This is a genomic window from Novosphingobium meiothermophilum (assembly GCF_003171715.1).
GTDB classification, from domain to species: Bacteria; Pseudomonadota; Alphaproteobacteria; order Sphingomonadales; family Sphingomonadaceae; genus Novosphingobium; species Novosphingobium meiothermophilum.
The window spans coordinates 56,933-112,514 of sequence record NZ_QGHL01000005.1; the positions used below are offsets into that span (position 1 = coordinate 56,933).

Here is a 55,582-nt window from a genome sequence, read left to right on the forward strand (position 1 = left end):
GCGAGGATCTCCTCCTTCCTGCCCGCATCGAACTCCTGGTCCGAACGAAGGACAAGCTGCGACGGCGTTGCCATCACGTGCTTGCCCTTCTGGTATTTGAAGATCGTGTCCGAGAGGTGATCGGTCTTTTCAAGCAGCACATGGCTCATGCCAAGTCGGGCCGCACGGCTTGCCGCGCTCATGCCTGCGGGGCCTGAACCGATGATCGCAACCTTGAAAATCTCGCCCACCGGCTCGCGCCCCCCGCATCGCCAATCGGCGGCGCCCGTATCTGCGCCTGCCCGTTACCCCTACCGATTTGCGACCCCGGTGGACGACTTTAACCGATGCAGCGCGCATTGCCAGAAGCAAAATGTCGGCAGGCAGTCGGGACCGTGCGCCATGGTGAGGCTTGCGCAATGAGGCTTGAACAGGGCGCCTGACAGGATGGCTTGCGCCGCACCTGTCCGGCACGATATGCGCGAAGGCCACGGGTTTGCCCCTGCCGTCGGAACGGGCAGGCCATCATCCCGACAAGCCGATGCCGGAGTAAGCAATGACCGAGCCACAGCCCCCCACCGACCTGCGCGACACGGGGCGCAATACTGGACGCAATCCTTCGCGTTTCGGCCGGATCGGGCTGATTGCGGCCGCGCTGATCGCGCTGGGCGCAGGCGGCATTGCCATGATGCGCGGCCCCGACACGCCACCGCCCCCGGCCGAGCCGCCTCCCGCCGCACCAAGCCAGCAGCCTTCGGTCGATGAGGTGATCGCAAAGCTGGAGAGCCGGCTCGCGGAAAAGCCCGATGATGCCGAAGGCTGGCGGATGCTCGGCTGGTCATACTTCCAGACGGAGCGCTATGCCGAGGCGGCGACCGCGCTCAGGCAGGCCACCAAGCTTGATCCCGAAAACGCCCAGACCTGGTCCTTCCTTGGCGAAGCGCTTGTCCTTGCCAGCAGCGAGACCGGCAGGATGCCGCGCGATGCCAAGGCCGCCTTCGACAAGGCGATAAGGCTTGATCCCAAGGATGCACGGGCGCGCTATTTCCAGGCCGTGGCGCTCGATCTGTCCGGGCGTCACCGGCAGGCCATCAACGCGTGGTTCAAGCTGCTGGAAGATACGCCCTCCGATGCCCCCTATGCCGAGGACGTGCGCGCGGTCATCCGCAACGTGGGCGAAAAGCACGGCATCGAAGTGGAGAAGCGGCTGGCCGAAGTCCATTTCGCGCCTCCTGCCGGCGGCATGGTCACGGATGGCCCGCTCAAGGCGGCGGCCGGGATACCGGGGCCGACGAGCGAGCAGATGAAGGCCGCGGCAAACCTGCCCAAGGGACAGCAGGAAGCCATGATCCGCGGCATGGTCGAAGGACTTGAGGCGAAACTTGCCGCCAATCCCGCCAATGTCGATGGGTGGATCATGCTGATGCGCAGCCGGATGCAGATGGGCGAACCCAGAAAGGCCGAACAGGCCCTGCGCAATGGCCTTGGCGCGCTCAGCAATGACAGCGCGGCCGCCCGCAAGCTGCGCGAGGCCGCATCGAGCCTCGGCGTGGCAGGGGCCTGATTCGCACACGGCAGCCGGCCGATGCCCCCCTTTTTCGGCCCCTTCGCGTTAACCGTAATGCTTGCGGGAGGGTTTTTTCATCCGCATCTGATTCAATTCGGCACAGCGCCGAAGATGCGGGTTCAGCGCTCTTTTCTGTCTCGTTCTGAATCACTTCGGTCGCGGATTGATTCATTCCCGCGCACGTCAGTGGTTAACGCAAGGAAATGGACCTCCTGTCTTTACAGGAAATTAACCTTTCATGTTCATTCCTCCTATGGTTAATGGCGCAAGGTCCGGGGTTTTGCCGGGCCAATTGCCAAGGGGACCCTCAAGGGGGATCAGGCAAGCAAGGGGCGGTTCAATGCGGGTACTGCTGATCGAGGACGAACCCACCACGGCCAAGGCGATCGAGCTCATGCTCACGGCCGAAGGGTTCAACGTCTATTCCACCGATCTTGGCGAAGAAGGCCTCGATCTGGGCAAGCTCTACGATTACGACATCATCCTGCTGGACCTGAACCTGCCGGACATGCACGGCTACGATGTGCTCAAGAAGCTGCGCGTCGCCAAGGTGCAGACCCCGGTCCTCATCCTTTCCGGCATTTCGGAAATGGATTCCAAGGTCCGTTCCTTCGGCTTCGGCGCCGACGATTACGTGACCAAGCCGTTCCACCGCGAGGAACTGATCGCCCGCATCCACGCCGTGGTGCGCCGGTCCAAGGGCCATTCGCAATCGGTCATCCGCACAGGCAAGCTTTCGGTCAATCTCGATGCCAAGACGGTCGAGGTCGACAATGCCCGCGTCCACCTGACGGGCAAGGAATACGCGATGCTTGAGCTGCTGTCGCTGCGCAAGGGCACCACGCTGACCAAGGAAATGTTCCTCAACCACCTTTACGGCGGAATGGACGAGCCGGAACTCAAGATCATCGACGTGTTCATCTGCAAGCTGCGCAAGAAGCTGGCCCATGCCTGCGGCGGCGAGAACTACATCGAAACCGTATGGGGCCGCGGCTACGTGCTGCGTGATCCCGAAGACATCAGCGCTACCGAAGCCGCCTGATCGACCCGGCGCACGGTCTTTCCCCGAAGCGGCCTGCCGGAAACGGCGGGCCGTTTTGCGTTCTGGCCGGAAATCCGGCGACATCTGCGCGACCTGCGACAGCCGTGCTTGTGCAGTCATCATCGCGTGGCGGCTACGGGGCAGAGACGCTGCACGGCATGGGCAAAAACCGAAGCACGAAGATGCTCAGGAAAGATGCCCCCGCCTCTACCCCGGCACGGCCAATCCTGCTCAGCCGATGCGACTGAACCGCACTGTTTCCATCTTGGGCATGGTCTTGTCGGCCCAGATGATCGTCTCCGTCATCGACTTGCCATCCTTGGCAACAGTATAGACGCGGGTGGCCACGGGCGTGCCGTGCTTGCCAAGAGTCATGACCAGCGTCTCTGGCGCGGGCTGACGCAGGGATACCGTATCGAATGCCGGAATATTGCCTGAGATCGGCACGGCCACGCCATCGAGCATCGCGGTGGAGCTCGCATTCATGGTTCTGCCGTCGGGGGCAACGATGTCGACCCGCGTGCTCCAGCGCTGCTGTGGCAAGACGCTGAAGGTGATGGTGACGCTTCGCGGCCGCTCGTCAGCCGGAACGCGCGCGGTGTCCAGCGACCACGTGCCCACCAGCAGCGATGCAATGGCGGCTGCGGGGCCGGCAGCAGAGGTCGGTGCTTCTTCCGCCTGTTCAAGGCCGGTCGAAACCAGCGCGAGTGCGGCAGCAAGAGGGATCAGGGCAAGCATGGCAATTTTTCCTTTCGGCCAATGACGCACCGCTGTTGCGGGCTGCGCATCGGCCTCGCCCGGTTCTTTGGCCGCGGGAAGATCAGTTTTTCTGGGCCAGGTTTCCTGTCCTGCCACCAGCCGCGCAAGTTCCCGGCTGCTGCCAACGCCGGTCTTGCGCCGGGCATCGCGCAGCCGCTCGTTGATCGAAGCCTCGCTGCGGCCGAGCGTTGCCGCGATCGATTTGATCGTGTGCCCCGCGGTGAGCAGGCGCAGGACTTCGAGTTCCCTTTCACTCAGCTCTGCAATCGCTTGAGGGACTTGCTTGCCGACAGTCATGCCGTTGTGATCACCACAGCCAGCCCGCAGCGTCCAACCAATTTTCTTGTATCCGGGGTGTGAGGGCCGACCATGTTGACCGCTACGCGCGTGCCTGCCAAACGCCGCGGCCATGACTGCGCACAAACCAGGCGATCCCACCACGCTCAACCGGCTCTATGGCCGCGCCAAGGGCAAGCCCCTGCGGCAGGGCCAGCAGGCGCTGGTCGATGAGCTGCTGCCGCAGATTGCCGTGCCCGCCGAAGGGCCGGTCACTGCGCAGATCCTCTTCGGCGATGATCGCCCGCTGCACTTCGAGATCGGCTTCGGCGGGGGCGAGCACATGGCCTTTCGCGCCGACATGCTGCCCGATCACGGCTTCATCGGCGCGGAACCCTTTCTCAATGGCGTGGCGCAGGCCCTGACCCACGTTTCCGGCGGCGTTCCTGACGGAAGCGGGGAAGCGCACCCGCCCATTGCCAACGTGCGCATCCATCATGGCGATGCACTGGACGTGCTGCGGCGCATTCCCGATGGCGCGCTGTCGTTTCTCTATCTGCTTCATCCCGATCCCTGGCCCAAGGCGCGCCATGCCAAGCGCCGGATGATGAACGATGGCCCGCTCGATCTGTTTGCCGCCAAGCTACGGCCCGGCGGCGAGTTCCGGTTCGGCACCGATCACGCCATCTATCTGCGCCATGCGCTGATGGTGATGCGGCGCCACAAGCACCAGTTCGCATGGCTGGCCAGCGAAGCGAAGGACTTCCAGAAACGTCCCGGCGGCTGGCCGGAGACCCGCTATGAACACAAGGCGCGCACCGTCTACGGGCACGAGGTATGGTATTTCCGCTACCGGCGGCGCTGATCGCGCTACATTGCCGGTTCTGCAACCTGCAATCGGTTGAAGCGATCATTGAGACCAGACTTATTGATTTGCGTCATGAAACTTTATCGCTGATTGTGCACTGGTAAACGCGACGGGCGTTTTGCAGTCCCAGTGGGAGAGCAGCGATGAACGATACCTCCAATTCTCAGGGCAAGTGCCCGGTCATGCACGGCAGCGCAACAACCGCCGCCATGGCTTCGGCCGATTTCTGGCCGGAAGCGCTCAATCTCGACATACTGCACCAGCACGATGGCAAGACCAATCCACTTGGGCGCGACTTCAATTACCGCGAGGCGGTGAAGTCACTCGATTTCGAGGCGCTCAAGGCCGACATGCGCGCCCTCATGACCGACAGTCAGGACTGGTGGCCCGCCGATTGGGGGCACTATGGCGGACTGATGATCCGCATGTCGTGGCACGCGGCGGGCACCTATCGCATTGCCGACGGGCGCGGCGGCGGCGGGACCGGCAACCAGCGCTTTGCCCCGCTCAACTCATGGCCCGACAATGTCAGCCTCGACAAGGCACGGCGCCTGCTCTGGCCGATCAAGAAGAAATACGGCAACAAGGTAAGCTGGGCCGACCTGATCGTGCTGGCCGGCACCATCGCCTATGAAACCATGGGTCTGAAGACCTTCGGCTTCGGTTTCGGCCGTGAAGACATCTGGCATCCGGAAAAGGACGTTTACTGGGGTTCGGAAAAGGAATGGCTGGCCAAGGACCGCTATGCGGACGAGGACGAGGCTTCGCTCGAAAATCCGCTGGCCGCGGTGCAGATGGGGCTGATCTACGTCAACCCCGAAGGCGTTGACGGCAAGCCCGACCCTTTGAAAACCGCGCAGGCGGTGCGCGTCACTTTCGCCCGCATGGCGATGAACGACGAGGAAACCGTCGCGCTCACCGCTGGTGGCCACACGGTCGGCAAGTGCCATGGCAACGGCGATGCCAGCCTGCTTGGTCCCGATCCCGAAGGGGCGCCGGTCGAGCAGCAGGGCCTGGGCTGGAAGAACCCGAACGGCAAGGGCATGGGCCGCGATACCATCACCAGCGGTATCGAAGGGGCGTGGACCACGCACCCCACGCGCTGGGACAACGGCTATTTCCATCTCCTGTTCACCTATGACTGGGAACTGAAGAAGAGCCCGGCAGGCGCGTGGCAGTGGGAACCGGTCAACATCCGCGAGGAGGACAAGCCGGTCGACGTGGAAGACCCTTCGATCCGGCTCAACCCGATCATGACCGATGCCGACATGGCGATGGTGAAGGATCCGGCCTACCGGGCCATATCGGAACGCTTCTACAAGGATCCCGAATACTTCTCGCAGGTCTTCGCGCGCGCCTGGTTCAAGCTGACCCACCGCGACATGGGGCCGAAGGCGCGCTACATCGGGCCTGACGTTCCTGCCGAAGACCTCATCTGGCAGGATCCGGTGCCTGCCGGGCCGACCGGCTACAACGTCGAGGCGGTGAAGGCGAGGATCGCGGCCAGCGGCCTTTCGATCTCCGAAATGGTCTGCACCGCATGGGACAGCGCGCGCACTTTCCGCGGATCGGACAAGCGCGGCGGCGCCAACGGCGCGCGAATCCGCCTTGCCCCGCAAAAAGACTGGGAAGGCAACGAGCCTGCCCATCTGGCGCGCGTGCTTGCAGTGCTTGAACCCATCGCGCAAGAAGCGGGGGCAAGCCTTGCCGACGTGATCGTGCTGGCAGGCAATGTCGGGATCGAACTGGCAGCCAAGGCTGCGGGCCACAATGTGACCGTGCCTTTTGCCCCCGGCCGGGGCGATGCCCTGCCCGAACAGACCGATGCGGAAAGCTTTGCTCCGCTCGAACCCGTTCACGATGGTTATCGCAACTGGCTGAAGCGCGATTTCGCGGTGAAGCCTGCCGAACTCATGCTCGACCGCACACAGCTCATGGGCCTCACCGCGCCGGAAATGACCGTGCTGGTCGGCGGGATGCGCGTGCTGGGCACCAATCATGGCGGCACGAAGCACGGGGTGCTGACCGACCGCGAAGGCCAGCTTACCACCGACTTCTTCGTGAACCTGACCGACATGGCGTGGACCTGGGTGCCCGCAGGCAATGGGCTGTTCGAAATCCGCGACCGCAGGACCGGCGCAGTCAAGTGGACCGCAACCGAGCTGGACCTCACCTTCGGCTCGAACTCGGTGCTGCGCGCCTATGCCGAAGTCTATGCGCAGGACGATGCGGCCGACCGGTTCGTGGCCGATTTCATCGCCGCATGGACCAAGGTGATGAACGCGGATCGCTTCGATCTGGCTGCATGATCGCAATGCCCCTGACCGGCCGCGCGGGGACCATCGTCTCGCGGGCGAGTCCGGTCAGGGGTGATGACGGTCCGTATCGGAAATCGTGCGGATGCCGATATCAAGCTGCACCCGCGTGATTTCACCCATGTGGACTTGCCGAACGTTGCCACCTGCATCGACGAACAGCGTGGTCGGCAGGGCCTTGGCTCCGGCCCATGCGCCAAGCTGGCCGGAAGGATCGAGCATGACATGGCGCGGATCGAGCTGCTGGCGCCGGAGAAAGGCGGCAACGGCGGCACCATCCTCACCCTGATCGACCAGCACAATCGCCGCGCGCCTTTCCGATGCCGCAGCGCTTGCCAGCATCGGCAGTTCGCGGCGGCAGGGCGGGCACCAGGTGGCCCAGAGGTTGATGACAAGCGGCTGCCCGGCAGGAAGGGTCGCCACGCCTGCCGGAACCTGTTCAAGCGCCACGCCCTGCGGCAGACGGATCATCGGCCGGTCCTGCCCAATGGCGAGGAAGATCGCCCACAGGCCAGAAAGCAGCCCCAGCACCAGAAGCGCCGCCATGACCGCGCGCTGGCGGCGCAGACTGGCCACCAGCACCAGAGCCGCACCGGCGACGCCCGCCACCCAGTGCCAGCCGCCAAGCCACGCCTGCAACACCGCAGCAGGATCAAGCGCATAGCTTTCACGGTATTGCCAGACATGGCCGATCCGGGCCGAAACGAGGCCGCCGATCACCGCCAGCACCGCCGGATGCCAGGCACGAATGCGCCAGTGCTGCACGATCCGGTCAATCGCCGCGATGAACCCCGCAATAAGCACGAGCGCAACCAGCCGATCGAGCGCGAGGGCCACCGGGCCAATCTGGATCACGTCTTGCGGGTTCATTTCAGCCTTTTGCGGAACTGATCCAGATCAACAAAACTTTGCAGCGCCTAGGGCATGAACGATTGCGGCGCAATCTGTCAGCCGCCGCTGCGTCGGAATCGGCAGAGCGATACCTTGGCCAGATTGCCTTGATCACAATACTTATGTAAATTGAAAAATTGAGCGAAGCGACGGAGAGGGGACAGTGAACGGCCAACATGCCATGAGCGTCAGAACGCCATGACCGATTTCGTTCCGCTGCGCATCGGTGAAGCCGCGCCGGACTTTCTTGCCCGCTCGACCGAAGGCATGATCCGCCTTTCGGACTATCGCGGCCGGTGGCTGGTGTTCTTCTCCCACCCTGGCGATTTCACCCCGGTCTGCACGAGCGAGTTCATCGCCCTGACACAGGCGTTCAACCGCTTTGAGGACATGGGGTGCAGCCTGCTGGGCCATTCGGTCGACAGCCTGTTTTCGCATCTCGCGTGGCTGCGCGCACTGCATGATGACCTTGGCATCCGCGTGCCCTTTCCGATCGTCGAGGATCCCAGCCTTGAGATCGCCCGCGCCTATGGCATGGTATCGGCCGAAGCCCACAACGCGGCATCGGTCCGGGCCGTCTATTTCATCGATCCTGCCGGAATCGTGCGCGCGCTGAACTGGTATCCGCTTGCCGTGGGCCGGTCGGTCGGGGAGATGCTGCGCATCGTCGCGGCACTCAAGCGCACCGATGATGGCAGTTGCCTTGCCCCTGAAGGCTGGCATCCGGGTGATCCCGTTCTGGCACCGCCCGGCTTCAGCAAGAACGAAGCGCTTTCCGGCGACAAGGCAACGGCGTGGTTCTATCGCCACATGCCCGATGAAGGCTCGTCGCAATGACCGCCGATCCCGCCGTGCGCGATGCCGGAACGATCGAGGAGCAGGCAGAGCTTCTGCGCATTCTGGGCCATCCGCTGCGCCTTGCCGTGCTGCGGGAACTGACGGGCGGGGAACGCGCGGTCGGCGCGATAGCCGAACGCACCGGGCTGGGCCTTTCGGTGCTCAGCCAGCAGCTTGCGATCCTGCGCAAGGCGGCGCTGGTATCGGCGCGGCGCGAGGCAAAACAGGTGTTCTACCGCATCGATCCCGCCCGGATGGCGCAGGCCGCTGCGCTCATCGCCACGCTTGTTCCTGCGCCGGATCATGCTGCCGAAGCCGCGGCCGCGCCTGTCCTGCCGATTGCGCGGCTGGGCGCGGCCATGTTTGCACAGGTCACGCGCGCACCGTCTCCGGCGCGATGACCAAGCGACGCTGCGCCAGCCCATGCAGGCCGGTGCGGTGGCTGACGAGGACGAGACCGCTGCCGGTCTCATCCAGCCAGTGGCGCAGGCGGCTGCACAGTTCCCGTTCCGTTTCAGCGTCCAACCCCTCGCTCGGCTCGTCAAGCACGAGCCATGGCCTGCGCGCCAGCAGGGCGCGGGCAAGCGAGAGCCGCTTGCGCTCGCCGCCGGAAAGACGCGCGCCGTCCTCGCCCAGCCACTGATAGAGGCCCTGCGGCAGAGCGCGCACCGTCTGCGCAAGGCACGCGGTTTCCAGCGCCTGCCACATGTCCGCCTCGTTCAGCCCCGCGCGGGCAAGGCGAAGGTTGTCGGCCACGGTGCCCGCAATCAGCGCGGCATCCTGCGGCGCGTGGGCAAAGAGCGGGCGCAAGGCTTCAAGGCCCAGTGCGCGCACAGCCTGCCCGCCGATTTCAAGCCGCTCCGGCGCATCATCGCGCAAGCCCGCCAGTGTGCCGAGCAAGCGCGATTTGCCAGAACCGGAAGAGCCATCGATCAGGATGCGGTCGCCAGGGGCCAGCACATGCCGCGTTCCGGCAATCGCAATCACGATCTCCCTTGCCGCAAGGCCCTCCGCCCCCGCGCCGCGCCGCGCCGGCAGTGCGGCGAGCGTCTCAAGCCGCTCAAGCGCGTCGCCCACGCGCAGCCGCTCCATGTCGGTGCGCGACAGTGCCGAGATGCCTTCTGCCGCCGCCGCACCGGCAAGGCCAGCCAGCGCCGCCAGCGCCGGTCCGCTTCCCGCCAGCGCCAGCACCAGCGCCGCGCTGGCGCCGGAAAGCACCACCTGCGTTGCCAGCACCAGCGCCTCACCCCGGACAATCGCCAGCCGGGCGCGCTCCAGCGCCTGCACGTCCGGCTCCAGCGCCGCAAGGATGCGCGGCTCCAGCCCGTAGGCGGCAATCTCGCCCGGACAGGCGGCATAGGCAGCATAATCGGCCTTCAGACGGCCCAGCGTGGCAGCATGATCCTGCCTTGGCCCGGCCAGCAACCGCGGCGCCAGAGCCAGCGAGGCAAGGCGCATCACCGCAAGGCCCGACAGCAGCGCAAGGGCCGAAGCCCAGCCCGCCAGCAGGCTTGCGCCAAGCCCGGCCAGCGCCGCGGCAATCGCCGCAGGCCGGGTCACCCGCCGCACCACGCTGTCCTCCAGCGCATCGACATCGGAGCCAAGCCTTGCGGCTGCTTCCCCCGCAGAGAGGCCCAGTGCGAGCCTTGCTTCGGCACCGGCTGCCTGCGCGAACAGTGCCGGGCGCAGATCGGCAAGAGCAAACAGGGCGGCACGGTGCGACAGCAGCCGTTCGCCATAGCGGCCCAGCGTGCGGGCAATCGCCATGGCGCGAATGCCCGCACTGGGCAGGAGATAGTTGAACGCCTGAACCGCGGCGATGCCGCTGGCCCCCGCCATGGCCGCGCCCGTCAGGAACCAGCCTGAAAGACCCAGCAGGGCAACGCCCGCCACCGCCGCCATAACCGCCAGCGCAATGGCAAGCCTTGTCGTCCGGCGCTGCCTGAGCGCGGCCTTGCCCAGCATCTGCTCGATCTTCATCTGCGCCGTCATGCCATCACCACGCGGCTTGCGGCGCGTGCAATCAGCGCCGGATCATGGGTTGCGGCAACGATCAGCCGGGTCTGCGCCACCCGAACGAGCAGGTCCGCCATGGCGGCTCCTGTCGCCGCGTCCAGATCGGCGGTCGGCTCATCCAGCAGCAGGACCGGCCTGCCGCTGGCGATGGCCCGCACCACGCCGATCCGCCTGCGCTCGCCGCCGGAAAGGCCGGAACCGCGCGCATCGATGCGCAGATCGTGGCCCCGGCGCGAAAGCACGGCATCCAGCCCGCTGGCTGCAAGGATCGGCGCAAGATCGGCGGCAGGTGCAGCGCCGCCTTCGCCAAGGCGCAGATTCTCGTCGAGCGTGCCGGGCAGCAGCAGGGGGCGTTGCCCTGCCCAGCCGACAAGCGGCAGCAATTCAGGGCCGGACACGACCTTCCCATCCAGCATGATCCTGCCCCCCGCCACCGGCGCCAGGCCAAGCAAGCCGTGCAGCAGCGAGGATTTTCCCGTGCCGCTTTCCCCGGTCACGACATGCAGCCCCGGCCCATGCCAATCGGCATCGACCGGGCCGATGCGGCTACCGTCGGGATAGGCAATGACAAGGCCACCAGCAGCAAGGCCCCCAACAGCGCGGCTGCCAATCTGCCCGCCCGCTGTGCAGGCGTGGCCCGCAGCGTTCGGGCGCGCGGGCATTGCGGCGGCCTCTTCCAGCGCGGCATTCATGCTGCGCTGTGCAGCCTCGCCTTGCTGCTTGTCGTGATAGGCCGCAGCAAGGCGGCGCATGCCGAGATAGAACTCCGGCGCCAATGCCAGCGCGAAGAAGGCTTCGCCAAGCGTGAGATGTTCAGGCGCGGGGAACGGCAAAAGCCCCAGCAGCGAGAACCCGCAATAGACCGCCACCAGCGCAACCGCCAGCGCGGCGAAGAACTCCAGCATCGCGCTGGATACGAAAGCGATCCTCAGAACCTGCATGGTGCGCGCGGCCACATCGCGCGCGGCCTCGCCGATCTGCCGGGTCACGCGGTCTTCGGCCGCAAAGGCAAGGATGACCGGCAGCGCCGCCACGCGGTCAACGAACAGGCCCGACATGCGCGAAAGGGCAGCAAACTGGCGGTCGGCCTCGGCCTTTCCGGCCAGCCCGGCAAGGATCATCCCTGCGCCGAACGGCACGAGGGTGAGCAGGAGGATCAGCGCCGAGAACCAGCTTGCCAGCGCAACCGCCGCCGCAACCAGGAGGGCGCAAACCGCTGCGGCCTGCCGCAGGGGCTGAAAGCGGGCGACCAGCCCCTCAAACGCCTCGACATCATCGATCGCCACGCGCAAGTCCTCGCCCACGAGGCGGCCGCGCAGCAGCCTTCCGGGCAGGAGCGCCGTCACCAGCCGGTTGCGCCACGCCGCCTTGGCCTGCGCCGCCGCGCGATGGCCCGCCATCAAGGCCCCGGCCTGCGCCGCTGCCCGCACCAGCGCGCCAAGCCCCATGCCAGCAAGCAAAGGCCAGGCGCGCCTGCCCTCGGCCAGTGCCGCGATGAACCCGGCCAGACCGGCAGCAAAAAGGATTGCGCCCGCCGTGTCACCAAGCCACCACAATGCGGCGGCATGGCGGTTTGGGCGAGGGGCACGAAGGCCGCGTCCGGACAGGTCCGGGGCATCAGCGAAATCGGCTGGGGGAGGCATTGGCGCCTTCAAAGCGTGATTGACCAAATCATCATATTAGCATATTCGAAAACTGACTAATCGAATGAACGATCCGAGTCGAGTCCCGTCTGCCGCAGACCGGCGGGGATGCAGGAAACCATGGCGGCACCGGTCCGCCATCAGGAGTGTGCGTTATGGATATGGCTGTTGTCGAGCTTGGTCGGCTCCAGTTTGCGCTTACCGCGATGTATCACTTCCTCTTCGTGCCGCTGACCCTCGGCCTGTCGTTCCTGCTGGTCATCATGGAAAGCATCTATGTGATGACCGGCCGGGAAATCTGGCGGACGATCACGCGGTTCTGGGGCAAGCTCTTCGGCATCAACTTCGTGCTTGGCGTTGCCACCGGCATCACCATGGAGTTCGAGTTCGGCACCAACTGGGCCTATTACGCGCACTATGTGGGCGACATCTTCGGCGCGCCGCTGGCGATCGAAGGGCTGATGGCCTTCTTCCTCGAAGCGACCTTCGTGGGGCTGATGTTCTTCGGCTGGGACCGCCTTTCCAAGGTTGCGCACCTTGCCGTCACGTTCCTCGTCGCGCTCGGCTCGAACCTTTCGGCATTGTGGATCCTGATCGCCAACGGCTGGATGCAGAACCCGGTGGGCGCACGTTTCAATCCTGAAACCATGCGCATGGAAGTGACCGATTTCTACTCGGTGCTGTTCAACCCGGTGGCGCAGGCCAAGTTCGTCCACACCGTCAGCGCAGGGTATGTCGCGGCCTCGGTTTTCGTCATGGGCGTTTCGGCGTGGTATCTGCTCAAGGGCAAGTGGACCAACGTGGCGCGCCGTTCCATGATGGTGGCATCGGCCTTCGGTCTTGCCGCCTCGCTCTCGGTCGTCGTGCTGGGCGATGAATCCGGCTATGCGCTGACCGACAACCAGAAGATGAAGCTCGCCGCCATCGAGGCGATGTGGCACACCGAGGAAGCGCCTGCGGGCCTCTCGATCTTCGGCATTCCGGATCTGGAAGCGCAGAAGACACATTACGAAGTGAAGATCCCCTATGTGCTGGGCCTCATTTCCACCCGCAGCCTGACCGGCGAGGTCATGGGCATCAACGAACTGGTGCTGAAGGCCGATGAACGCATTCGCAGCGGCATCATCGCCTATGACGCGGTCGAGAAGCTGAAGGTCAACCGCACCGACATGGCCGCGCGCGAACAGTTCGAGCGGCACAAGGCCGATCTTGGCTATGCCATGTTGCTGAAGCGCCACGTGGCCGATCCGCGTGCCGCCACCGACCAGCAGATCATGCAGGCCGCGAAAGACACGATTCCCAATGTCCCGGTCATGTTCTGGCTGTTCCGCATCATGGCGGGGCTGGGCTTCTTCTTCATCGCCTTCTTCGCGATGGCGTTCTGGTGCGCTTCGGCCTGCCAGTTCAACAAGCGCTGGTTCCTGAAGATCGCGGTCGCCATCATGCCGCTACCGTGGATTGCCATCGAGTTCGGCTGGATGCTGGCCGAAATCGGGCGCCAGCCATGGGCGGTGGAAGGGGTTCTTCCCACTTTCCTTGCCGCCTCCTCGCTGACCATGGGGCAGATCTGGGCGACGATCATCGGCTTCACCCTGCTCTATGGCGCGCTGGCGCTCATCGAAGTGCGGCTGATGATCGCCATGATCCGCAAGGGTCCCGTCGAGCATCACGAACCCGCCCCTGCCGCTTCCGGCAGCAGCTATGCCGACCGGGGCTACACCGCGATGCCCGCGGAATAAGGGAAGAACAGGAAATGGAAATCCCTCTCGACTACGAAACCCTGCGGGTCATCTGGTGGGGCCTGATGGGCACGCTGCTGATCGGCTTTGCCCTGACAGATGGCTATGATCTGGGGGTCGCTGCGCTGATGCCCTTCATTGGCAAGACCGATGAGGAACGCCGCATGGCGATCAACGCCATCGCGCCGCACTGGGAAGGCCATCAGGTGTGGTTCATCCTTGGCGGCGGGGCGATCTTCGCGGCATGGCCCTTTGTCTATGCGGTCAGCTTCTCCGGCTTCTACCTTGCCATGTTCCTTGTGCTGGCCGCGCTGATCCTGCGCCCGGTGGCCTTCAAGTATCGCTCGAAGCACGCCGATCCGGCATGGCGCGCGCGCTGGGACTGGGCCTTGTTCATCGGCGGCTTCGTGCCCGCGCTGGTCTTCGGGGTGGCCGTGGGCAATGTCCTGCAAGGCGTGCCGTTCCGCCTCGACAGCGATCTGCGCAGCTTCTACGAAGGCTCGCTGATTGGCCTGTTCTCGCCTTTCGCGGTGATGGCCGGGCTGCTCTCGCTGGCCATGATCGTGATGCACGGTGCGGGCTTTCTTTCGGTCAAGATCGAACAGGGCCCGGTGCTTGAACGCGCGCGCAGGATCGGCAGCATCGCCGCCATCGCCAGCGTGATCCTTTTCGCGGCGGGCGGCCTGTGGGTTGCCAACGGCGCCATGGGCTTTCGGCTTGAAGGCGCGGTCGATCCGTCCGGCCCATCCAACCCCCTGCTGGTCAAGGCCGTGGCCGCGCCCGGCGCATGGCTCGACAACTACGCGCGCCATCCGCTGCTCGCTCTCGCCCCGCTGCTGGGGCTGGCAGGGCCGCTGCTCGCCCTCGTGGGCATCCGCAGCCGCAACCATGTGTTGAACCTTGCCGGGTCATCACTGGCCACGGTGGGTATCATCGCCACGGTCGGCCTTTCGATGTTCCCCTTCATCCTGCCCAGCTCGATCGATCCGCAATCGAGCCTCACGGCATGGAACGCTTCGTCCAGCCACCTGACGCTGTGGATCATGCTGCTTGTCACGCTGATCTTCCTGCCGATCGTGCTGGCCTACACGGCATGGGTGATGAAGGTTCTGTTCGGCCGGATCGGTTTGCGCGATGTGCGCACCAATCCTGATTTCTACTGATCCAGGAGCGGGAACGATGTGGTATTTTTCGTGGATACTCGGCCTTGGCCTTGCGCTGGCATTCGGCATCATCAACGGCATGTGGCACGAATTCCAGTCTCCGCTGGATGAGGATCCCAACCTGTGACGAAGCGGCGCCGGGCGGCTGGCTCCCTTGCGGCAGGCGCAACCCTGCTGGTGACTGCCTGCGCAACGCCCGGCACCGATGCGGCGGCGCTTTCAGCGCGCTCGGCAATCTTGGCGGACCGCTTTCAGGCCGAATTGCAGGGCCAGCTCATGGCGGCCATGCAGGCAGGCGGCCCGGAAGGCGCGATTGCGGTTTGCCAGCAGGCCGCGCCCGCCATTGCCGAGAGCCTATCTGCCGAAAGCGGGGCGCAGGTGCGCCGGATTGCCCTGAAGGAACGCAATCCGGCCGCCAGAACGGAAGGCGATTTGCGCACCCGGCTTGAACAGCTTGCCGCCAATCCCCTCAGCCCTGATGGCATGCCCGCCACCATGACATGGACCGAGGGCACCGGCCGCAAGGCCAGGGTCCACTATCTGCGGGCCATCCCGATGAAGGCGCAGCCCTGCGCCGCCTGCCACGGCACCAGCATTGCCCCTGCGGTGCAGGCAAGGCTTGCCGAACTCTACCCGGATGACAAGGCAACCGGGTTCAAGCCCGGCGAGCTGCGCGGCGCGATCGCGATCACCTGGCCTGCCGGAAAGCTGCCTCCGGCCAACTGAGAGCGCGCGCCAATAGGAACCGTTCGCCCCCGGCAACTAATTCTTCCTTTTTGGTAGAGATTGGCCAAAGCTATCCCCGCCCGGCAAGGGGAGTGCGAATCGTGATGGATTTTCTCGCAAGCGTGGACCTTACGGCATTGCTGCCATTCATCGCGGTCGGCTTTGCCGCGCAGATGGTCGACGGGGCGCTGGGCATGGCGTTCGGCGTGATTTCCAACACGCTGATGGTCGGGGTGCTCGGCATTCCCCCGGCGCTTGCCTCGCAGCGCGTGCATATCGTCGAATGCTTCACCACGGCCACATCGGGCATCAGCCATCTGCTTCACGGCAATGTCGACAGGAAGCTGTTCTTCCGCCTGCTCCTGCCCGGCATGGCGGGCGGGATTCTCGGAGCCTATGTCCTGTCCTCGCTCGATGCCTCGGTGGTCAAGCCGTGGGTGCTTCTCTACCTGTGCGGCATCGGCCTCTATCTGCTCACGCGCGGCATTCTCTATCCGCCCAAGATCAAGGAAGCCAGGCACGTTGCCCCGCTGGGGCTGCTGGGCGGGTTTCTCGATGCGGCGGGTGGCGGCGGCTGGGGGCCGGTTGTCACGTCGAACCTGCTGATTCAGGGGGCTGATCCGCGCAAGGTCGTGGGCACGGTCAACACGGTGGAGTTTTTCCTCACGCTCACCGTGTCGGCGGCGTTCATCTTCCACCTTGGCGTTGCCGATCTGGCGGGCGCAACGCTGGGCTTCCTTATCGGCGGGATCGCGGCGGCCCCCTTCGGCGCATGGGCGGCCAAGCACATTCCGGCAAAGACCATGCTCATCATGGTCGGCATCGTGCTGACGCTGACCAGTGCCTATGGAGCATGGACGGCCTTCATGCGCTGATGGGCCTGCGCCCCGTGGCCCAACGACCATAACGCTGCGTTAACCATGACGAGCCATGATGGACTGTGCCGATCACGGCGATTCGCCGGATGGCAGGAGGGCACGACCATGGCGCGCTACGATGCAAGCGGCATGACCATTTCCGAAATGCGCGAGTTTGCGGGCTTTGCCCCGTGCGAGCAGCGCTATATCCGGCGCAGCCTCGATATCGCGCTGGGCCGGGGTGATGTCGAGGCTCGCTGGGCGCGCAATGCCGACGAGGCATCCTCGATCCGGCAGCAGGCAGCCATCTATCGCGAGATTCCGCTGCTGCGGCAATTGCTGCGCCATGTCGAAGGGCTTGAAAGCCTTGAACCCTTCATGGGCACGCTCATCCGCCTGACCGCCTTCGATCTGGTGCAGGGTCGGCTTTCCTGCTTTTCCGCCTACCGCTTTCTTTACGAGCGGCTGCTTGGCGCCGAAGCGCGCCCCTGGCTGCCGGGCGCCTTCTGCGGCGCGGCAGCGCTCCCGGTGATCCGCCCCGACCGCAGGCGCGATCTGCTCCAGTCGATCAGCGAAGCCGCCGCCACCGCGCAGGGATGGTCCACCCGCGCGCCCGTCTTCTATCCTGAGTTCGTCGAGAACGAAGCAGCCTGAGCCGCCCCGTCCGCCGGGTCAGGGCACCAGCACGGTATCGCGCGCCTCCGCATCGGTCTGCGGATGGTCGAGCGTGTAGTGCAGGCCTCGGCTTTCGTGCCGCGCGCGGGCAGAACGCACGATCAGATCGGCGCTTTGCAACAGGTTGCGCAGTTCGATCAGGTCGGTCGTCACGCGGAAGTGCCCGTAATAGTCGTTCACTTCCTCGGTGAGGAGGGCAATGCGGTGCGCCGCGCGCTCCAGCCGCTTGTTCGTGCGCACAATGCCCACATAGTTCCACATGAAGCGGCGGATTTCGGTCCAGTTCTGCTTGATGACCACCTCCTCGTCGGAATCGGTCACGCGGCTTTCGTCCCATGCGCGCACCGGAGGCGGGGCCTCGAAGCTGTCCCACCGCCGCAGGATGTCGCGCGCGGCCGCCTCGCCGAAAACGAAGCATTCGAGCAGCGAATTGGAGGCAAGCCGGTTGGCCCCGTGAAGGCCGCTTTCGGTGCATTCGCCCGCGGCATACAGGCCCGGCAGATCGGTGCGTCCGGTCAGATCGATCAGAACGCCCCCGCAGGTATAGTGCTGGGCGGGCACCACCGGGATCGGGCCGCGCGTCATGTCGATGCCCAACCCCAGCAGCTTGTCATGGATATTGGGAAAGTGCCCGCGCACGAAATCGGCGGGCATATGGCTGATATCAAGGTGCACGTAATCAAGGCCGAAGCGCTTGATTTCGGCATCGATGGCGCGGGCCACCACATCGCGCGGGGCCAGTTCCATGCGCTCGGCATCGTAGAACGCCATGAACCGCTTGCCCGTGCGCGGATTGATGAGCCGCCCGCCCTCGCCGCGCACGGCCTCCGTTATGAGGAAGTTCTTGACCTCCAGGTGATAGAGGCAGGTCGGGTGAAACTGCATCATCTCCATGTTGGAAACGCGCGCGCCTGCCCGCCACGCCATGGCGATGCCATCCCCGGTTGCGCCGCGCGGTGCGGTGCTGAACTGATAGACCCGCCCCGCCCCGCCTGTGGCAAGGATCGTTGCGCGCGCGGTATGCGCCTCCACCTTGCCGCTGGCTTCGTCCAGCGCATAGACGCCCCAGACACGGCCTGATCCCGAATAACGCGCCGCCTCGTGCCGCCCGGTGATGAAATCAATGCAGGTGCGCCCCGGCAGCAGGGTGATGTTGGGATGTTCACGCGCGGCCTTGAGCAGCGCCTTCTGCACCGCCGCGCCCGTGGCGTCATCGACATGAACGATGCGCCGGTGCGAATGGCCGCCCTCGCGCGTGAGGTGGAGCGATCCCGCCTCGGCATTGAAGGGCACGCCCAGTTCCACCAGCCGCGCAATCGCGCGCGGCGCGTTCTCGACCACGAACTCCACGGTTTCGCGCCGGTTCAGCCCGGCCCCGGCAATCATCGTGTCGCGGATGTGATTGTCGAAGGTGTCGCCCTCGTCCAGCACGGCGGCGATGCCGCCCTGCGCCCAGTTGGTCGAACCGCCATCCAGCGCGCCCTTGGCCAGCACCAGCACCCGGCGCTGCTCGGCCAGCACCAGGGCAGCCGTCAGACCGGCCGCGCCCGATCCGATGATCAGGACATCGTGCGCATGATCCGCCGCCCCGCCAGACCTCTCGCTCTCCACCTGCTGCTCCATTTCCATCGCTTACCGGCCGATGCCTTGGCCCTTATAGGCGGCATGGCAAGACGAAAGTGCGCTTTCGTCACATTTCACGCAAGTTCTGCGAATGCATGCCGCTGCGCCGATTCTCTTGGCAGAATAAGGGGATGCGGCCTTTATTTCGCACCTGCAACATGTTACGTAACCTGTGTTCTTCCCGTTCCTTGAACCGGCTCTCCGGCAGAAGGAGTCGCGCATGGCCTTTGCCAGATTTCTGTGCCTCTTCGATCGGCATCGCCCGGTTCGCGAAGGAGTCGAATGGAACGGCGTGGCCTTTGTCGGAACATGCAAGCATTGCGGCGCGGCCATTCGCCGCCGCGAAGGGGGCGGCTGGCGCCGCTTCACCCGCGAAGACCCGCCGATCTTCGGAAATCAATGATGCCCGGCACGATTGCTCCCGGTATGATTGTGACCCGCGCTGTCAGGCAGTTTCAAGCGGCTTGCTCGTCAGGCTGACGAAGACATCCTCAAGATCGGCTTCGCGCGTCGAGACATCGACGATGGCATAGCCCTGGCCCTGCACCAGACTCATCACCTCACCCGCGTTCATCCTGTCCTTGTCATAGCCGATCTCGACCTGCCGTTCGCCGGCTATCACGCTCTTGAGAAAGGCAGGATGCTGCGGCGCAACATCAACGTCGCGGTCAAGCGTGAGCACCACGATCTTCTCGCGTGCCATGTCCACCAGTTCGCGCGTCGGCTTGTTGGCGATCAGCTTGCCGTGGTTGATGATGGCGATGCGGTCGCACAGTTGTTCGGCTTCTTCCAGATAGTGCGTGGTCAGCACCACCGTCACGCCATCGCGATTGAGTTCGCCCACGAGTTCCCACAACTGCCTGCGCAGTTCCACGTCGACGCCCGCCGTCGGCTCGTCGAGCACCAGCACCGGCGGGGCGTGGACCATGGCCTTGGCGATCAGCAGGCGGCGCTTCATCCCGCCTGAAAGCGAGCGGGCATAGGCATTGGCCTTGTCGGCCAGATGCACTGCCTCCAGCAGTTCCATCGTGCGCCGCATGGCCTTGGGCACACCATAAAGCCCGGCCTGATTCTCAAGGACTTCGGCGGGCGTGAAGAAGGGATCGAACACGATTTCCTGCGGCACGATGCCGATCGAAGCCTTGGCGTTGCGCACGTCGCGGTCAATGTCGTGGCCCCAGATCTCGACACTGCCGGAGGTTTTCATCACCATCCCGGCAAGCGTGTTGATGAGCGTCGACTTGCCTGCCCCGTTCGGGCCAAGCAGGCCGAAGATCTGGCCTTGCGGCACATCAAAGCTCACCCCGTCGAGCGCCAGCTTGCCCGCAGACTTGCCGGTGGGCGCATAACGCTTGACCAGATCGCGGATACGGATGGCGGGCGCGGTGTGTTCGGTCTCGGACATGGGCTGCTGCCTGCACCAGCGCGCACCAAAACGCAATTGTCTGGAGGCTGCGGATTTGCTAGCCGCGCATCCCATGATCCAGCCCCCCGAAACCGTCTATACCGAACATCACCGCGTCAGCTGTGACGGCGCTTCCGACATCCGTGGCGGCGCGGCCCTTGGCCATCCGCGCGTCTGGCTTGAGATCGACGAAAAGGGCTATGTCGAATGCGGCTATTGCGACAGGCGCTTCGTGCTCAAGGGCGGCCCGGCCGACGAGACTTCGGGCGCGGATACGGCGCAAGCCGCCTGAAAAGGCCGCTATGGCCTTTGCGCGATGAGCGCTTATATCGGTCGGCATGACCGATACCGATACCCGTTCGCTGCTCTACCGTTCCGGCCTGCTTTCCCCTGAAGAGGCACAGCGGCTCACCGCCAGCGCGCTGAAAGCCTGCGACGACGGCGAACTTTACCTCCAGTTCATCGCCAGCGAGAGCTTCGGCTTCGATGACGGACGCCTGAAAACCGCAGACTATTCGCGCGATGCCGGTTTCGGTCTGCGCGGGGTTTCGGGCGAGATGACGGGCTTTGCCCACGCCAACGAGATCTCCGCCGCCGCCATTGCCCGCGCCGGTGAAACACTGAAGCTGCTCGATCCGGCCAGGGGCCAGCCCGCTCCGCCGCCGCGCCAGAGCAACCGCCACCTCTACACCGACGCCTCGCCGCTTGATGCCGTGCCGTTCGAGGCCAAGGTGCGGCTGCTGGAAACCATCGATGCCGCAGCCCGCGCGCGCGATCCGCGCGTGGCGCAGGTTTCCGCATCGCTTTCCGGCTCGTGGTCGGTGGTGGAAATCGTGCGCGCCGATGGCTTTGTGGCGCATGACGTGCGCCCTCTCGTGCGGCTCAATGTCTCGATCGTGGCCGAACACAACGGACGGCGCGAAACCGGCTCGTTCGGCATTGGCGGGCGGCGCCTCTATGATGATCTCTTCGCCCCCGAAACGTGGAACCGCGCCATCGACGAGGCGCTGGCGCAGGCGCTGGTCAATCTCGAATCGGTGGCGGCACCCGCGGGCGAGATGACCGTCCTGCTTGGCCCCGGCTGGCCCGGCGTGCTGCTGCACGAGGCAGTTGGCCACGGGCTTGAAGGCGATTTCAACCGCAAGGGCACCAGCGCCTTTTCGGGCCGGATCGGCCAGCGCGTGGCCGCGCCCGGCGTGACCGTGATCGACGATGGCACCCTGCTGGGCGTCAACGGGCAGGGCCGGCGCGGCTCGCTCTCCATCGACGATGAGGGCACGCCCACGCAGGAAAACGTCCTGATCGAGGACGGCATCCTCAAGGGCTACATCCATGATCGCCTCAACGCGCGGCTGATGGGTGTGCCCCCCACCGGCAACGGACGGCGCGAAAGCTTTGCCCATGCGCCGATGCCGCGCATGACCAACACCTTCATGCGCGCGGGAAACGATGATCCTGCCGAACTGCTCAGCCGCGTGAAGAACGGCATTTTCGCCAAGTCATTCGGCGGTGGTCAGGTCGACATCACCAGCGGAAAGTTCGTGTTCTCGTGCACCGAAGCCTATCGCATCGAGAACGGCAGGCTCGGCGCGCCGATCAAGGGCGCAACGCTCATCGGCGATGGCCCGACCTGCCTTACCAGGGTCATCGGCATCGGCAACGATCTGGCGCTGGATGAGGGCGTGGGCATCTGCGGCAAGGGCGGGCAAAGCGTGCCTGCGGGCGTCGGCCAGCCAACCCTGCTTATTGAAGGACTTACCGTCGGCGGCACGGCCTGAAGACACAGGCCATTCCTTTTCAGCAAGGGTTCAGCCACTCCCGTGCATGATCGCTTCATCGAGTCGCAAGGCTGATTGACTGCACGGCCATTCGCCCGGAAGGCGAACCAGCCGGAAAGCCAGCCAGCCGGAAAGCCAGCCAGCCGGAAAGGAAGTGCCAGCCATGCCGAAGAAGATCAGCACGTTTGCCTTGGCGCTGGCCGCGGGGTCCCTGCTTGTGGCGGGCGCCAGCGCGCAGGCCAAGCCGCGCCCAACCCCTGAAGAGCGCCTTGCAAAGACGCTCGAAGGCCGCGTTGCCGGAAAGCCGGTGGATTGCATCTACCTGCCGCGCGTCACCAGCAGCTACATCGTCGACAAGACCGCCATCGTCTATGATGCGGGCAGCACCATCTGGGTGAACCGCCCGGCATCGGGCGCGGCCGCGCTTGATGACAACGACATCATGCTGACCACGCCTTTCGGCGCGCAGCTCTGCAATGTCGATATCGTGCGGCTGATCGATCGCAACGCGGGCTTCTGGCGCAGCTCGGTCAGCCTGGGCCAGTTCGTGCCCTATACCAAGGCGCCCAATCCCGGCGCGAAGGACGAAAAGGCGGGCTGACTGCTTGGCTTGCGTGCCAATCGCGAGGTAAGGGCGAGGCGATGACGCTTCGCCCTCTTCTCCGGTTTGCCCGCCACGATGATCTTTCCGCCCTGTGCGATCTGGGCCGCCGCGCCTTCGTGGCCAAGTTCGGCCACCTCTACAGCGCGGCGAACCTTGCCCGCTTTCTGGATGAGGCGCATTCGCTGCCGGTGCTGGCCGCACAGCTTGCCGATCCGGGCATGAAGATTGCCGTCATCGAAGAAGACGGCCGCCTTGCCGCCTACTGCAAGGTCGTGCGCGAAAGCACCCTGCCGCCGCACACTGCGGCAAGGGCGCCGATGGAACTGAAGCAGCTTTATGCCGATCCCGACCTTCTGGGCCGGGGCCATGGCGCACGGCTGATGGACTGGGCAATGGCGCAGGCGCGCGGATGGGGCGCCGATGAAATCCAGCTTTCGGTCTATGCCCACAACCCCGATGCCCAGCGCTTCTACCGGCGCTATGGCCTTCGCAATGTGGCCGACATCGCCTTCTGGGTGGGCGACCATTGCGATCCGGAGTTCATGTTCGCCGGGCCGGTCTGATCCGGCGATCCAGCGCTGCCTGAATCGCGCAGATTGGCTGCGCGCAACGCCTTTCAGGTTTCACCGTGAACGCCTATAGAGGGGGCATGTCCTCGATCCGTCCCTGGCGCGATATCGCGCGTCGCAAGTGCCGCCAGATCATGGTCGGCTCGGTCCCTGTCGGCGGCGATGCGCCGATCACCGTGCAGACGATGACCAACACCCCCACCTCCGATGCCGTGGCCACGATCGACCAGATCCGCCGTTGCGAGGATGCGGGAGCCGATCTCATCCGCGTGTCCTGCCCGGACGTGGAAAGCACCGCCGCCTTTCGGAAGATCACGAAGGCCGCGCGCATCCCGGTGATCGCGGACATCCACTTTCACTACAAGCGCGCACTCGAAGCGGCCGATGCGGGTGCGGCGTGCCTGCGCATCAATCCCGGCAACATCGGCTCGCATGACAGGGTTGCCGAAGTGGTCCGCGCCGCCAAGGCCAATGGCTGCGCCATCCGTATCGGCGTGAACGCAGGCAGCCTCGAAAAGCACCTGCTCGAAAAATACGGCGAGCCATGCCCCGAAGCGCTGGTGGAATCCGCGCTCGATCATATCAAGCTGCTACAGGACCACGATTTCCACGAATACAAGGTGGCCGTGAAAGCCTCCGACGTGTTCCTTGCCGTCAGCGCCTACATGGGCCTTGCCGATGCGGTCGATTGCCCGCTGCATCTGGGTATCACCGAGGCGGGCGGGCTGATCGGCGGCACGGTGAAATCGGCCATCGGCATCGGCAACCTGCTCTGGGCGGGCATTGGCGATACGATCCGCGTCAGCCTCTCGGCCGAACCGGAAGAGGAAGTGCGTGTCGGCTTCGAAATCCTGAAAAGCCTTGGCCTGCGAACGCGCGGCGTGCGGGTCGTCTCGTGCCCGTCGTGCGCGCGGCAGGGCTTTGACGTGATCCGCACCGTCGAAGCGCTGGAAAAGCGCCTGTCCCACATCAAGACCCCGCTTTCGCTTTCGGTCCTCGGCTGCGTCGTCAACGGTCCGGGCGAAGCGCGCGAAACCGACATCGGCCTGACCGGCGGCGGCAACGGCAAGCATATGGTCTATCTTTCCGGTGTGACCGACCACACGGTGCAGTCCGAAGACATGCTCGATCACATCGTTGCCCTGGTGGAGAAGAAGGCTGCGGAAATCGAGGCCGCGACGACCGATGCCGGCAACGTTACCGAAGCGGCAGAGTAAGCCCTGCTCTCGCGCATGACCATTGCCATCCGCCCCGCCGTCCCTGCCGATCTGCCCCTGATCGCCAGCCTCATCCGCGCGCTCGCCGCTTACGAGAAGCTGGCCGATGCGGTGCGTTTCGATGAGGCCACGCTGGGCGAAAAGCTGTTCGGCAAGCGTCCCTATGCCGAAGTGGTGATTGGTGAACTGGATGGCGCGGCGCAGGGCTTTGCCCTGTTTTTTCACAACTTCTCGACCTTCGAGGGCAAGCCCGGCATCTATCTGGAAGACCTGTTCGTGCGTCCTGAGGCTCGTGGGCACGGACTGGGCAAGGCGCTGCTGGCGCATCTGGCGGCGCTGGCGGTGCAACGCGATTGTGCACGGCTCGAATGGTCGGTGCTCGACTGGAACGAACCTGCCATCGGCTTCTACCGGTCTCTGGGCGCGCGCATGATGGACGAGTGGACGGTCATGCGCGTCGATGGCCTCGCGCTTGGCGAGCTTGGCGCGCAGGCTGGAAATACGCACCCGATCGGTTAAACTGCGCCGCATTCAGCGAAGGTTTTGCGGCGCTGTGCCGTAAGAGAGGATATGAGCATCGTGGTGAACAGGCGCGGCGTTCTGGCAGGCGCGGCGGCAAGCGCCGTGGCGGCCGTCGTGCCGCCGCGCGTGGCGGCTGCGGTCTATTACCCCAACGAGCAGCACCGCCGCGTGCTGGAACTGGCAAAGGAACAGGTCGAACGGCATCGCGCTTCGCTGTGGCGCACCGACATTGTCGGAATTGCCGATTTCGCCATGCCGTCCTCGCTTCCCCGCTTTCACTTCGCCAATCTGGAACGAGGCGAAGTGCGCTCGTTCCTCGTCGCGCACGGGCGCGGGTCCGATCCGGAACATGACGGGTTCCTCAAGACCTTCTCGAACGAGGTCGGAAGCCTTGCCACCTCGCGCGGGGCCTATGTCACTTACGAGTGGTATAACGGCAAGTATGGCACCTCGATCCGTCTGGGCGGCCTCTCGCCCGACAATTCGAACGTGCTGGACCGGGCGATCGTGCTGCACCCGGCATGGTATGCCGCGCCTGCGATGCTGGCCAAATGGGGCAAGCTCGGCCGGTCAGACGGCTGCTTCGCCATGAGCGAGGCCGATTTCAACGAAGCGCTCTGGCACCTTTCGGGCGGAAGGCTGATCTACGCGGACCGGCTGGGACTGGGTTGAACCAGCCGCGCGCGGGTCCGGCCGGGGCAGGCGCCGCCCCTTGGTGCGGCTGGTGAGATGCCAGCAGAAGCAGCGCTCGCAGCGATAGGGATGCAGCACAAGCCCCGTGCGCAAGCCTGCCGAGGCGGCGGCCGCCTCGGCTTCCTCGCGCGCCTTGTATCGGACCTTGCGCCGGCACACGCTCAGCCGCGTGCGCATGTCAGAGCGGATTGTCGAGCTTGATGATTTCCTCGTCGCTCTTGCGCTGGCTGGTATGCAGCGCGCGCGGCTGGGCGAAGCTGGCCAGCACCGGGGCATCGCGCTTGTAGATGTCGGGGAACGAGCGCAGCGTGCCGTTCACATCCGTGGCCACGGTGAAATAGGTGATATAGACCGGGAAGGTCTTGGTCATCGGCACCTTGGTATATTCGCGCGAGGTGTGTGCGGCCACGGCATCGTCCGGCGTCATCCCCGCGCCAAGGATACCCATGGTCATCGCCAGTTCGACCGCACCTTCCACCCGGATGCAACCGTGGCTGAGCGCGCGCACTGGCTGGCTGAAGGCGGCCTTGCTGGGCGTATCGTGCAGAAAGATCGCGTGCTCGTTGGGCATGTCGAGCTTCATGCGGCCAAGCGAATTGTTGTCGCCGGGCTGCTGCACCACATAGATCGTGCCGTCGGCGGCCTTCGTCACCTTGTAGCCTTCGCGCTCGGCCTGCTTGGGATTGTTGACCAGACGCGCACCCAACCCCTCGCCCACCACGATCGATTGCGGCACGGTCCATGTGGGGTTGAAGATCACGCCCTGAACCGTTTCGGCAAGCTGCGGCGTGGCAGTGCGGCCGGGCTTGCCGACAACCACCCGGTAGCTCTTGATGATCTTGTTGCGCACCGTCAGCCGGAGCATCTGTTCGGGCACGTTGGTGAGCAGATACTGCGTGCCCAGATCGCGCGCCAGCCAGCGCCAGCGGTCCATGTTGGCACGGATCAGCGCGGCCTGCTGCGGCGTCTGCGCCTTGGGCAGGGCAGCTTTCAGCGCGGCATAATCGGGGTGCGTGGGCAGCAGCGCATCAAGCGCGCCCTTGATGTCATGCTTTTCCAGCGCGGATGCGATGATGAGGTTGGTCGGGTTCACATCCTGGTCGGGATCGACCGCGAACCACTGGACACGCGCCGTCATCGGCGTGCGTCCATCGCGCAGATCCTCGATCAGCCAGCCGAAAAGGCGCGTGGCCATCGAGTCGAGTTCGGGGCCTTCGCCCTTTGCAATGGCAGCCGAAAGGGCCTCAGGCTCATAGTCCTTTGGGAAAAGCCCTTCGCGCCCGATTCCCTTGATCGCGGCCAGCAGCGCCTGCGCATCGGCCTGCGTCCAGTGCGGCAAGGGCGCCGGTTCGAAAGCTTCGGGCGGCGCGGCAACCGGCGCCTGCGGTGCGGGCGCGACGGTAGGAACGGGAGCGGGCGCAGGCTGGACCTGCCGGGTCAGATCGACGGGCGCGGCATTCTGCGCACCTGCGGCAGAAGGCAGAGCTGCCAGCACCAGCGCCAGCGCACTGCCATGCACAGCCGCCAGCCGCGCCTTGCCCCAAGGCTTGTTCATAGCGATGCAACCCGCAACCTTCACCCGCTTCACCTCGTTTGCCTGCCGCGCCGGACGGCGCAGATGCGTCCTGCCCGATGCACGGCGCACGATCAAGCACGCTGGCTTGCTGAAGGCTGAATCGGCTTCGCGAACAAGCGCGCACAAAGGCGGTTTCACCTGCGCCCGCCTTTGCCTATGGCACCGGCCATGCCCACCGGTCCTTCGCCCGCCCTGCGTGCCCTGCTCGTGCCGATCGCGGCGGCAATGGCAGGCCTTGCGCTGTTTTCGGTCATGGACGGGGTGATGAAGGCCGCCTCCATCGCCATTGGCGCCTATGCCGCGATGTGCTGGCGCGGGCTGGCGGGCACGATCATCATGGCGCCGCTATGGCTGTGGCGCGGACAGGGCTGGCCCGCGCCTGCCGTGCTCAGGGTGCATGTGCTGCGCGGCGTGGTCGCCTCGGTCATGGCGGTGCTGTTCTTCTACGGCATTGTGCGGCTGCCCCTTGCGGAAGGCATCGCGCTCTCGTTCATCGCGCCGCTGATCGCGCTTTATCTTGCCGCCATCCTGCTGGGCGAGAAGGTGCGCCCGGCGGCCATCGGCGGATCGGTGCTGGCGCTGCTGGGCGTGGCCGTCATCGCAGGCGGAAAGTTCGATGGACCGGCCAATGCCGAAGCCGTGAAGGGCCTTGTCGCCACACTTGTCTCGGCGGTGCTCTATGCGTGGAACCTCGTCTTGCAACGCCAGCAGGCACTTGTCGCGCGGCCCGAAGAAGTGGCCTTTTTCCAGACGCTCGTGCAGTTCCTGTTCCTTGGTCTTGGCGCGTGGTGGTTCGCGCCCTTCCCCGATGCCGCAGTCTGGTGGCTGCTGATCGTCTCGGCGGCGCTTTCGGCCGCCTCGATCATGCTGCTGAGCTGGGCCTATGGCCGGGCCGAAGCGCAAGTGCTGGTCCCGCTGGAATATACGGCATTCATCTGGGCGGCCATCGTGGGCTGGATTGCCTTTGCCGAACCGGTCACGGTGCCCATGCTTGCCGGAGTCGCCCTTATCGTCGCGGGCTGTCTCTACGCCACCCGGTCGAGCGCAGGGCAGAGCGGCTGATCCTTCACGGCGTGATTGCAGCGCACCTTGTTGCAATTGAAAATCAATACGTGCGGTTCCGCGCCAAATAGTGCTGCAAGCGCGAAAAATGGGGCGTTCCCGCCCTTGACGCGTCGGCGCTTTGCGCGCATCGGGCACGGGCTTTCTGGCCGTAATCCGCCACGCCGCCACGGGGCCGCCACCGGCGCACCCCGCATGCGATTCCCCGCGTGGCACCATTCAGCAACGGCCGCGACAGGAGGGAAGACGCACAGCCATGACCCAGGTCGGACAGGATACACTCGGCACCCGCAGCACGATGACCGTGGGCGGCAAGGAGTTTGCCTACTACTCGCTCAACAAGGCCGCCGAGAAGCTGGGCGACATTTCGCGCCTTCCCTTCTCGATGAAGGTGCTGCTGGAAAACCTCCTGCGTTTCGAGGACGGCGGTTTCACCGTCTCGACCGACGATGTGAAGGCGGTGATCGACTGGCAGAAGAACCCCGCCGAATCGACCAACGAGATCCAGTATCGCCCTGCCCGCGTGCTGCTTCAGGATTTCACCGGCGTGCCCTGCGTGGTCGATCTGGCCGCCATGCGCGATGCCATTGCCAAGCTGGGCGGCGATACCTCGCGCATCAATCCGCTGGTTCCCGTGAACCTCGTGATCGACCACTCGGTGATGGTCGATGAGTTCGGCCATCCCAAGGCATTCGAAGAAAACATGGAAATCGAATACCAGCGCAACATGGAGCGCTACGATTTCCTCAAGTGGGGTTCGAAGAGCCTCAACAACTTCTATGCCGTGCCGCCGGGCACCGGCATCTGCCACCAGGTCAACCTTGAACACATCGCGCAAGCCGTGTGGACCAGCACCGACCAGAACGGCCAGACCGTGGCCTATCCCGATACCTGCGTCGGCACAGACAGCCACACCACCATGATCAATGGCCTTGGCGTGCTGGGCTGGGGCGTGGGCGGGATCGAGGCCGAAGCCGCGATGCTCGGCCAGCCGGTCTCGATGCTCATTCCCGAAGTGGTCGGCTTCAAGCTCTATGGCGAACTGAAGGAAGGCGTCACCGCCACCGATCTCGTGCTGACCGCCACCAACATGCTGAGGAAGCATGGCGTGGTCGGCCGCTTCGTCGAATACTATGGTCCCGGCCTTGCCTCGCTCTCGCTGGCTGATCGCGCGACGCTGGCCAACATGGCCCCCGAATACGGCGCTACCTGCGGCTTCTTCGGCATCGATGAAAAGACGCTCGATTACCTGCGCCTGACGGGGCGCGACGAGGCGCAGATCGCGCTGGTCGAAGCCTATGCCAAGGAACAGGGCTTCTGGATCGATCCGGCGGTCGAGCCGGTCTTCTCCTCGACCCTCGAACTCGATCTCGGCACCGTCGTGCCCTCGCTCGCCGGCCCCAAGCGTCCGCAGGACCGCGTCTCGCTGCCCGATGTGGACGACGTGTTCAACGCCGACATGGTGAACGTCTACAAGAAGGCGCAGACCCGCGTTCCGGTCGAAGGCAAGGACTTCGACATCGGCGACGGCGACGTGACCATCGCGGCGATCACCTCGTGCACCAATACCTCGAACCCCGGCGTGCTGGTGGCCGCAGGTCTGGTTGCCAAGAAGGCCAATGAACTGGGCCTCAAGCCCAAGCCCTGGGTCAAGACCTCGCTGGCCCCCGGCTCGCAGGTCGTCACCGACTACCTCGTCAAGGCAGGTCTTCAGGAACACCTCGATGCGGTGGGCTTCAACCTTGTCGGCTATGGCTGCACCACCTGCATCGGCAACTCCGGCCCGCTGGCCGAACCGATCAGCAAGGCGATCAACGACAACGGCCTGGTGGCTGCGGCCGTGATTTCCGGCAACCGCAACTTCGAGGGCCGCGTCTCGCCCGACGTGCGCGCCAACTTCCTCGCCTCGCCGCCGCTGGTTGTCGCCTACGCGCTCAAGGGCACGGTGATCGAAGACTTCACCACCACGCCCATCGGCAAGAGCAAGGACGGCACGGACGTCTATCTCAAGGACATCTGGCCCACCAACAGCGAAGTCGCCAGCACGATGGCGGGCTGCATGGACCGCGCCATGTTCCAGTCGCGCTATGCCGATGTCTACAAGGGCGATGCGCACTGGCAGGCGATCAACGTCACGGGTTCGGAAACCTACCAGTGGCGCGCCGGATCGACCTATGTCGCCAACCCGCCCTACTTCGAGGGCATGACCATGACCCCGGCCCCGGTGAGCGACATCATCGAGGCCAAGCCGCTGCTGATCCTCGGCGATTCGATCACCACCGACCACATCAGCCCGGCCGGTTCGATCAAGGCCGACAGCCCGGCGGGCAAGTGGCTGATGGAGCATCAGGTCTCGAAGGAAGACTTCAACTCCTATGGCGCGCGGCGCGGCCATCATGAAGTGATGATGCGCGGCACCTTTGCCAATATCCGCATCCGCAACGAGATGGTCCCCGGCATCGAAGGCGGCTTCTCGCGCTACGGCGACGAAGTCGGCGCGGTCTATGACGTGGCGATGAAGCACAAGGCCGATGGCACGCCGATGGTCGTCATCGCGGGCAAGGAATACGGCACCGGCTCCAGCCGCGACTGGGCAGCCAAGGGCACCAACCTGCTGGGCGTGCGCGCCGTCATCGTCGAAAGCTTCGAGCGCATCCACCGCTCGAACCTCGTCGGCATGGGTGTGCTTCCGCTCCAGTTCAAGGATGGCGAGAACCGCAACACGCTGGGCCTGACGGGTGATGATACCTTCACCATCGAAGGCGTCGCCAGCCTCAAGCCGCGTCAGGACGTGACCGTGAAGGTCACGCGCAAGGATGGCTCCAGCTTCACCTTCACCGCGCTGTGCCGCATCGATACCGCCAACGAAGTGGAATACTTCATGAATGGCGGCATCCTGCACTATGTGCTGCGCAAGCTCGCCTCGTAAGCGGCAGGTTCAGGCCAGACAGAAGAGGGCGCGGCGGACTTCGGTCCCCGCGCCCTTCTCTTTGCCCTCAGGAGGCGTTCAGGCGCTTGCGCCGCAGCCATTGCACTGTGGATCGCGCGCAATGCGCATCGTGCGCAGCGAAGGCCTGAGACCGTCCAGAACGTGAAGCTGTCCCCACTGGGGATCGCCCAGCGCGGCAGCGCCCTCAAGCAGCACCCGCATGGCCGCCATGGCTCCGAAGGCGCCAACCATGCCCACCATTGCGCCCAGCACGCCAAGGTCGGCACAGGTATCGCAATCCTCGGCATCGAAGGCATCGCCCACGAAGCAGCGATAGCAGGCATGCCCTTCGCGGTGCCCGGCAAAGTTGGCCACCTGCCCCTGAAAACGGCCCAGCGCCGCGCTGGTGAGTGCAACCCCCGCCTTCACGCAGGCATCCGAAACCGCAAGCCTCGTGGCGAAGTTGTCCGAACCGTCGAGCACCACATCGGCCCCGGCGATCAGCGCCGCGGCATTCTCGCGGGTGATGCGCAGCACGTGGGCAGTCACATGCAGCGCCGGGTCGAATGCCTGCACCCACGCCGCCGCCGCTTCGGCCTTGGGCTTGCCGATGTCGGCCTCGGTATAGATCGTCTGGCGCTGGAGGTTGCTCGCCTCGACCGCATCGTCATCGATCAGCGTCAGCCGCCCCACACCCGCGCCCGCGAGGTATTGCAGGGCCGGACTGCCGATGCCGCCCATGCCCACCAGCACCACATGCGATGCCGCAAGCCGGGCCTGCCCCACGGCGCCCACTTCGGGCAGGACGATATGGCGGGCGAAGCGGTTCAGGCGGTCGGGCGTCATGCGACGCAGTTAGGCACGAACGCGCGAAAATGCGAGGGCCAAGACCCTCGCACAGGGACGTATCAGTCTTCCAACTGGCGCAGCAGCGTGCGCACGTCGCCGTCCATGTCGGCATCGCGGGCGCGCAGTTCCTCGATCAGGCGCACGGCGTGGATCACGGTGGAGTGATCGCGCCCGCCGAACTTGCGGCCGATTTCGGGGTAGGAGCGCGGGGTCAGCACCTTGGCCAGATACATCGCCACCTGCCGAGGACGCACGACCGCGCGGGCACGGCGCTTCGATGCCATCTCGGTGCGGTCGACACGGTAGAACTGGCAGACCGTGCGCTGGATCTCGTCGATCGTGATGCGACGGCGGTTGGCCGAAAGGATATCGGTAAGCTGTTCCTCGGCCAGTTGCAGCGAAACCGGCTGGCCGGTGAGCTGGGCATAGGCAATCAGCTTGTTGAGGCCGCCCACCAGTTCGCGCACGTTGCGGTTGATGGTGCGGGCCAGAAACTCGATGACGTCAGCGGGCACCTGCGTATTGCCGAAACGGGCCAGCCGATGCTCAAGGATCTTGCGGCGCAGTTCGATGTCGGCAGGCTGGATATCGGCCACCAGCCCCATCGACAGGCGCGAAAGCAGGCGCTGCTCCACCCCGTCGAGCGCCTGAGGTGCGCGGTCGGCCGCCACGACCAGCCGCTTGCCCGCGCTCATCAGCGCATCGATCGTGTGGAGAAACTCCTCTTGCGTCGATGCCTTGCCGATGATGAACTGGATGTCGTCCACCAGCAGCATGTCGAAACCGCGCAGGCGCGCCTTGAACTCGATCATCTCGTTCGAGCGCATGGCCTGAACGAACTCGATCATGAAGCGTTCGGCCGAGCAGTAGAAAATGCGCGCACCGGGCTTGTTGGCGGCAAAGGCATGGCCGATGGCATGAAGCAGGTGGGTCTTGCCCTGGCCAGTCGCGCCCTTGAGATAGAGCGGCGAGAATTGCGGCGTTTCCAATGCCGCCATGCGCTGCGCGGCGTTGACGGCCAGCACGTTGGCTGCGCCCGAAACGAACTCGGCAAAAGTCAGTGAAGGGTCCAGCCCCGACAGCGCGGTATCGACCATGGCCGCCCCGGCGCCAAGATGGCCGGGCATCTGCCCCTGCCCGTGGCTGGCTGCACGGGCCGGAACAGAGGCCTGTCCGCCAACGCGCAGTTCCGGCATGGACCGGCGGCGCGGGTGAACCGTGATGCGCACCTGCCGCACTTCGGAGCGCGCGATCTTCCAGGCAAGGCTCAGGCGGTCGGCGAAACGGTCCGCCACCCAGTTGGCCGAAAACTCGGTCGGCAGGAACAGGTCCAGCGTGCCGGTTTCCTTGCAGAACGAGCCAAGCTGGATCGGCTTGATCCACTGCGCGTGAAGCTGCGATCCGAGATCCTTCTTCAGCCCCTGGCTGATGTCGGCCCAGTCGGCTGCCAGATCCAGCGCTTCCTGGTCCTCGATCATGGTGCTGTCACGTCCCTTCCTGCCTGCCGAACCGCGTTCCGTGCCGAGCGGGGTTGCCCCGGCCTTCGGGCCAGACATTCCCCCCGCGAAATCGTCCATCCTCACGCTTCGCTGCCCCGTTTACCCATGCTCGTGCCCCCTCCCGGCGCAAGAGCAAACCTGTCCTGCCCCGCCGCGCATTGCGCGGCAGACCCTGATGAAAAATTGTCCGTTAGCACCGCCGGGCAGTGATTCTCGCCCCCGGTCCACCCTGTCTATTGGCGCATGCCCCCATCGCGCAAGCGGGAGAGCCGCAAAAAAAATGAAATAAATCCCCTTGACTCATCCGAACCCGCACAATTGCATCAAATATCTGAATCAAAAGGATTTATTCGGGAGATGCCTTTGCCGGTCGCGCGAATCGCGAAGATTCCGTGACTTGCTGCGACTGCACAATGTAACACTTGCCCGCCACTTGGCTGTCACTTCACGGACATGAAAAAGGCCGACGTGAAACACGTCGGCCATGTTCCATTTTTGTGCCCCGGCCTGCGTGCTCGACCTCAGTATCTTTTCGGATCGAGGTCTGTCGGGAAGCAGGGCGATTCGCCGTGGCCGATTCGCCCGGCAGGCGGATCAGAGAGCGGCGACGCGCTTCGACAGGCGCGACATCTTGCGCGCCACGGTGTTCTTGTGCAGCACCCCGCGGGCAACACCGCGCGCCAGTTCGGGCTGCGCTGCCTTCAGCGCTTCCGCAGCAGCCGCCTTGTCGCCGCCAGCCAGCGCGGCTTCGACCTTCTTGACGAAAGTGCGGATGCGCGAAAGGCGGTTGCCGTTGATTTCGGCACGGCGTTCATTGCGACGGATGCGCTTGCGGGCTTGCGGCGTGTTGGCCATGGTTTTCCTGTTTCTCGTCCTCTGGCGGACGCACGGGGCGGCCGCATGAAATGCGTGTGATGACGGGAAGTCCCGTCGGAAAGCGCGGCCCTTAGCGGTGACGCGCCAAATCGTCAACAGATTCGGCGCTCTGCCCGGTGCCCTGCCGCTGCTGCATTGGCGCTGATGCTCAGCCGAGCGGGCGCAGTTCCACCCGCAGTCCGTCGCGCGGCTTGGGGATGGGCCATGCTTGCCACTTCGGTTCCGGTCCCGGCTGCATCGTGATCTCGAACCGGGTCAGGATGTGATTGGCCAGCAGCTTGACCTGCATATAGGCAAAATGCAGCCCCAGACACATGTGCGCGCCGCCACCAAAGGGCACCCACGCATACTTGTGCCGGGCGGCGATCTTGTCGGGCGTGAAGCGCATCGGATCAAATCTTTCGGGCGCATCCCAGTGCGCCGGATCGGCATGCGCGGCCGCCGGGCTGATGCCGATCGGCGTGCCCGCCGGGATATGAAAGCCGCCAAACGTGAAATCACGCAGGGCGCGACGCGGCATGTTGGGCACCGGCGGCATGAAGCGCAGCGCTTCCTTGAAGGCCATCTCGGTCAGTTCCATCCGGCCCAGATCCTCATAGGCCAGCGGCAGGCCGTCCCCGCCGGTCACGGCGCGGGCTTCGGCACGCAGGCGCTCCTGCCAGTCGGGGTTCTTCGCCAGTTGCCAGAACAGCACGGTAGCGGAAGAGGTGATCGTATCGTGCGCGGCCATCATCAGGAAGATCATGTGATCGACCACCACGTCTTCGGGCAGGAGGGTGCCGTCATCGCGGGTCGCGAGCGCGAACTGGCTGAACATGTCCTGCCCCGGATTGGCGCGCCGCTCGCGCACGAGCCGCCCGAAGTATTCCACCATCAGCCGCCGCCCCGCCACGCCCTTGCCCATCTTGGTGAAGGGCAGGGGCTTGCGCACCACGCCGACCGATGCCTGCACCATGTCGACAAAGGCGCGGTTCAGCCGGTCCGCTTCAGGCCCCAGCGGCAGGCCCAGAAAGCTGGCCGCCGCCGTATCGAGCGTGAGCGCCTTGATCGCATCGTAGAAGCGCATCGGCCCGCCCCAGCGCGTCATGGCTTCGGCAATGCCGGTATTGAGCACGCCGCAATAGGCACGCATCGGTTCGGGCTTGAAGGCAATGGACAGCGCGCGCCGGTCCATGCGGTGCGCCTCGAAGTCCATCAGCATCAGCCCGCGCGGGAACAGCAGGTTAAGCACCGGTCCCCAGCCCTGTTCGCTGGAAAACAGCCTGTCCCGGTCGAACAGCACCAGTTCGTTGGCTTCCACGCCGATCAGGTTGACCCCGCGGCGCCCGAAACTGCGCGTGCGATAGACCGGGCCATAAGTTTCGACCATGCGCTTCTGGAAGCCGAGCGGGTCTGCCAGCTGCATCAGCGTGGTGCCCAGCACCGGCCAGCCATCCTCGCCGGGAATGTGATCGAGCTTGCGGTCATCATCCAGCCGCACCCAGTGCGGGTTGGCGCTTTCGGTGTGCAGATTGGTGCCGGTTGCGGGCGCAAGACTGGCCATGGTGTCTCCCGGTAAAGCTGGTTTAACCGGTCAATTAACACACCTGTCAGCAGTGGCCAAGCGGGTTGTTGCCGCGCACGTTGCGCCGTTTCAGATCCAGCCCGCCAGTTCCCGACGCACCAGCGTTTCCAGCAGGGCCATGCCCTGCGCGCGATCGTTGAGGCAGGTCAGCGCGGCAAAATGCGTCCCGCCTGCTGCCTCGAAGTCCTCCTTGCCGCGAATGGCAAGCTCTTCCAGAGTCTCAAGGCAATCCGCCGAAAAGCCGGGTGCGGCAACGACAAGGCGTCTGATGCCCTTGCCGGCTTCCTCCACCAGCACGGTATCGGTGGCCGGTTCCAGCCACTTGGCCCGGCCGAAACGCGACTGGAACGTGGTTTCCAGCCGCAGGCCGGGATGGCTTTCGGCGAACCTTTCGGCCAGCAGGCGCGAGGTCTTGCGGCAGTGGCAATGATAGGGATCGCCCAGCAGCAAGGTGCGTTCGGGCATTCCATGATAGCTGAGCAGCAGCACTTCAGGCGCGAAATCGAGCGCAGCCATCTGCTGCGAGAGATCGGCGTGGAGCGCGCCGATATAGGCCGGATCGTCATGATAGGGCGGCAGCGTGCGCAGCGCGGGCAGGCGGCGGCGCGCCTTGATCCAGTCGGCCAGCGCATCCAGCGCCGATGCGGTGGTGGCGCCCGAATAGTGCGGATAGAGGGGAGCAACGAGAATGCGCTCGCACCCGGCGGCGAGCAGCGCGTCCAGTTCCTTGTCCATTGCCGGAGACTGATAGCGCATGGCGTGCCGCACGATGGCCGCGTCTCCCAGCCGCGCCTGAAGGGCGGCTGCCTGCGCCTTGGTGATGGCCGCCAGCGGCGATCCGTCATCGCTCCACACCTGCGAATAGGCGTGGGCGGATTTCTTGGGGCGCGTGTTGAGGATGATGCCCCGCAGGATCGGCTGCCAGATCAGCTTCGGGATTTCCACCACGCGAGGATCGGACAGGAACTGCTTGAGATAGCGCTTCACCGAATCCACATCGGGCGCATCAGGCGTGCCAAGGTTGACGACGAGGACGCCGACCTTGCCGGTAAGCACGCGAGGATGATCGGCGGGGCGTTCCATTGCGATCCTTGGAATGCAGGCTCTAGAGGCCGTCGGAAATGAGAGGCAGGCGGCGCAGGCGCACGCCAGTAGCGGAAAACAGGGCGTTGGCAATGGCCGGGGCCACCGCAACCATTCCCAGCTCGCCGGGGTCGAACGGGTCTGCGTTGCTGTCGGCAAAGGCAATATCAACCTTGGGGCAATCGGCAAGCAGGGGAAGGCCCAATTGGGACAATCTTCCTGCCAGCGGCCGCCCTCTGGCATAGCCGCTCGCCGCGCCCACGGCATGGGCCAGCCCGAACATCAGCCCACCCTCGATCTGCTGGCGGGCAATGTCCATGTTAACGATCCGGCCGATATCGACATGCGCGCTCAGGCGCTCCACCCGCACCACGCCGGCTTCGCTGCGCGCGGTGGCGACCACCGCGATAAGGCCGCGGGCCACCGCTCCGCCGCCGGTCGGCAGGGCCATGTGATGGCAGGCGATGCCTTGCCCGGACGCTTCGATCCCGCCCCCCCATTGCGCCAGCCGCCCTGCCCCTTGCAGGCAGGCCACCATGCGCGGATCGCCCTCCAGCATGGCGACACGGAACGACAGCGGCTCGCGCCCGGCAAGTTCGGCCAGCTCGTCGATGAAACATTCGTTGAAGAAGGCGGTATAGCCATGCGCACCGCCGCGCAGGCGCGCTGTGGGCTGTCCGATCGCCACCGGGACATGGTCCACCGCCATTTCCGGAATGCGATAGGGCGGCATCGCGCCCTCGCAGGCCATGGGATCGGGCTTGTCCTGAAGGTCCAGCGCCTGCTTCACGCCCCAGCCATCAAGCAGGCGCGCACCCGCCTCTATCGCGGTGGCAGGAAGCGCCAGCCGCGCCCGCCAGCCCAGCACGCGCGCCTTGTCGGGGCTGAGCGCACCGTCGAGCCGCGCCGAAAGCGGGGTCCGCGCAATGCCCGCCAGAGACTCCTGCCAGCGCGAATAGGTAAGCTGCACGGGCTTGCCGAGAACCTTGCAGATCGTGGCGACTTCTGCCGCGATGCGGGTATCGAGCCGCGCATCGAAACTGCCGCCCGCGTGCAGGGGATAGACGATCACATCCCCGCGCGAAACGCCTGCGGCCCGCGCCGCCGCCCGCCGCGCACGTTCGGGGGCTTGCGTGGCGATCCACAGCTCCAGCTTGCCATGCCGCATCTGCGCGGTGGCACTGGCGGGTTCAAGCGGCGCGTGAAACGCGGCCTCCGCATCATAGCGCACCGAAAGCGCCGGCATTTCCAGCAGCGCATCGGGATTGCCCTCTGCCATGAGCCGCACCGCATCGCCCTGTCCGAGCGCCTTGTCGAGCGCGACGAGCACCTTCTCGCTCTCGGCAATCGGGCCATCGGCCCGGAAACGCGGCTCCATGGCGCGCAGGGCCTTGTCGGCAGCATGCCAGGTGGTGGCCGCCACCGCCAGCCAGCGCTTTGCCCGCACCACGCCAACCAGCCCGCGCACTCCGGCCGCTTCGTGCTTGTCATAGCCCGAAAGCACGCTTGCACCCTGCGGACCGTGGGCAATGGCGGCGTGGACCATGCCGGGCAGCCGCACGTCGGCGGCAAAGGTAAAGCTGCCATCGACCTTGGCCGGAAGATCAAGCCGCGCCCGGCGCGGCGGTGCGCCATCAGGATACTGCCCCGGCGCCTCGCGCGGGGGATCGGCGCGCAGCACCGGCACCGATGGCGGATCGTATTGCACCGCATCGTCAAGAAGATCGGCAAACGACAGGCGCTTGCGCTCGTGAATCACGAAGCCGTCCTTCGTGTCGCATTCTTCCCAGCCCACATCCCAGCGCGCGGCGGCGGCCTGCGCCATCATTGCCCGCAAGGCCGCGCCCGCCTCGCGCAGCGGTGCCTCAAAGGCGGCCAGCGCGGTTCCTTCGGCGGTTATCATCATCGGCCCGCGCTCGGCGTGAAGCCGGGCAAGCAGACCGTCGGCATCTTCGCCCAGACTGGTGAATACCGGCATCCACAGCGAAGCCCAGCGCGCCGAAAGCACCGGATCGGCATAGGCCGGGCTGATCGGGGCGGCTTCCACCGCCACGCGCCGCCAGTCTGCCCCCGCCTCGTCGGCCACGATTTGTGCGAACAGGGAAGTCACGCCCTGCCCCATCTCGCATAGCGGGACGGCCACCGTCAGGATGCAATCCCTTGCCCTGCCTGTGCCGGTCCTGACCCGCGCCACCTTGAGAAAGGCATCGACGACATGTTCATCCCGGCCCGCCTGCAAGGGCACCGGATGGCGGCGCGGCAGCAGCGGGAAGGCGATGAGCAGCGCGCCGCCCACCCCAGCCCCCACCAGCAGGCCCCGCCGCGTGAAGCGCATCAGCGCTTTCCGTCAAGCCAGGCCAGCACGCCGCGCGCGATGGCAAGAAACGCCTCGGCCTGCGGACCGTCACCGGCGGCAGGCGGATTGCCCGCATCGCTCTCGCGCCGGATGGTCAGATCGAGCGGCACCCGTCCCAGAAAGGGCAGGCCCATCGTCTTTGCCGCCGCTTCGGCTCCGCCCACGCCGAAGGGATCGCTCTCCTCGCCGCAGTGCGGGCAGATGTAACCGGCCATGTTCTCGACCATGCCGATCAGCGGCACCTGTCCCTGTTCCAGCAGGCCGATGGCGCGCGTGGCGTCCATCAGCGCCAGATCCTGCGGGGTGGAAACGATCACCGCGCCCGCCGGCTTGTGCTTCTGAAGCATGGTAAGCTGCACATCACCCGTGCCCGGCGGCAAATCGACCACGAGGATTTCCGCATCACCCCAGTGCGCGTCGATCAACTGGCCCAGCGCATTGCCTGCCATCGGCCCACGCCAGGCAATCGCCTGTCCCGGCTGGACCAGATGCCCCATCGACAGCATCGGCACCCCATAGGGCGATGGCACCGGGTGCATCTTGTTGCCTTCGGCTTCGGGACGGCGGCCTTCGGTCATCAGCAGGCGCGGCTGCGAGGGCCCGTAGATATCGGCATCGACCAGCCCGACCTTGCGTCCCAGGCGCGCCATGGCCACGGCAAGGTTGGCCGACAGCGTCGATTTGCCGACCCCGCCCTTGCCCGATCCCACCGCGATGATGGCGCGGGCCTTGCGCTCGGCCGTCATGCCCAGCCGCAGATCGGCGACACCGGCCAGCCGCGCCGCATCGCGCACCGCCATTTCCAGCTTGTCGCGCGCCAGCCGGTCCAGCCCGCCCACATCCAGCATGACGGTCGCCACGCCCTCGGCCAGCCTGACCGACTGGAGCCGGTCTCCCGCCACTTTGCCTAGCGCTTCGTGCAGCGCCCCCTGTTCGATGCTCACACCATGATCCCTGTGCGGATGTTTCCAGTCCGGGCGCAAAGACGCGCCACGCTTCCTCCCGCCCCTAGCAGATGGATTTTCGGGAATGGACACTGTTTTTTGTGCGCAGGCTTCCTATAACAGGCCCATGACAGACTTGGGCGGACCAATCGCGCGCTTTGGCCGGAAGAACGGCCTCTTGATGAACGGCCTTTCGGTGATCGGCCTTGCCATGGCAGGAAAGAAAAGCCCGTGGGGGTCGGGAGGCGGCTCGCCCGCCAGCGGGGATGGCGCCAACGGCGACGAAGGTGATGGCACCAAGACTCCGCCCGGCGGCACCGATGGTCCGCGCAATCCGTGGCTGCCTCCGCAGTCGGGCAATGGCGGCAGGGCCGGTCCCGGCGAACGCCGCACCACCAACATCGAAGACATTTTCCGCGCCCGCAAGGGCGGCGGCGGTGGCGGCGGCAGAGGGCCGCAGATGCCGCGTCTGCCGCAGATGCCCGATGGCCGTTCGTGGGGGCCGCTTATCGCGCTGGTGATCGTGGCGCTGTGGCTGGCAACCTCGATGGTGCACCGCATCGCGCCGCAGGAAAAGGGCGTGGTGACAACTTTCGGCTCCTATTCGCGCACGCTGGATCCGGGCATGGCCTTCACGCTGCCCTGGCCGATCCAGACGGTAACGGTCGAGGATGTCACCTCGATCCGCCGCGAATCGATCCCCGAAGGCGATGGCGAGAAGCTGATGCTGACGGGGGACCAGAACCTCGTCGACCTGACCTATCTGGTCCGCTGGAACATCAAGGATCTCAAGCTCTACATGTTTCAGCTTGCCGATCCCGACCAGACCGTGCGCGAAGTGGCAGAGGCCGCGATGCGCCAGTCCATCGCCGAAGTGAAGCTGAACGACGCGATGGGTTCGGGCCGCGCCCAGATCGAACAGAACGTGCGCGACCGGATGCAGCGCGTGCTCGACGCCTATCGTTCAGGCGTGCTGATCCAGGGCGTCGACATCAAGAAGACCGACCCTCCGGCCAAGGTCGTCGATGCCTTCAAGGAAGTGCTCGCCGCCCAGCAGGACGCGCAGAGCGAAATCAACCGGGCGCAGGCATGGGCGCAGCAGCTCACCGCCCGCGCGCAGGGCGAGGCAACCGCCTTCGAAAAGGTTTACGAGCAGTATCGCCTTGCTCCTGAAGTGACTCGCCGCCGCATGTATTACGAAACCATGGAACGCGTGCTCAGCCAGACCGACAAGGTCATCGTCGAGGCACCCGGCGTGCAGTCCTATCTGCCGCTGCCCGAAATGAAGCGCACCCAGAAGACCGCTGACGAAGGGGCACGCTGAGATGAACGCGATCCAGACCCTGTGGGAACAGCACAAGGCTGCGCTGGCAGCGGCATTCGTGGCGCTGCTTGTCATTGCAAGCTGCTTTACCGTGGTTGACGAGAAGACGCAGGCCGTGGTCGTCCGGCTTGGCGAACCCAACCGCGTCATCAACAAGTTCCGCCCCGATGTCGATTTCGGCAAGACGGGTGCGGGAATCGTATGGCGCATTCCGTTCATGGAACAGGTCGTGGAGGTTGACCGGCGCATCCTCGATCTCGACATGGAACGCCAGCAGGTGCTTTCGGCTGACCAGCGCCGCCTTGAAGTGGACGCCTTCGCGCGCTTCCGCGTGATCGACCCTGTGCGCATGGTCCAGACCGCAGGCACCACCACCCGCGTGGCCGAACAGCTTCAGCCCATCCTCAACTCGGCCCTGCGGCAGGAACTGGGCAAGCGCAGCTTCGCCTCGCTGCTGACGGCCGACCGTGGGCGCGCGATGGAGGAAATCCGCAGCAGCCTTGATCGCGAGGCGCGCGAATACGGCGCGCAGATCATCGACGTTCGGATCAAGCGCGCCGACCTTCCCGAAGGCACACCGCTCGATTCGGCCTTTACCCGCATGGCCACCGCCCGCCAGCAGGAAGCCGCAACCCTGCGCGCACAGGGGCAGAAGCAGGCGCAGATCATCCGCGCCACCGCTGAAGCCACCGCCGCCAAGACCTATGCCGACAGTTTCGGCAAGGACCCTGCCTTCTACGATTTCTACCGCGCCATGCAGAGCTACGACGCCACGTTCGCGCAGAAGGGATCGAGCACGGCGGTCGTCCTCTCGCCCGATAACGAATATCTCAAGCAGTTCAGGGGCAAGAAGCCGTGATCGCGGCAGAACGAGTGATGCGGCCCGTGCTCCGGTGCGAAGCGGCGCGGACCTGAACAACGCGGAACTTCGCCATTCAAAGTCCGTTCATCGCCCAAGGGGTGAATCGGCAGGGAAACAGACCATGCGCGGCACCACCCTTGGCGGTGCCGTTCGAGACAAAGAGGACCAGGCCACGTGAGATACGCTTATGGTGTGACTTCGGCGCTGCTGCTTGCAGGCAGCGCACTGACCCTGGTGACAGGATTTCCGGCGGGCGCGCAGGTTGCCCAGAACGAGCAGTCCGAGATGCGCACCGTGGTGCCGCGAGCGGGCGCTCCGGCAAGCTTTGCCGATCTGACCCATCAGCTCCAGCCCGCGGTGGTCAACATCTCGACCCGCCAGCGCGTGAAGGTGCAGAGCAACAACCCCTTTGCCGGCACCCCGTTTGCCGATCTGTTCGGCGGCGGTGGCGGCCCGCAGACGCGCGAAGCGCAGTCGCTGGGTTCGGGCTTCATCATCTCGGCCGATGGCTATGTCGTGACCAACAACCACGTCATCACCGCCGATGGACAGGGACAGGTCGAATCGATCACCGTGACCATGGCCGACGGCACGGAATATCCCGCCCGCCTGATCGGCAAGGACGCCGCGTCCGACCTTGCCGTGCTCAAGATCAGCGGGTCCAAGCCCTTTCCCTTCGTCAAGTTCGGCGATTCGCGGCAGGCCCGCGTGGGTGACTGGGTCATCGCCATCGGCAATCCCTTCGGCCTTGGCGGCACGGTGACGCAGGGCATCATTTCGGCGGTCTATCGCAATACCGGCTCCGGCTCGGCCTATGACCGCTATCTCCAGACCGACGCTTCGATCAACCGCGGCAATTCGGGCGGGCCGATGTTCGACATGGCGGGCAACGTCATCGGCATCAACAACGCCATCTTCTCGCCCACGGGCGGGTCGGTAGGCATCGGCTTTGCCATCCCCGCCGAGATCGCCGCGCCCATCGTGGAAAAGCTGCGCGCAGGTCAGGCGATCGATCGCGGCTATCTGGGCGTGCGCATTCAGGCCCTGTCGGATGATCTTGCCGCATCGCTTGGCCTGCCCAAGAAGCGCGGCGAGTTCATTCAGGCGGTCGAACCCGGCCAGGCCGCAGCCAAGGCAGGGATTCAGGCAGGCGACGTGGTGGTCAAGGTCGATGGCAAGGACGTCACGCCCGATCAGACCCTGTCGTTCATCGTGGCCAATACCGCACCGGGCAAGCGCATTCCGGTGGAACTGCTGCGTAACGGGCAGCGCATCACGGTGCAGGCCGTGGTCGGCAAGCGCCCCAGCGAAGAAGAACTGGCCCAGCAGAGCTTCGATCCCGATGCCCAGCAGGACGACGACAGCTTCGGCGCGCCGAAGCAGCAGCAAGGCCCCGGCGTGCTGGAGAACAGCCTCGGCGTCGTCGCCATCCCGCTCACGCCCCAGATCGCGCGCCAGCTTGGCGTCAGCGAGGACACCAGGGGCGTGGTGATCTCGGCGGTCAGCGCATCGTCCGATGCCGCCGCCAAGGGCCTGCAACGCGGCGACATCGTGCTTTCGGCCAACTACACCAACGTGACCTCGGTGGCCGAGTTCGAAAGGATCGTGCGCGCGGCCAAGGCCGACGGGCGCGAGGCCGTTCTGCTGCGGATCCAGCGCCGCGGCCAGCCGCCGATCTACACCCCCGTGCGCATCCGCTGACGCGGCCTGCACCCGCTGATGATAAGCAAAGGGCCGCTCCATCCGGGGCGGCCCTTTCTTGTTGGATGCAGCGCCTTGGGTGGTGGCGAGCGCTGATCTCTGGCTGAATCCGCCCCGATCTGCTCAGGGAACGGGGACGGGCCGGGTCGGTGTCGGTGCCGGGACGGGCCGGGGACGCGCCGTCGCCGCGCCGGATCCGCTCCCCGCGCCAGCTGCCTCCGTCTCGCGCTTGCCGGTGGCACGGTTGAGGAAGTCGTCGCTGGCCGCCTGCGGAGCATCAGGCGCCGCGCCTTCGGGCAAGGCCGCGCCGCCCGCATCGCCGCTGCCCGCAGCCGGACGCCGTGCCGGGCCGACAAGGTTGCCCTGTTCGTCGACATAGAAATAGTCGTCGGGATTGCCCTGCATCGCCTCGTCATCCGGCTCAAGCTGCCAGTCCGGCAGCTTCAGTTCGGTGTCGAACTTCTCGACCGGGCGCTTGGCCGTGGCGACTTTCATGTAGGCGGCAAAGGCGCGCGCGGGCGCCGCGCCGCCCTGAAGGCCGGGCACGGGCTTGGCATCGTCGCGGCCCATCCATACGCCGGTCGTGATCCCGCTGGAGAAGCCCAGGAACCAGCCGTCCTTGTTCGAGGATGTCGTGCCGGTCTTGCCCGCCACGGGGCGGCCAATCTGGGCGGCACGGCCCGTTCCGATATTCACCGCCGTCTGCATGAGATCGGTCATGCCGGCCGCGACATAGGCGGGCACAAGCTGCTGCTGCGTTTCCGGGCGGTGGCGATAGAGCACCTCGCCGTCGGTCGTCGTCACCTTGCGGATGCCATAGGGCGTGATCGACATGCCCTTGGCCTGAACCGCAGCGAAGGCGCGCACCATGTCGATCACCCGCGTCTCGGAGGAACCGAGCACCATCGAGGGCAAGGTGTTGATCGGAGTGGTGATGCCGAAACGCCGGGCCATGTTGGCCACCTGGCCAAAGCCTACCTCGTTGCCCAGTTGCGCCGCCACGGTGTTCTTGGAATAGGCGAAGGCCGTGCGCAGATCGATCTCCCCGGCATAGCGCCCGCCATCGTTGCGCGGGGTCCAGCCGTCGATCGTGACCGGTTCGTCCACCACCCGGTCATCGGGGGTATAACCTGCCTCAAGCGCGGCAAGATAGACGAACAGCTTCCACGCCGAACCCGGCTGGCGCACCGCGTTGACCGCGCGGTTGTAGTTCGAGGTGACATAATCGGTGCCGCCCACCATGGCGAGAACCGCGCCATCACGATCCAGCGAAACCAGCGCGCCCTGCGCCCCTTTCGGCGCAAAGCCCGCAATCGCGCTGGTGGCAGCGCGCTGCATGACCGGATCAAGCGTGGTCCACACCTCGATCGGCTGATCGTTTTCCGGCAGGATCAGATCAAGCTGCGGCAAGGCCCAGTCGGTGAAATAGCGCGCCGAGTTCTGTCCGGCACGATCCTCCACCATCTTCACGGCCTTGAGATCGACCGCCTGCGCCTCCTGCGCGCTGACATAGCCGTTCTCCTGCATCGTCTGGAGCACCACACCGGCCCGGCCAACCGCGGCTTCGGCATCGGCCGTGGGGGAATAGCGCGAGGGCGCCTTGACGAGGCCCGCGATGATGGCCGCTTCAGGCAGCGTGATCTCCTCGCCCGAATGGCCGAAGAACTTGCGCGCGGCACTGTCGATGCCATAGGCGCCGCCGCCGAAATAGACCTTGTTGAGATAGAGTTCGAGGATCTGATCCTTCGAGAACTTCTGTTCAAGCGCCAGCGCGAGCACCCATTCGCGCGCCTTGCGGCCGAAGGTCTTGGTATTGTTAAGGAAGATGTTGCGCGCAAGCTGCTGGGTGATGGTCGAACCGCCCTGCTTCCACGTGCCGCTTTCCACCCGCACCATGAGCGAGCGTATGATCCCGATGGGATCGACGCCCCAGTGGCTGCGATAGCGCCGGTCCTCGACCGAAACCATGGCATCTTTCATCACCTGGGGAATGCGCTCGTATGGCACCCACTTGCCATAGCTGGGGCCAAGGGTCACGAGTTCGGAGCCATCGGCTGCGCGAACCACGATCATCTGCCCGGTCTGGCTGGATTTCAACTCGCCATAGCCGGGCAGCGACCGCACCGTGACCGCAACCGCAATCGCCAGCGCAATCGCACCGAGCAGGGCAAAGCCCACGCCCCATGCGATGAGGCGGCGCAAGAAGCGTCCCAAGGCTGAACCACCGCGCGCGGGCTTCGGCTCGGACCGGCCGCCATCCCGGCGGCCAGGCATATCCCGTCTGGCCATCAGTTTCTGATTGCTTCCCTCATCTTGCGCCCGCCACCGTATGCGCGCGGCCACTTTGTGCAGCGCTTTGCATAGGACAATCGTAACGCAGGGTTAACCGCAAATCGCGAGGCCGCGATCCGCTCCCGGCTCAGCCCTGTTCATCAGGCGTGAAGGCCAGCGATGCGCTGTTGATGCAGTATCGCAGCCCCGTGGGGCGCGGGCCATCGGGAAAGACGTGGCCCAGATGGCCATCGCAGCGCGCACAGCGCACCTCGGTGCGGACCATGCCGTGCGAAACATCGGTGTGCTCGTCCACCGCGCCCGGATCGACCGGCGCGTAGAAGCTGGGCCAACCCGACCCGCTGTCGTACTTGGTGTCCGATGTGAACAGGGGCGCCCCGCAGCCCGCACAGGCATAATCGCCAGCCGCCTTGTTGCGCTCATAGGCGCCGGTAAAGGCGCGCTCGGTCCCGCCCTGGCGCAGGATATGATACTGTTCGGGCGAAAGACGCTCGCGCCATTCGGCGTCGGTCAGGTTCAGCTTGTCGGACATGGCGGGATCTCCTTCTGCGCGCGGGATATGGGAAATCGCAGGCGTGCGCTCAATAGTGCGATCGGGCTTCGGGCTTTGCCAGATCATAGCAATGGTCGATGTCATAGCGTTCTGCCGCATCGGGCGCGTGGGCAATCTCGGCGTCCAGCGTCTCGCGCGCCTTGACAAGTGCGCGATCGGCGGCCCCGCTGCCGGCACCATTCGCCGTGACCGCCGCGCGCGCACGTGCTGCCAGAACCGAGGCCAGCGTCCTGAGATCTCGCACCTGCGGGCTGAGGCCATCGCGTGCGGTCAGTTCCTTCTGGGCGCGGTCAAGCAGCGCAGCGCAAAGGGCAAGGTCGGGCGTGACCAGCGGCGGGACTGCCGCATCCAGCCGCGCCGTGCAGGCCGGGGCCAGCGCGGCAAGTGCTGCATCAGGATCATCGGCCCGCTGAAGCGCCTGAACTTCCGCAACCATGAGATCGCGCACCGCCTCGCGCGAGAGGCCGGTCGTGTGCATCACCCGTTCGCCCGTGTCGGCAAAGAAGCTCCTGCCGCGCAGCGCCAGTGCGGGCCAGCCCGCCGGGCCTGCGCCTTCGGCCTGTTGCAGCGCAACGATGGCAAAGGCCGCCGAACAGCGCAGATCGAGGCGCTGGCCGGCATCGGTGACATCCGGCGGGTCAGCACGTGCGGCGGCCGCGGGCTGCTTGATCGCCTGCGCAGCGCGCGCATGGGATGGCGCAAGCCCGTTGAGGGCAAGCGCCACCATGGCAAGGCTGGCGGCAAGGGCGCGAACACGATCAGCATGGCGGCAGGGCATGGCCATGGCTCTTGCCGCAAAAAAGGGGCCGCGAACAGCCGTTGCGTTCGCGGCCCTTTGCCGAAGCGCCCGCTGGCAACCTGCCACGGCCCGACGGTCAGGAAGTGCGCGCCCGGCAGGGTAGGGATGGGCACGCGCTGGAGTGGAGGTTCCGGGCGAGTGCCTCAGCCTTGCGCCGCTTCGTTGCAGCGGGCCAGATCGTCGGCGGCAAGCTCACCCTGCGGCGTGGCGAACCGGGCGACCGGGCCAACCTTCTGAGCCAGACGGGCGCACACGATCACGGGGCGCGAGGTATCACGCGGCGCAGAGCATTCGGCGCCTTCGCACTTCCACAGCAGGCCCTTCTGGACCAGCTTCTGGGTGCCATCCACCGGACGGCTGAGCGTGGCCGAATAGAACGGGCCGGCCGCGGCGCGCACGGGCGCCGCGGTCAGCGCGAAGCTGGCGGCAGTGCCGACCAGTGCAAGGACAGCAGGAACAAGCTGGCGCAGGGCGCCACGGTTTTGGGCATCAAGCATCGTGTTTCCCCTGAATAAGAATGTGCAGGGCCACGGAAACGAGCGGGGTTTGGAGAGGATGCTATTTCCGTTGCGAATCGCTACCTATCAATATAGGTTTCAAGTTGCAACTAGAAACTTAAACAGGTCCCCGCGATGCGCTATGCAGATGACGACATGGAAAAGCCCCGACAGCATTCCCTGCACGAGCCGCCCCTGCACGAGCCACTGTGCGAGATCGCGCAGTGCGGCCTGCCCCTCGCGCTTGAAGCCATGGGCGAGCGCTGGTCGTTCATGATCCTGCGCGCCGCCTTCAACGGCATCCGGCACTTCGAGGACTTCCTCGACGCGCTCGGCATCGCGCGAAACATCCTTTCCAACCGCCTGTCAAGACTGGTCGAAGCCGGCATCCTGAAACGTGAGCATTGCGCCGATGATCGGCGGCGCATCGAATACCGCCTTACGCCCAAGGGGCTGGATCTCCTGCCCGCCATGCTTGCCCTGCGCCAGTGGGGTGAAAAGTGGCAACTGGGCGTTCCGGCCAATCCGGTCCTGTGCGATGCGCGCGATGGCCGGCCGATAGCGCCGATCACCATTCATGCCCATGACGGCCGGGTGCTTTCCCCTGCGGATCTGACCTGGCGAGACGGCGCGGAGATCGAAGCCGAACCCAGCCGCGCGCCACTGCGTCAGGTTCCCTGACCGCATCACTCCGCTGCGCCCAGAAAAAGAGGCCGCCGGCTTTGCGGCGACCTGTCGGAGTTTGGCCCGGACGGGGACTGGTCGTCCGGGCGGAAGAAACCGCGCCCAAGGATCAGCGGGCGGCGAGTTCGATCTGGACAGCGCGAGCCTTGGCCTTGCGCGCATCCGCCATCGACTTCACGTAGCACTGGCGCGCGGCCTCAAAGTCGCCTGAGCGGATATCGAGCGCCCTCAAGCCGCAGACTTCGCGCGCCGCGTTGCGCAGACGGCTGTCGAGCTGGGCCCGTCCTTCGGTGGTGTTAAGGTCGAGATCGCCGTAAGCGACCACGCGGGTCTCGGCGAAGGCGGGCTGGCTTGCTGCAAGGGCAAGCCCGGCGGCGATGATGGCGTGCTTGAACATGGTTGTTTCCTTTCAGCCTGTCTGGCCGGGGAAACGCGTGTTCCTGCGTCTGCCGGCCGGTGGATCATCGCGATGACCGGAACCGCCCTTCCGGGGGTCAAGGTATGGGGGGATGCCGTTTTTTCCGGGCCGTCCCGATCACCGCGTGCCATCTTGATAGGCGCAGGATGCCGTGCCACGCGCGCCCGGCTCGACCGGTGATCGCCACTTGCCGACCAAGTGCCGGGCCGCCCGACGAAGCGCAGACCCCGCTCCACCAACCGCTGCAAGGACCGACTGTTCGGGCCAGCAGCACACCAGGACGCTGGCAGTGACTCGGCATGTGACAAGACCGCACGGTTTCCATAAGCTGCGGGCTGGACATGGCGATTCTCATCACCTTCCTGCTTGGCATCGGCAACTTCGCGCTCCAGCGCGCGGTGATGGACAGTGGACACCCGCTGATCGGGCGGATGCCGTGGTTCATCCATGCACTGGGCGGCCGCTTTACGCTGGTGGTCGAGTTCCTTCTGCTTGTGGCGGCCCTCCTCTTTGCCGCCGAAGGCAGCGTTGGCGGCCCCATCGCCTACGTCATCTATTCGGTGCTCAACAGCTTCTCGGCCTGGCTCATCCTGACCGACAGGGTTTGACCGCAAGCGCCGGAGACTTGACCGGCGCGGCGCCAGCGCCGATCAGGCAGGCGCCATGACCCGCCCCCCGCTCCGCATCTTTCATGTCAGCGACATCCACTTCGGCCTTGAAGACCGCCGCGCGCTCGACTGGGTGGCCGAGCGCATCGCCCGCGAAAGGCCAGACGCCGTGGCCATCACCGGCGATCTCACCATGCGCGCCCGCCACCGTGAGTTTGCCGCGGCCTGCAAATGGATCAAGGCGCTGGGCGTTCCCGTCACGGTGGAGGTGGGCAATCACGATCTGCCCTACTTCAATCTGATCGAGCGTTTCACCGATCCCTACCGCCGGTTCCGTGCGATCCGCAGCATGGTGGAACGCGAGATCGATCTGCCGGGCCTTGCCATCGTGCCGCTGAAAACCACCGCGCGCGCGCAGCTGCGCCTCAACTGGTCGAAGGGCAACGTTTCGCGTGCCGCGCTTGGCGAGACACTCGCCGCGCTCGATGCCCTGCCACCCGGCACCCGCGCAATTGTCGCCTGCCATCACCCGCTGGTAGAGGCCGGAACGCGCGGCAAGGCGCTGACGCGCGGCGGCAACCGCGCGCTGGCGGCCCTCGCCAGCCGCAATGTGCTGGCGGTGATTTCGGGCCACGTTCACGATGCCTTCGATCTGATCCACCCTACGGCAAACGGCCTGGTGCGCATGATCGGCGCAGGCACGCTGAGCCGGCGCGTCCGATCAACCCCGCCCGGTTTCAACGAACTGACACTGGAAGCCGACCGGCTCACCGTGCGCGTGCGCAACATGGCGCATGTCCCCACCCCCGACATGATGATCGAGGACGTGCCCGAAAACGCCCTGCCGCCGCGCGAGCCGGGCGATCCGGTCGCCCCCGTCCATGCCGTCCCGGCCATCGATCCGCCGGTGCATTGAGCCAGTTCAGCCAGCTTCGCCAATGGATCGAACCGGATGTCAGCCGCAGCTTCCCGTCTTTTCGAGTTTCCCGTGCTGCTACGCTGGGGTCTTGTCGCATCCGGTCTGATCTGCGGCGCAGATCCGGCCTCGGCCAGCGGGCCTTACCTTACCGACGATTCATCGATTACCCCTGTCGGCACTAGCCAGATCGAGGCATGGGCAGCCCTCAGCGGCCCCTTCAGGCTGGTCAATGTCGTGCCCGCCACCGCGTTGACTGCCCTGCCCGGTGTGGAATGGTCGCTCACCCTGATGGCCATGCAGGCTCCGGCATCCGAAGATCATGCCCTGACGGTCACCTCGCGTAGCGCCACCGCACAGGCAAAGTGGCAGTTGCGCGAAGCCGGAGCGCGCACGGTCGGCCTGTCGTTTGCCGCAAACGCCACGATCGATGCCGATCAGGGCGCTGTCACCGGCCTTGCCGCCTATGGCGCCATGACAGTGCCGGTGGGCGATGATCTGCTGCTGCATGGCAATCTTGGCTGGACCCGCGCCACCCAGACACCCCGATCCTCCGCCCTGACATGGGGCGTGCGGGCGGAAACCACGCTCGTGCCCGACCGGCTCGCGCTTCACGCCGAAATGTTCGGCGCCGGTGCTGCGGGCGATGCCATCCAGATCGGACTGCGCCCCACCAACCGCAAGGGTAACGTCGACCTTGAGTTCGTCGTCAGCCGCAATCTGACGGGCGAGAGGCGGACATGGACAACGATCGGGTTCGCCTCGCGTTTCTGACGCAGCGCAGGAGACGCTATTGGCCGACAACCCTGATCTGCAAGGCATCGCCTGTCGCCACCACATCCAGCAGCCGGTCGATGTTCGGATGCGCGCCGGGGCGCGCCCTTGCATCGGCGGTATGTTCGCCGAACACGGCCAGCCCATGCTCTGCCGCTTCGGCATCGAGCGCCCCGAAGCACAGCTTGAGATAGTGATAGACCGCCAGCGAACCCTGCTTGCCCGGTTCGTTGGGTATGCTCGCCACCACCGCGCCTGCCCGGTCGACAAGGTCGATGCGGGCCAGACCGGCGATGGGCGGCAATTGCGCCAGATTGTCCTTGAACGATGCGCCCGGCCGGATCATGTCCATCACGCTCATCCCACTCCCATGTTGTCGATCAGGCGCGCCGCGCCGATGCGGGCAGCCACCAGCAGGCGCGCCTTGCGGCCGCCAAGCGCCGCCAGCTCCTCCAGCGTGGCGGCATCGCGCAGGTCGGCGTAATCGATGGCGCTGAAGCCTGCCGCAAGCACTTCGGCCCGCAGCGCGGCGAGGCTCTGCGCCACATCCGCCCCGCCTTCGATTGCGGCAATGGCCCGGCGCATGGCGGCGGAAAGCCCGGCCGCGCGCTCCCGCTCGTCGGTGCTGAGATACTGGTTGCGGCTGCTCATGGCGAGGCCGCTGGCCTCGCGCACGGTGGCAACGCCGACGATGTTGTCGACATGGGGCTGGGTCAGGTCCAGATCGCGCGCCATGCGCCGGATCACGGCAAGCTGCTGCCAGTCCTTCTCGCCGAACAGCGCCACATCGGGCCGCACCTGATTGAACAGCTTGCACACCACCGTGGCCACGCCATCGAAATGGCCGGGCCGGGCTGCGCCGCAGGCCACCTCGCTCACGCCCGAAACGCTGATGTTGGTGGCATAGCCTTGCGGATACATCTGATCCACCGTGGGCGCCCAGAGGATTGCCACCCCTTCCGCCTCAAGCAGGGCGGCATCGGCGGCAAGACGGCGCGGATAGGCATCGAGATCCTCGTTCGGCCCGAACTGGCGCGGATTGACGAAGATCGAGGCTACTACATGATCGGCCCGCGCCCGCGCTTCGCGCACCAGCGTCAGGTGGCCTTCATGCAGCGCGCCCATGGTCGGGACCAGCGCGACGGTTTTTCCCCCGTTTTTGAGCGCATCCACTGCCTTGCGCAGGTCTTGCAGGCGGTTGATCGTTTGCACCTTGGCACCCACTCCACTAAGTCGAAACAAAGGGGCGATAGGGAGGCTTATGGCCTCTCGCAAGCCAATCCCACCGCAATCCAGCAGAGAGTAAGCACCCTTGTCCACCGGCCCGCATCGCATCGTCTTCGCCAACGAAAAGGGTGGCACCGGCAAATCCACCACGGCGGTCCATGTCGCCGTGGCGCTGGCCTATCAGGGCGCGCGCGTCGCCACGATCGATCTCGATGCCCGCCAGCGCACCATGCACCGCTATCTTGAAAACCGCGCGGAAACCATGCGCCGCCGCGAGATCGCGCTGCCCACCGCCAGCTTCGAGGTCTATACCGGAGACAGCACCGAAGAGCTTGACGCAGTCTCCGCGCGGCTGGCCGAATCCCACGATTTCCTCATCTTCGACACGCCCGGCCGCGATGATCCGCTGGCCCGCCATGTTGCCACCCGCGCCGATACGCTTGTCACCCCGCTGAACGACAGCTTCGTCGATTTCGACCTGATCGGGCAGGTCGATGCCGAAACCTTCAAGGTGCGCCGCCTGTCCTTCTATGCCGAACTGATCTGGGAAGCGCGCAAGAAGCGGGCCATGGCCACCATTCAGGAGCAGCGCCGCGAGATGGACTGGGTCGTGGTGCGCAACCGCACCGGCTATACCGAAGCACGCAACCAGCGCCGCATCGATCAGGCACTCACCGAACTGTCCAGGCGCGTGGGTTTTCGCGTTGCCAGCGGGCTGTCCGAACGCGTGATCTACCGCGAACTGTTTCCATCGGGGCTGACCCTGCTGGACAAGGGGCACCTAGGCGAACTGGGCACCAGCCACCTTGTCGCCCGTCAGGAACTGCGCACACTGGTGGCCGGGCTGAACCTGCCCAAGGTGGCGCCCGAACTGCCGCTGGAAAGCGCGGCCTGATGGCCAAGCTGCTCACGCTTGCGATTCTGGCCAGCCTTGCCTGCAAGCTGCTGGCCGGACGCTGGCCGTGGGAACTTCTGCAAGGCGATCCGCGCGCACGGAACGAGGCAAAGGCACGCAACCTGCTGGGCCTTCCTGCCGATGCCGGATATGAAGACGTGATCGAGGCGCACCGCCGCCTGATCCAGAAGGTCCATCCCGATCGCGGCGGCAGCAACGAAGCCGTTCACGAAGCCAATGCCGCTCGCGATCTGCTTCTGGCGCGCCTTTCAGCCCGCGCCGCCGCCCCGGATCGGCGCAATTGACGGGCACGTCTGAACCGCTGCGGTTCTGCCCATGGCTCCCTGCCCATAACGCCACCGATGCGCCATAGCTTCCACCCCTCGATCCTGCGCGAATACGACATCCGCGGCACGGTTGGCAGAACGCTTGGCCCGGATGATGCGCGCGCGGTGGGCCGCAGTTTCGGCACGGTGGTGCGCCGCCGGGGCGGCAGCCGCGTAGCGGTGGGTTATGATGGCCGGATCAGTTCGCCCATGCTGGAAACCGCGCTGGTCGAAGGCATCACTGCAAGCGGGGTGGACGTGGTGCGCATTGGCCTTGGGCCAAGCCCGATGCTCTATTTCGCGGCGACGCCCGCCGCGCGCGCCCTAACCCCAGAGGTTCAGGGCGGCGTTCACGTAACCGGCAGCCACAATCCCCCCGATCACAATGGCTTCAAGATGATACTTGAAGGGGCGCCGTTCTTCGGTGCCGGCATAATCGATCTGGGGCGCATCGCCGATGAAGGCGCCTTTGCCAGCGGCAACGGCCGCGTTATCGAAGCCGAGGCGCAGGGCAACAGCATCATCGATGCCTATGTCGATTGCCTGCTCGGCGCGCTCGACGGGATCGACAAGGCTGCGCTGGAACGCCTGCGCATCGGCTGGGATGCCGGCAACGGTGCGGCTGGCCCCGTCATCGCGGCGCTCACCGCCCGGATGCCCGGACACCATGCTCTTCTTCATGCGAACGTGGACGGCCATTTTCCCAACCATCATCCTGATCCATCGGTCGAGAAAAACCTCACCGATCTGCGGGCCGCTGTCGTGCGGGGAAAACTCGATTTCGGATTGGCATTCGACGGGGATGGAGACCGGATCGGCGCGGTCGATGCGCAAGGGCGCATTCTCTGGGCCGATCACCTGCTGGCAATCTATGCGCAGGACGTGCTCCAGACGTTGCCGCAAGCCACGATTATCGCGGATGTGAAGGCCAGCTCCACCCTGTTCGAACGCATTGCCGAACTGGGCGGAAGGCCGCTGATGTGGAAAACCGGGCACGCGCCCATAAAGTCCAAAATGAAGGAGATTGGTGCGCCGCTGGCCGGAGAAATGAGCGGGCACATGTTCTTTGCCGATCGCTATTTCGGTTATGACGATGCGCTCTACGCCGCGATGCGGCTCATCGCCGCCACGGTCCGATCAGAAACAACCCTTGGCGCCATGCGCGATGTCCTGCCGCAGCGCGTGGCCACGCCCGAACTGCGCT

At 65.4% G+C, this 55,582-nt stretch carries 54 protein-coding genes (2 of these 54 cut by a window edge); 31 read left to right on the top strand and 23 right to left on the bottom strand.

Annotated features, from left to right (window positions below; translation table 11 throughout):
* Positions 1-230: the 5' end (the start) of a cyclic nucleotide-binding domain-containing protein gene (locus tag DKM43_RS03525; RefSeq protein WP_109797123.1), read on the bottom strand. 2,347 nt of this gene lie to the left of the window's left edge; only the first 230 of its 2,577 coding nucleotides appear in the window; its start codon is at positions 228-230; its stop codon lies beyond the left edge, outside the window.
* Positions 231-535: 305 nt separating this feature from the next.
* On the opposite strand from DKM43_RS03525, the gene DKM43_RS03530 reads away from it, so the two are divergent.
* Positions 536-1,543, top strand: a complete 1,008-nt coding sequence (locus DKM43_RS03530) for a tetratricopeptide repeat protein (RefSeq protein WP_109797124.1) — start codon at positions 536-538, stop codon at positions 1,541-1,543.
* A gap of 343 nt (positions 1,544-1,886) precedes the next feature.
* Positions 1,887-2,588: a response regulator transcription factor CtrA gene (ctrA, locus tag DKM43_RS03535; protein ID WP_109797125.1), complete on the top strand. Its 702-nt coding sequence runs from the start codon at positions 1,887-1,889 to the stop codon at positions 2,586-2,588.
* A 231-nt stretch (positions 2,589-2,819) separates the two neighbouring features.
* On the opposite strand, the gene DKM43_RS03540 is transcribed toward ctrA, so the two are convergent.
* Positions 2,820-3,644 carry a helix-turn-helix domain-containing protein gene (locus DKM43_RS03540; RefSeq protein WP_201739768.1) on the bottom strand — a complete coding sequence of 275 codons (825 nt, stop codon included), beginning with the start codon at positions 3,642-3,644 and terminating at the stop codon, positions 2,820-2,822.
* Between the two features lie 112 nt (positions 3,645-3,756).
* Between DKM43_RS03540 and trmB the strand changes: the two genes are divergently transcribed.
* Together trmB and katG are read left to right on the top strand one after the other, a co-directional pair.
* Positions 3,757-4,488 (top strand): tRNA (guanine(46)-N(7))-methyltransferase TrmB, encoded by a 732-nt coding sequence (gene trmB, locus DKM43_RS03545; RefSeq protein ID WP_109797126.1) that lies wholly within the window; start codon positions 3,757-3,759, stop codon positions 4,486-4,488.
* Between the two features lie 146 nt (positions 4,489-4,634).
* Entirely contained in the window at positions 4,635-6,800 is a 2,166-nt protein-coding gene (gene katG / locus DKM43_RS03550) for a catalase/peroxidase HPI (RefSeq protein WP_109797127.1), read from the top strand.
* A gap of 54 nt (positions 6,801-6,854) precedes the next feature.
* Here the strand turns inward: katG and DKM43_RS03555 are convergent, their stop codons facing one another.
* The gene (locus DKM43_RS03555; protein ID WP_109797128.1) at positions 6,855-7,676 is read right to left on the bottom strand and encodes a TlpA disulfide reductase family protein; all 822 of its coding nucleotides are present in this window, start codon (positions 7,674-7,676) and stop codon (positions 6,855-6,857) included.
* A 219-nt stretch (positions 7,677-7,895) separates the two neighbouring features.
* Here DKM43_RS03555 and DKM43_RS03560 point away from each other — a divergent pair, with 219 nt between their 5' ends.
* Positions 7,896-8,534 (top strand): peroxiredoxin, encoded by a 639-nt coding sequence (locus tag DKM43_RS03560; RefSeq protein WP_109797129.1) that lies wholly within the window; start codon positions 7,896-7,898, stop codon positions 8,532-8,534.
* Positions 8,531-8,935, top strand: coding sequence for an ArsR/SmtB family transcription factor (locus tag DKM43_RS03565; RefSeq protein ID WP_109797130.1), 405 nt, complete (start codon positions 8,531-8,533; stop codon positions 8,933-8,935). Before DKM43_RS03560 ends, DKM43_RS03565 begins: the two co-directional genes overlap by 4 nt.
* Here DKM43_RS03565 and DKM43_RS03570 read toward each other — a convergent pair.
* Positions 8,907-10,526 carry an ATP-binding cassette domain-containing protein gene (locus tag DKM43_RS03570; RefSeq protein ID WP_236632359.1) on the bottom strand — a complete coding sequence of 540 codons (1,620 nt, stop codon included), beginning with the start codon at positions 10,524-10,526 and terminating at the stop codon, positions 8,907-8,909. The two genes, DKM43_RS03565 and DKM43_RS03570, sit on opposite strands and share 29 nt — an antisense overlap.
* A complete protein-coding gene (locus tag DKM43_RS03575; protein WP_109797131.1) occupies positions 10,523-12,193 on the bottom strand; it encodes an ATP-binding cassette domain-containing protein in 1,671 nt (556 codons plus the stop codon). Before DKM43_RS03575 ends, DKM43_RS03570 begins: the two co-directional genes overlap by 4 nt.
* Positions 12,194-12,348: 155 nt before the next feature.
* On the opposite strand from DKM43_RS03575, the gene DKM43_RS03580 reads away from it, so the two are divergent.
* From DKM43_RS03580 to DKM43_RS03605, 6 genes are all read left to right on the top strand, one after another.
* Positions 12,349-13,932 (top strand): cytochrome ubiquinol oxidase subunit I, encoded by a 1,584-nt coding sequence (locus DKM43_RS03580; protein ID WP_109797132.1) that lies wholly within the window; start codon positions 12,349-12,351, stop codon positions 13,930-13,932.
* Positions 13,933-13,946: 14 nt separating this feature from the next.
* Entirely contained in the window at positions 13,947-15,095 is a 1,149-nt protein-coding gene (gene cydB / locus DKM43_RS03585; RefSeq protein WP_109797133.1) for a cytochrome d ubiquinol oxidase subunit II, read from the top strand.
* Positions 15,096-15,111: 16 nt separating this feature from the next.
* Positions 15,112-15,222, top strand: a complete 111-nt coding sequence (cydX, locus tag DKM43_RS03590; protein WP_109797134.1) for a cytochrome bd-I oxidase subunit CydX — start codon at positions 15,112-15,114, stop codon at positions 15,220-15,222.
* Complete coding sequence (locus DKM43_RS03595; RefSeq protein ID WP_109797135.1) at positions 15,219-15,821, top strand: Tll0287-like domain-containing protein; 603 nt, start codon at positions 15,219-15,221, stop codon at positions 15,819-15,821. The genes cydX and DKM43_RS03595 overlap by 4 nt, the downstream gene beginning before the upstream one ends.
* Before the next feature lie 104 nt (positions 15,822-15,925).
* Positions 15,926-16,696 (top strand): sulfite exporter TauE/SafE family protein, encoded by a 771-nt coding sequence (locus DKM43_RS03600; protein ID WP_109797136.1) that lies wholly within the window; start codon positions 15,926-15,928, stop codon positions 16,694-16,696.
* A 108-nt stretch (positions 16,697-16,804) separates the two neighbouring features.
* Positions 16,805-17,332, top strand: a complete 528-nt coding sequence (locus tag DKM43_RS03605) for a hypothetical protein (protein ID WP_109797137.1) — start codon at positions 16,805-16,807, stop codon at positions 17,330-17,332.
* Positions 17,333-17,350: 18 nt separating this feature from the next.
* Here the strand turns inward: DKM43_RS03605 and nadB are convergent, their stop codons facing one another.
* From nadB to DKM43_RS03620, 3 genes are all read right to left on the bottom strand, one after another.
* Positions 17,351-18,982, bottom strand: coding sequence for an L-aspartate oxidase (nadB, locus tag DKM43_RS03610; protein ID WP_236632360.1), 1,632 nt, complete (start codon positions 18,980-18,982; stop codon positions 17,351-17,353).
* 61 nt (positions 18,983-19,043) lie between these two features.
* Positions 19,044-19,376, bottom strand: a complete 333-nt coding sequence (locus DKM43_RS16335; protein WP_145960468.1) for a hypothetical protein — start codon at positions 19,374-19,376, stop codon at positions 19,044-19,046.
* A 45-nt stretch (positions 19,377-19,421) separates the two neighbouring features.
* A complete protein-coding gene (locus DKM43_RS03620; protein ID WP_109797139.1) occupies positions 19,422-20,381 on the bottom strand; it encodes an ABC transporter ATP-binding protein in 960 nt (319 codons plus the stop codon).
* A gap of 73 nt (positions 20,382-20,454) precedes the next feature.
* Here DKM43_RS03620 and DKM43_RS03625 point away from each other — a divergent pair, with 73 nt between their 5' ends.
* The 7 genes from DKM43_RS03625 (at position 20,455) to DKM43_RS03655 (ending at position 25,743) form a co-directional block, all read left to right on the top strand.
* Positions 20,455-20,673 carry a zinc-finger domain-containing protein gene (locus DKM43_RS03625; RefSeq protein ID WP_109797140.1) on the top strand — a complete coding sequence of 73 codons (219 nt, stop codon included), beginning with the start codon at positions 20,455-20,457 and terminating at the stop codon, positions 20,671-20,673.
* Positions 20,674-20,719: 46 nt separating this feature from the next.
* On the top strand, positions 20,720-22,159 hold the full coding sequence (gene tldD / locus DKM43_RS03630; protein WP_109797141.1) for a metalloprotease TldD: 1,440 nt from the start codon (positions 20,720-20,722) through the stop codon (positions 22,157-22,159).
* A 163-nt stretch (positions 22,160-22,322) separates the two neighbouring features.
* The gene (locus tag DKM43_RS03635; protein ID WP_109797142.1) at positions 22,323-22,760 is read left to right on the top strand and encodes a hypothetical protein; all 438 of its coding nucleotides are present in this window, start codon (positions 22,323-22,325) and stop codon (positions 22,758-22,760) included.
* Between the two features lie 41 nt (positions 22,761-22,801).
* The gene (locus tag DKM43_RS03640) at positions 22,802-23,326 is read left to right on the top strand and encodes a GNAT family N-acetyltransferase (protein WP_109797143.1); all 525 of its coding nucleotides are present in this window, start codon (positions 22,802-22,804) and stop codon (positions 23,324-23,326) included.
* 86 nt (positions 23,327-23,412) lie between these two features.
* A complete protein-coding gene (gene ispG, locus DKM43_RS03645) occupies positions 23,413-24,549 on the top strand; it encodes a flavodoxin-dependent (E)-4-hydroxy-3-methylbut-2-enyl-diphosphate synthase (protein WP_109797144.1) in 1,137 nt (378 codons plus the stop codon).
* Positions 24,550-24,564: 15 nt separating this feature from the next.
* Positions 24,565-25,068: a GNAT family N-acetyltransferase gene (locus DKM43_RS03650; protein ID WP_109797145.1), complete on the top strand. Its 504-nt coding sequence runs from the start codon at positions 24,565-24,567 to the stop codon at positions 25,066-25,068.
* 51 nt (positions 25,069-25,119) lie between these two features.
* Positions 25,120-25,743 carry a murein L,D-transpeptidase catalytic domain-containing protein gene (locus DKM43_RS03655; RefSeq protein ID WP_109797146.1) on the top strand — a complete coding sequence of 208 codons (624 nt, stop codon included), beginning with the start codon at positions 25,120-25,122 and terminating at the stop codon, positions 25,741-25,743.
* A 199-nt stretch (positions 25,744-25,942) separates the two neighbouring features.
* Here DKM43_RS03655 and DKM43_RS03665 read toward each other — a convergent pair whose 3' ends face one another.
* Positions 25,943-27,319 carry a L,D-transpeptidase family protein gene (locus tag DKM43_RS03665; protein ID WP_109797236.1) on the bottom strand — a complete coding sequence of 459 codons (1,377 nt, stop codon included), beginning with the start codon at positions 27,317-27,319 and terminating at the stop codon, positions 25,943-25,945.
* A gap of 189 nt (positions 27,320-27,508) precedes the next feature.
* Here DKM43_RS03665 and DKM43_RS03670 point away from each other — a divergent pair, with 189 nt between their 5' ends.
* The gene (locus DKM43_RS03670; RefSeq protein ID WP_236632361.1) at positions 27,509-28,402 is read left to right on the top strand and encodes a DMT family transporter; all 894 of its coding nucleotides are present in this window, start codon (positions 27,509-27,511) and stop codon (positions 28,400-28,402) included.
* Between the two features lie 256 nt (positions 28,403-28,658).
* Positions 28,659-31,331 (top strand): aconitate hydratase AcnA, encoded by a 2,673-nt coding sequence (gene acnA, locus DKM43_RS03675; RefSeq protein WP_109797147.1) that lies wholly within the window; start codon positions 28,659-28,661, stop codon positions 31,329-31,331.
* Positions 31,332-31,409: 78 nt separating this feature from the next.
* Here acnA and DKM43_RS03680 read toward each other — a convergent pair whose 3' ends face one another.
* The 7 genes from DKM43_RS03680 to DKM43_RS03710 all read right to left on the bottom strand — a co-directional run bounded on the left by DKM43_RS03680 (position 31,410) and on the right by DKM43_RS03710 (position 40,304).
* Positions 31,410-32,177: a HesA/MoeB/ThiF family protein gene (locus DKM43_RS03680; protein WP_109797148.1), complete on the bottom strand. Its 768-nt coding sequence runs from the start codon at positions 32,175-32,177 to the stop codon at positions 31,410-31,412.
* Positions 32,178-32,239: 62 nt separating this feature from the next.
* Positions 32,240-33,658, bottom strand: a complete 1,419-nt coding sequence (gene dnaA / locus DKM43_RS03685; RefSeq protein WP_201739772.1) for a chromosomal replication initiator protein DnaA — start codon at positions 33,656-33,658, stop codon at positions 32,240-32,242.
* Between the two features lie 615 nt (positions 33,659-34,273).
* Entirely contained in the window at positions 34,274-34,534 is a 261-nt protein-coding gene (gene rpsT, locus DKM43_RS03690) for a 30S ribosomal protein S20 (RefSeq protein WP_109797150.1), read from the bottom strand.
* Between the two features lie 169 nt (positions 34,535-34,703).
* Positions 34,704-36,098 (bottom strand): cytochrome P450, encoded by a 1,395-nt coding sequence (locus tag DKM43_RS03695; protein ID WP_109797151.1) that lies wholly within the window; start codon positions 36,096-36,098, stop codon positions 34,704-34,706.
* Between the two features lie 90 nt (positions 36,099-36,188).
* Positions 36,189-37,202: a ferrochelatase gene (gene hemH / locus DKM43_RS03700; protein WP_109797152.1), complete on the bottom strand. Its 1,014-nt coding sequence runs from the start codon at positions 37,200-37,202 to the stop codon at positions 36,189-36,191.
* A 22-nt stretch (positions 37,203-37,224) separates the two neighbouring features.
* A complete protein-coding gene (locus tag DKM43_RS03705) occupies positions 37,225-39,537 on the bottom strand; it encodes a molybdopterin cofactor-binding domain-containing protein (RefSeq protein WP_109797153.1) in 2,313 nt (770 codons plus the stop codon).
* Positions 39,537-40,304 (bottom strand): Mrp/NBP35 family ATP-binding protein, encoded by a 768-nt coding sequence (locus tag DKM43_RS03710; RefSeq protein WP_236632375.1) that lies wholly within the window; start codon positions 40,302-40,304, stop codon positions 39,537-39,539. Before DKM43_RS03710 ends, DKM43_RS03705 begins: the two co-directional genes overlap by 1 nt.
* Before the next feature lie 379 nt (positions 40,305-40,683).
* Here DKM43_RS03710 and hflK point away from each other — a divergent pair, with 379 nt between their 5' ends.
* From hflK to DKM43_RS03725, 3 genes are all read left to right on the top strand, one after another.
* Positions 40,684-41,826, top strand: coding sequence for an FtsH protease activity modulator HflK (hflK, locus tag DKM43_RS03715; RefSeq protein ID WP_407938478.1), 1,143 nt, complete (start codon positions 40,684-40,686; stop codon positions 41,824-41,826).
* Between the two features lies 1 nt (position 41,827).
* Entirely contained in the window at positions 41,828-42,685 is an 858-nt protein-coding gene (gene hflC / locus DKM43_RS03720; protein WP_109797154.1) for a protease modulator HflC, read from the top strand.
* 177 nt (positions 42,686-42,862) lie between these two features.
* Positions 42,863-44,389 carry a Do family serine endopeptidase gene (locus DKM43_RS03725; protein ID WP_201739769.1) on the top strand — a complete coding sequence of 509 codons (1,527 nt, stop codon included), beginning with the start codon at positions 42,863-42,865 and terminating at the stop codon, positions 44,387-44,389.
* Between the two features lie 123 nt (positions 44,390-44,512).
* On the opposite strand, the gene DKM43_RS03730 is transcribed toward DKM43_RS03725, so the two are convergent.
* The 4 genes from DKM43_RS03730 to DKM43_RS03745 all read right to left on the bottom strand — a co-directional run bounded on the left by DKM43_RS03730 (position 44,513) and on the right by DKM43_RS03745 (position 48,530).
* A complete protein-coding gene (locus DKM43_RS03730; protein WP_109797241.1) occupies positions 44,513-46,678 on the bottom strand; it encodes a transglycosylase domain-containing protein in 2,166 nt (721 codons plus the stop codon).
* 130 nt (positions 46,679-46,808) lie between these two features.
* Positions 46,809-47,213, bottom strand: a complete 405-nt coding sequence (gene msrB, locus DKM43_RS03735) for a peptide-methionine (R)-S-oxide reductase MsrB (RefSeq protein ID WP_109797155.1) — start codon at positions 47,211-47,213, stop codon at positions 46,809-46,811.
* A 49-nt stretch (positions 47,214-47,262) separates the two neighbouring features.
* Entirely contained in the window at positions 47,263-48,018 is a 756-nt protein-coding gene (locus tag DKM43_RS03740; protein ID WP_109797156.1) for a hypothetical protein, read from the bottom strand.
* Between the two features lie 158 nt (positions 48,019-48,176).
* Positions 48,177-48,530 carry a CC_3452 family protein gene (locus DKM43_RS03745; RefSeq protein ID WP_236632362.1) on the bottom strand — a complete coding sequence of 118 codons (354 nt, stop codon included), beginning with the start codon at positions 48,528-48,530 and terminating at the stop codon, positions 48,177-48,179.
* Between the two features lie 135 nt (positions 48,531-48,665).
* Between DKM43_RS03745 and DKM43_RS03750 the strand changes: the two genes are divergently transcribed.
* Complete coding sequence (locus DKM43_RS03750) at positions 48,666-49,211, top strand: winged helix-turn-helix transcriptional regulator (RefSeq protein WP_407938479.1); 546 nt, start codon at positions 48,666-48,668, stop codon at positions 49,209-49,211.
* Between the two features lie 112 nt (positions 49,212-49,323).
* Here DKM43_RS03750 and DKM43_RS03755 read toward each other — a convergent pair whose 3' ends face one another.
* A complete protein-coding gene (locus tag DKM43_RS03755) occupies positions 49,324-49,611 on the bottom strand; it encodes a UrcA family protein (protein WP_109797157.1) in 288 nt (95 codons plus the stop codon).
* A gap of 362 nt (positions 49,612-49,973) precedes the next feature.
* Here DKM43_RS03755 and DKM43_RS03760 point away from each other — a divergent pair, with 362 nt between their 5' ends.
* The 3 genes from DKM43_RS03760 to DKM43_RS03770 are packed head-to-tail and all read left to right on the top strand — an operon-like array spanning position 49,974 to position 51,930.
* Positions 49,974-50,240: a hypothetical protein gene (locus tag DKM43_RS03760; protein ID WP_109797158.1), complete on the top strand. Its 267-nt coding sequence runs from the start codon at positions 49,974-49,976 to the stop codon at positions 50,238-50,240.
* 55 nt (positions 50,241-50,295) lie between these two features.
* A complete protein-coding gene (locus DKM43_RS03765) occupies positions 50,296-51,156 on the top strand; it encodes a metallophosphoesterase family protein (RefSeq protein ID WP_109797159.1) in 861 nt (286 codons plus the stop codon).
* Between the two features lie 36 nt (positions 51,157-51,192).
* Positions 51,193-51,930, top strand: a complete 738-nt coding sequence (locus DKM43_RS03770; RefSeq protein ID WP_109797160.1) for a hypothetical protein — start codon at positions 51,193-51,195, stop codon at positions 51,928-51,930.
* A gap of 16 nt (positions 51,931-51,946) precedes the next feature.
* On the opposite strand, the gene DKM43_RS03775 is transcribed toward DKM43_RS03770, so the two are convergent.
* Both DKM43_RS03775 and panC read right to left on the bottom strand, forming a co-directional pair.
* A complete protein-coding gene (locus DKM43_RS03775) occupies positions 51,947-52,276 on the bottom strand; it encodes a DUF2322 family protein (RefSeq protein WP_109797244.1) in 330 nt (109 codons plus the stop codon).
* An 11-nt stretch (positions 52,277-52,287) separates the two neighbouring features.
* A complete protein-coding gene (gene panC, locus DKM43_RS03780) occupies positions 52,288-53,142 on the bottom strand; it encodes a pantoate--beta-alanine ligase (RefSeq protein WP_109797245.1) in 855 nt (284 codons plus the stop codon).
* A 100-nt stretch (positions 53,143-53,242) separates the two neighbouring features.
* Here panC and DKM43_RS03785 point away from each other — a divergent pair, with 100 nt between their 5' ends.
* The 3 genes in view from DKM43_RS03785 to pgmG are tightly spaced (at most 57 nt apart) and all read left to right on the top strand, a layout consistent with a single transcriptional unit that may run on beyond the window.
* Positions 53,243-54,052, top strand: a complete 810-nt coding sequence (locus DKM43_RS03785) for a division plane positioning ATPase MipZ (protein ID WP_109797161.1) — start codon at positions 53,243-53,245, stop codon at positions 54,050-54,052.
* On the top strand, positions 54,052-54,357 hold the full coding sequence (locus tag DKM43_RS03790) for a J domain-containing protein (RefSeq protein ID WP_109797162.1): 306 nt from the start codon (positions 54,052-54,054) through the stop codon (positions 54,355-54,357). The genes DKM43_RS03785 and DKM43_RS03790 overlap by 1 nt, the downstream gene beginning before the upstream one ends.
* 57 nt (positions 54,358-54,414) lie before the next feature.
* A protein-coding gene (pgmG, locus tag DKM43_RS03795) for a phosphoglucomutase/phosphomannomutase PgmG (RefSeq protein WP_109797163.1) crosses the window boundary here: on the top strand, positions 54,415-55,582 show its 5' portion. It continues 251 nt past the right edge of the window; the window shows 1,168 of its 1,419 coding nt (coding positions 1-1,168); its start codon is at positions 54,415-54,417; its stop codon lies beyond the right edge, outside the window.

Bases quoted from the DNA above. Each gene is read 5' to 3' on its own strand.
- tldD (WP_109797141.1), top strand. From the start codon at position 20,720: ATGACCGATACCGATACCCGTTCGCTGCTCTACCGTTCCGGCCTGCTT.
- DKM43_RS03705 (WP_109797153.1), bottom strand. From the start codon at position 39,537: ATGCGCTTCACGCGGCGGGGCCTGCTGGTGGGGGCTGGGGTGGGCGGC.
- DKM43_RS03640 (WP_109797143.1), top strand. From the start codon at position 22,802: ATGACGCTTCGCCCTCTTCTCCGGTTTGCCCGCCACGATGATCTTTCC.
- dnaA (WP_201739772.1), bottom strand. From the start codon at position 33,658: ATGATCGAGGACCAGGAAGCGCTGGATCTGGCAGCCGACTGGGCCGAC.
- DKM43_RS03745 (WP_236632362.1), bottom strand. From the start codon at position 48,530: ATGCTTGATGCCCAAAACCGTGGCGCCCTGCGCCAGCTTGTTCCTGCT.
- DKM43_RS03560 (WP_109797129.1), top strand. From the start codon at position 7,896: ATGACCGATTTCGTTCCGCTGCGCATCGGTGAAGCCGCGCCGGACTTT.
- DKM43_RS03765 (WP_109797159.1), top strand. From the start codon at position 50,296: ATGACCCGCCCCCCGCTCCGCATCTTTCATGTCAGCGACATCCACTTC.
- cydX (WP_109797134.1), top strand. From the start codon at position 15,112: ATGTGGTATTTTTCGTGGATACTCGGCCTTGGCCTTGCGCTGGCATTC.
- DKM43_RS03655 (WP_109797146.1), top strand. From the start codon at position 25,120: ATGAGCATCGTGGTGAACAGGCGCGGCGTTCTGGCAGGCGCGGCGGCA.
- DKM43_RS03680 (WP_109797148.1), bottom strand. From the start codon at position 32,177: ATGACGCCCGACCGCCTGAACCGCTTCGCCCGCCATATCGTCCTGCCC.
- ctrA (WP_109797125.1), top strand. From the start codon at position 1,887: ATGCGGGTACTGCTGATCGAGGACGAACCCACCACGGCCAAGGCGATC.
- acnA (WP_109797147.1), top strand. From the start codon at position 28,659: ATGACCCAGGTCGGACAGGATACACTCGGCACCCGCAGCACGATGACC.
- DKM43_RS03695 (WP_109797151.1), bottom strand. From the start codon at position 36,098: ATGGCCAGTCTTGCGCCCGCAACCGGCACCAATCTGCACACCGAAAGC.
- msrB (WP_109797155.1), bottom strand. From the start codon at position 47,213: ATGTCCGACAAGCTGAACCTGACCGACGCCGAATGGCGCGAGCGTCTT.
- DKM43_RS03580 (WP_109797132.1), top strand. From the start codon at position 12,349: ATGGATATGGCTGTTGTCGAGCTTGGTCGGCTCCAGTTTGCGCTTACC.
- rpsT (WP_109797150.1), bottom strand. From the start codon at position 34,534: ATGGCCAACACGCCGCAAGCCCGCAAGCGCATCCGTCGCAATGAACGC.
- DKM43_RS03625 (WP_109797140.1), top strand. From the start codon at position 20,455: ATGATCCAGCCCCCCGAAACCGTCTATACCGAACATCACCGCGTCAGC.
- nadB (WP_236632360.1), bottom strand. From the start codon at position 18,982: ATGGAAATGGAGCAGCAGGTGGAGAGCGAGAGGTCTGGCGGGGCGGCG.
- DKM43_RS03670 (WP_236632361.1), top strand. From the start codon at position 27,509: ATGCCCACCGGTCCTTCGCCCGCCCTGCGTGCCCTGCTCGTGCCGATC.
- DKM43_RS03755 (WP_109797157.1), bottom strand. From the start codon at position 49,611: ATGTTCAAGCACGCCATCATCGCCGCCGGGCTTGCCCTTGCAGCAAGC.
- DKM43_RS03650 (WP_109797145.1), top strand. From the start codon at position 24,565: ATGACCATTGCCATCCGCCCCGCCGTCCCTGCCGATCTGCCCCTGATC.
- hflK (WP_407938478.1), top strand. From the start codon at position 40,684: ATGAACGGCCTTTCGGTGATCGGCCTTGCCATGGCAGGAAAGAAAAGC.
- cydB (WP_109797133.1), top strand. From the start codon at position 13,947: ATGGAAATCCCTCTCGACTACGAAACCCTGCGGGTCATCTGGTGGGGC.
- hemH (WP_109797152.1), bottom strand. From the start codon at position 37,202: ATGGAACGCCCCGCCGATCATCCTCGCGTGCTTACCGGCAAGGTCGGC.
- DKM43_RS03565 (WP_109797130.1), top strand. From the start codon at position 8,531: ATGACCGCCGATCCCGCCGTGCGCGATGCCGGAACGATCGAGGAGCAG.
- DKM43_RS03570 (WP_236632359.1), bottom strand. From the start codon at position 10,526: ATGACGGCGCAGATGAAGATCGAGCAGATGCTGGGCAAGGCCGCGCTC.
- hflC (WP_109797154.1), top strand. From the start codon at position 41,828: ATGAACGCGATCCAGACCCTGTGGGAACAGCACAAGGCTGCGCTGGCA.
- ispG (WP_109797144.1), top strand. From the start codon at position 23,413: ATGTCCTCGATCCGTCCCTGGCGCGATATCGCGCGTCGCAAGTGCCGC.
- DKM43_RS03530 (WP_109797124.1), top strand. From the start codon at position 536: ATGACCGAGCCACAGCCCCCCACCGACCTGCGCGACACGGGGCGCAAT.
- DKM43_RS03760 (WP_109797158.1), top strand. From the start codon at position 49,974: ATGGCGATTCTCATCACCTTCCTGCTTGGCATCGGCAACTTCGCGCTC.
- DKM43_RS03775 (WP_109797244.1), bottom strand. From the start codon at position 52,276: ATGATCCGGCCGGGCGCATCGTTCAAGGACAATCTGGCGCAATTGCCG.
- DKM43_RS03740 (WP_109797156.1), bottom strand. From the start codon at position 48,018: ATGGCCATGCCCTGCCGCCATGCTGATCGTGTTCGCGCCCTTGCCGCC.
- DKM43_RS03790 (WP_109797162.1), top strand. From the start codon at position 54,052: ATGGCCAAGCTGCTCACGCTTGCGATTCTGGCCAGCCTTGCCTGCAAG.
- DKM43_RS03555 (WP_109797128.1), bottom strand. From the start codon at position 7,676: ATGAACCCGCAAGACGTGATCCAGATTGGCCCGGTGGCCCTCGCGCTC.
- DKM43_RS03540 (WP_201739768.1), bottom strand. From the start codon at position 3,644: ATGACTGTCGGCAAGCAAGTCCCTCAAGCGATTGCAGAGCTGAGTGAA.
- DKM43_RS03635 (WP_109797142.1), top strand. From the start codon at position 22,323: ATGCCGAAGAAGATCAGCACGTTTGCCTTGGCGCTGGCCGCGGGGTCC.
- DKM43_RS03575 (WP_109797131.1), bottom strand. From the start codon at position 12,193: ATGCCTCCCCCAGCCGATTTCGCTGATGCCCCGGACCTGTCCGGACGC.
- DKM43_RS03620 (WP_109797139.1), bottom strand. From the start codon at position 20,381: ATGTCCGAGACCGAACACACCGCGCCCGCCATCCGTATCCGCGATCTG.
- DKM43_RS03710 (WP_236632375.1), bottom strand. From the start codon at position 40,304: ATGACGGCCGAGCGCAAGGCCCGCGCCATCATCGCGGTGGGATCGGGC.
- trmB (WP_109797126.1), top strand. From the start codon at position 3,757: ATGACTGCGCACAAACCAGGCGATCCCACCACGCTCAACCGGCTCTAT.
- katG (WP_109797127.1), top strand. From the start codon at position 4,635: ATGAACGATACCTCCAATTCTCAGGGCAAGTGCCCGGTCATGCACGGC.
- DKM43_RS03750 (WP_407938479.1), top strand. From the start codon at position 48,666: ATGCGCTATGCAGATGACGACATGGAAAAGCCCCGACAGCATTCCCTG.
- DKM43_RS03600 (WP_109797136.1), top strand. From the start codon at position 15,926: ATGGATTTTCTCGCAAGCGTGGACCTTACGGCATTGCTGCCATTCATC.
- DKM43_RS03665 (WP_109797236.1), bottom strand. From the start codon at position 27,319: ATGAACAAGCCTTGGGGCAAGGCGCGGCTGGCGGCTGTGCATGGCAGT.
- DKM43_RS03770 (WP_109797160.1), top strand. From the start codon at position 51,193: ATGTCAGCCGCAGCTTCCCGTCTTTTCGAGTTTCCCGTGCTGCTACGC.
- DKM43_RS03605 (WP_109797137.1), top strand. From the start codon at position 16,805: ATGGCGCGCTACGATGCAAGCGGCATGACCATTTCCGAAATGCGCGAG.
- DKM43_RS03730 (WP_109797241.1), bottom strand. From the start codon at position 46,678: ATGGCCAGACGGGATATGCCTGGCCGCCGGGATGGCGGCCGGTCCGAG.